Annotated in this window: 57 protein-coding genes and 1 riboswitch (1 of these 58 running past the window's edge); of the genes, 51 read left to right on the forward strand and 6 right to left on the reverse strand. The window is 39.6% G+C overall.

The features are described from left to right. Positions 1-247 precede the first annotated feature (247 nt). On the forward strand, positions 248-391 hold the full coding sequence (locus tag K0R93_RS07275; protein WP_300299489.1) for a YvrJ family protein: 144 nt from the start codon (positions 248-250) through the stop codon (positions 389-391). A gap of 121 nt (positions 392-512) precedes the next feature. After that, the gene (locus K0R93_RS07280; RefSeq protein WP_300299491.1) at positions 513-1124 is read left to right on the forward strand and encodes a hypothetical protein; all 612 of its coding nucleotides are present in this window, start codon (positions 513-515) and stop codon (positions 1122-1124) included. A gap of 11 nt (positions 1125-1135) precedes the next feature. Here the strand turns inward: K0R93_RS07280 and K0R93_RS07285 are convergent, their stop codons facing one another. Then, positions 1136-1591 carry a YaaR family protein gene (locus K0R93_RS07285; RefSeq protein ID WP_300299493.1) on the reverse strand — a complete coding sequence of 152 codons (456 nt, stop codon included), beginning with the start codon at positions 1589-1591 and terminating at the stop codon, positions 1136-1138. 228 nt (positions 1592-1819) lie between these two features. On the opposite strand from K0R93_RS07285, the gene recD2 reads away from it, so the two are divergent. From recD2 to K0R93_RS07425, 28 genes are all read left to right on the forward strand, one after another. Next, on the forward strand, positions 1820-4045 hold the full coding sequence (gene recD2, locus K0R93_RS07290) for an SF1B family DNA helicase RecD2 (RefSeq protein WP_300299495.1): 2226 nt from the start codon (positions 1820-1822) through the stop codon (positions 4043-4045). A 79-nt stretch (positions 4046-4124) separates the two neighbouring features. Further along, on the forward strand, positions 4125-5615 hold the full coding sequence (locus tag K0R93_RS07295) for a sensor domain-containing diguanylate cyclase (RefSeq protein ID WP_300299497.1): 1491 nt from the start codon (positions 4125-4127) through the stop codon (positions 5613-5615). Positions 5616-5846: 231 nt separating this feature from the next. After that, positions 5847-6593 (forward strand): ComF family protein, encoded by a 747-nt coding sequence (locus K0R93_RS07300; RefSeq protein ID WP_300299499.1) that lies wholly within the window; start codon positions 5847-5849, stop codon positions 6591-6593. Positions 6594-6709: 116 nt separating this feature from the next. Continuing rightward, positions 6710-7120: a MerR family transcriptional regulator gene (locus K0R93_RS07305; RefSeq protein ID WP_300299501.1), complete on the forward strand. Its 411-nt coding sequence runs from the start codon at positions 6710-6712 to the stop codon at positions 7118-7120. Positions 7121-7199: 79 nt separating this feature from the next. Beyond that, the gene (locus K0R93_RS07310; protein ID WP_300299503.1) at positions 7200-7475 is read left to right on the forward strand and encodes a flagellar biosynthesis anti-sigma factor FlgM; all 276 of its coding nucleotides are present in this window, start codon (positions 7200-7202) and stop codon (positions 7473-7475) included. A gap of 57 nt (positions 7476-7532) precedes the next feature. Then, positions 7533-8030: a flagellar protein FlgN gene (locus K0R93_RS07315; protein WP_300299505.1), complete on the forward strand. Its 498-nt coding sequence runs from the start codon at positions 7533-7535 to the stop codon at positions 8028-8030. A gap of 11 nt (positions 8031-8041) precedes the next feature. Continuing rightward, positions 8042-9640, forward strand: coding sequence for a flagellar hook-associated protein FlgK (flgK, locus tag K0R93_RS07320; protein ID WP_300299506.1), 1599 nt, complete (start codon positions 8042-8044; stop codon positions 9638-9640). A gap of 46 nt (positions 9641-9686) precedes the next feature. After that, positions 9687-10646, forward strand: coding sequence for a flagellar hook-associated protein FlgL (flgL, locus tag K0R93_RS07325; protein ID WP_300299508.1), 960 nt, complete (start codon positions 9687-9689; stop codon positions 10644-10646). A 31-nt stretch (positions 10647-10677) separates the two neighbouring features. Continuing rightward, complete coding sequence (locus K0R93_RS07330) at positions 10678-11244, forward strand: DUF6470 family protein (protein WP_300299510.1); 567 nt, start codon at positions 10678-10680, stop codon at positions 11242-11244. Positions 11245-11341: 97 nt separating this feature from the next. Next, entirely contained in the window at positions 11342-11791 is a 450-nt protein-coding gene (gene fliW, locus K0R93_RS07335) for a flagellar assembly protein FliW (RefSeq protein ID WP_300299512.1), read from the forward strand. Positions 11792-11802: 11 nt separating this feature from the next. Further along, positions 11803-12027 carry a carbon storage regulator CsrA gene (gene csrA, locus K0R93_RS07340; RefSeq protein WP_300299514.1) on the forward strand — a complete coding sequence of 75 codons (225 nt, stop codon included), beginning with the start codon at positions 11803-11805 and terminating at the stop codon, positions 12025-12027. 173 nt (positions 12028-12200) lie between these two features. Then, on the forward strand, positions 12201-12980 hold the full coding sequence (locus K0R93_RS07345) for a flagellin N-terminal helical domain-containing protein (RefSeq protein ID WP_300299516.1): 780 nt from the start codon (positions 12201-12203) through the stop codon (positions 12978-12980). 69 nt (positions 12981-13049) lie between these two features. Beyond that, positions 13050-14330 carry a flagellin lysine-N-methylase gene (gene fliB / locus K0R93_RS07350; protein ID WP_300299518.1) on the forward strand — a complete coding sequence of 427 codons (1281 nt, stop codon included), beginning with the start codon at positions 13050-13052 and terminating at the stop codon, positions 14328-14330. 230 nt (positions 14331-14560) lie between these two features. Further along, on the forward strand, positions 14561-14905 hold the full coding sequence (locus K0R93_RS07355) for a flagellar protein FlaG (RefSeq protein ID WP_300299520.1): 345 nt from the start codon (positions 14561-14563) through the stop codon (positions 14903-14905). A 49-nt stretch (positions 14906-14954) separates the two neighbouring features. Beyond that, complete coding sequence (gene fliD, locus K0R93_RS07360) at positions 14955-16634, forward strand: flagellar filament capping protein FliD (protein WP_300299522.1); 1680 nt, start codon at positions 14955-14957, stop codon at positions 16632-16634. A gap of 19 nt (positions 16635-16653) precedes the next feature. Beyond that, entirely contained in the window at positions 16654-17031 is a 378-nt protein-coding gene (gene fliS / locus K0R93_RS07365; protein ID WP_300299524.1) for a flagellar export chaperone FliS, read from the forward strand. Between the two features lie 12 nt (positions 17032-17043). Beyond that, the gene (gene flgN / locus K0R93_RS07370) at positions 17044-17535 is read left to right on the forward strand and encodes a flagellar export chaperone FlgN (RefSeq protein WP_300299526.1); all 492 of its coding nucleotides are present in this window, start codon (positions 17044-17046) and stop codon (positions 17533-17535) included. Positions 17536-17810: 275 nt separating this feature from the next. Then, positions 17811-18143: a hypothetical protein gene (locus tag K0R93_RS07375; protein WP_300299528.1), complete on the forward strand. Its 333-nt coding sequence runs from the start codon at positions 17811-17813 to the stop codon at positions 18141-18143. 1429 nt (positions 18144-19572) lie between these two features. Next, positions 19573-20103, forward strand: coding sequence for a ribosome hibernation-promoting factor, HPF/YfiA family (gene hpf / locus K0R93_RS07380; protein ID WP_300299530.1), 531 nt, complete (start codon positions 19573-19575; stop codon positions 20101-20103). A 273-nt stretch (positions 20104-20376) separates the two neighbouring features. Continuing rightward, on the forward strand, positions 20377-21021 hold the full coding sequence (locus K0R93_RS07385; RefSeq protein WP_300299532.1) for a hypothetical protein: 645 nt from the start codon (positions 20377-20379) through the stop codon (positions 21019-21021). 229 nt (positions 21022-21250) lie between these two features. Next, positions 21251-22528 carry an HD-GYP domain-containing protein gene (locus tag K0R93_RS07390; RefSeq protein WP_300299534.1) on the forward strand — a complete coding sequence of 426 codons (1278 nt, stop codon included), beginning with the start codon at positions 21251-21253 and terminating at the stop codon, positions 22526-22528. After that, positions 22518-23120, forward strand: a complete 603-nt coding sequence (locus K0R93_RS07395; RefSeq protein ID WP_300299536.1) for a DUF5317 domain-containing protein — start codon at positions 22518-22520, stop codon at positions 23118-23120. Before K0R93_RS07390 ends, K0R93_RS07395 begins: the two co-directional genes overlap by 11 nt. Positions 23121-23235: 115 nt before the next feature. Further along, a complete protein-coding gene (locus tag K0R93_RS07400) occupies positions 23236-23829 on the forward strand; it encodes a DUF5317 domain-containing protein (RefSeq protein ID WP_300299538.1) in 594 nt (197 codons plus the stop codon). 329 nt (positions 23830-24158) lie between these two features. Then, positions 24159-26834, forward strand: coding sequence for a preprotein translocase subunit SecA (gene secA, locus K0R93_RS07405; protein WP_300299540.1), 2676 nt, complete (start codon positions 24159-24161; stop codon positions 26832-26834). Between the two features lie 225 nt (positions 26835-27059). Continuing rightward, positions 27060-28167 (forward strand): peptide chain release factor 2 gene (gene prfB / locus K0R93_RS07410; protein WP_300299542.1). Its coding sequence is split into 2 segments (ribosomal slippage): positions 27060-27134 and positions 27136-28167, totalling 1107 coding nucleotides; the frame shifts between segments, so codons are not numbered across the junction. Positions 28168-28374: 207 nt separating this feature from the next. After that, a complete protein-coding gene (locus K0R93_RS07415; protein WP_300299544.1) occupies positions 28375-30711 on the forward strand; it encodes a methyl-accepting chemotaxis protein in 2337 nt (778 codons plus the stop codon). A 119-nt stretch (positions 30712-30830) separates the two neighbouring features. Then, entirely contained in the window at positions 30831-32993 is a 2163-nt protein-coding gene (locus K0R93_RS07420; protein ID WP_300299546.1) for a Tex family protein, read from the forward strand. Positions 32994-33188: 195 nt separating this feature from the next. After that, positions 33189-33800, forward strand: coding sequence for an HAD-IA family hydrolase (locus tag K0R93_RS07425; RefSeq protein ID WP_300299547.1), 612 nt, complete (start codon positions 33189-33191; stop codon positions 33798-33800). 318 nt (positions 33801-34118) lie between these two features. Here the strand turns inward: K0R93_RS07425 and K0R93_RS07430 are convergent, their stop codons facing one another. After that, complete coding sequence (locus K0R93_RS07430) at positions 34119-34781, reverse strand: hypothetical protein (RefSeq protein ID WP_300299549.1); 663 nt, start codon at positions 34779-34781, stop codon at positions 34119-34121. Between the two features lie 378 nt (positions 34782-35159). Between K0R93_RS07430 and K0R93_RS07435 the strand changes: the two genes are divergently transcribed. The 16 genes from K0R93_RS07435 (at position 35160) to K0R93_RS07510 (ending at position 48632) form a co-directional block, all read left to right on the forward strand. Next, positions 35160-36320 carry an amidohydrolase gene (locus K0R93_RS07435; protein WP_300299551.1) on the forward strand — a complete coding sequence of 387 codons (1161 nt, stop codon included), beginning with the start codon at positions 35160-35162 and terminating at the stop codon, positions 36318-36320. Positions 36321-36462: 142 nt separating this feature from the next. Next, positions 36463-36933: a hypothetical protein gene (locus K0R93_RS07440; RefSeq protein WP_300299553.1), complete on the forward strand. Its 471-nt coding sequence runs from the start codon at positions 36463-36465 to the stop codon at positions 36931-36933. A 66-nt stretch (positions 36934-36999) separates the two neighbouring features. Next, positions 37000-37117: riboswitch (FMN riboswitch) on the forward strand. A gap of 99 nt (positions 37118-37216) precedes the next feature. Next, a complete protein-coding gene (locus K0R93_RS07445; protein WP_300299555.1) occupies positions 37217-37831 on the forward strand; it encodes an ECF transporter S component in 615 nt (204 codons plus the stop codon). Positions 37832-37997: 166 nt separating this feature from the next. After that, positions 37998-38177: an aspartyl-phosphate phosphatase Spo0E family protein gene (locus K0R93_RS07450; protein WP_300299557.1), complete on the forward strand. Its 180-nt coding sequence runs from the start codon at positions 37998-38000 to the stop codon at positions 38175-38177. Positions 38178-38656: 479 nt separating this feature from the next. Further along, positions 38657-39115, forward strand: coding sequence for a tRNA (adenosine(37)-N6)-threonylcarbamoyltransferase complex ATPase subunit type 1 TsaE (gene tsaE / locus K0R93_RS07455; protein ID WP_300299559.1), 459 nt, complete (start codon positions 38657-38659; stop codon positions 39113-39115). Then, a complete protein-coding gene (tsaB, locus tag K0R93_RS07460; RefSeq protein ID WP_300299561.1) occupies positions 39112-39843 on the forward strand; it encodes a tRNA (adenosine(37)-N6)-threonylcarbamoyltransferase complex dimerization subunit type 1 TsaB in 732 nt (243 codons plus the stop codon). The genes tsaE and tsaB overlap by 4 nt, the downstream gene beginning before the upstream one ends. Then, the gene (gene rimI, locus K0R93_RS07465; protein WP_300299563.1) at positions 39824-40282 is read left to right on the forward strand and encodes a ribosomal protein S18-alanine N-acetyltransferase; all 459 of its coding nucleotides are present in this window, start codon (positions 39824-39826) and stop codon (positions 40280-40282) included. Before tsaB ends, rimI begins: the two co-directional genes overlap by 20 nt. A gap of 244 nt (positions 40283-40526) precedes the next feature. Continuing rightward, positions 40527-41792: an efflux RND transporter periplasmic adaptor subunit gene (locus tag K0R93_RS07470; RefSeq protein ID WP_300299565.1), complete on the forward strand. Its 1266-nt coding sequence runs from the start codon at positions 40527-40529 to the stop codon at positions 41790-41792. After that, complete coding sequence (locus tag K0R93_RS07475; protein ID WP_300299567.1) at positions 41779-42483, forward strand: ABC transporter ATP-binding protein; 705 nt, start codon at positions 41779-41781, stop codon at positions 42481-42483. Before K0R93_RS07470 ends, K0R93_RS07475 begins: the two co-directional genes overlap by 14 nt. Positions 42484-42671: 188 nt before the next feature. Further along, positions 42672-43889: an ABC transporter permease gene (locus tag K0R93_RS07480; protein ID WP_300299569.1), complete on the forward strand. Its 1218-nt coding sequence runs from the start codon at positions 42672-42674 to the stop codon at positions 43887-43889. Between the two features lie 124 nt (positions 43890-44013). Then, on the forward strand, positions 44014-44745 hold the full coding sequence (locus tag K0R93_RS07485; protein ID WP_300299571.1) for a Yip1 family protein: 732 nt from the start codon (positions 44014-44016) through the stop codon (positions 44743-44745). A gap of 140 nt (positions 44746-44885) precedes the next feature. Next, a complete protein-coding gene (locus tag K0R93_RS07490; protein WP_300299792.1) occupies positions 44886-45467 on the forward strand; it encodes an RNA polymerase sigma factor in 582 nt (193 codons plus the stop codon). After that, on the forward strand, positions 45440-46051 hold the full coding sequence (locus K0R93_RS07495) for a hypothetical protein (protein WP_300299573.1): 612 nt from the start codon (positions 45440-45442) through the stop codon (positions 46049-46051). Before K0R93_RS07490 ends, K0R93_RS07495 begins: the two co-directional genes overlap by 28 nt. Continuing rightward, a complete protein-coding gene (locus tag K0R93_RS07500) occupies positions 46041-46961 on the forward strand; it encodes a hypothetical protein (RefSeq protein WP_300299575.1) in 921 nt (306 codons plus the stop codon). The genes K0R93_RS07495 and K0R93_RS07500 overlap by 11 nt, the downstream gene beginning before the upstream one ends. A 17-nt stretch (positions 46962-46978) precedes the next feature. Continuing rightward, positions 46979-48130, forward strand: a complete 1152-nt coding sequence (locus K0R93_RS07505; protein WP_300299577.1) for a bactofilin family protein — start codon at positions 46979-46981, stop codon at positions 48128-48130. Between the two features lie 313 nt (positions 48131-48443). Further along, complete coding sequence (locus K0R93_RS07510) at positions 48444-48632, forward strand: hypothetical protein (RefSeq protein ID WP_300299579.1); 189 nt, start codon at positions 48444-48446, stop codon at positions 48630-48632. Between the two features lie 33 nt (positions 48633-48665). On the opposite strand, the gene K0R93_RS07515 is transcribed toward K0R93_RS07510, so the two are convergent. Then, entirely contained in the window at positions 48666-48911 is a 246-nt protein-coding gene (locus tag K0R93_RS07515) for a hypothetical protein (RefSeq protein ID WP_300299581.1), read from the reverse strand. A gap of 392 nt (positions 48912-49303) precedes the next feature. Between K0R93_RS07515 and K0R93_RS07520 the strand changes: the two genes are divergently transcribed. Continuing rightward, the gene (locus K0R93_RS07520) at positions 49304-49756 is read left to right on the forward strand and encodes a hypothetical protein (protein WP_300299583.1); all 453 of its coding nucleotides are present in this window, start codon (positions 49304-49306) and stop codon (positions 49754-49756) included. Between the two features lie 81 nt (positions 49757-49837). Beyond that, complete coding sequence (gene tsaD / locus K0R93_RS07525) at positions 49838-50899, forward strand: tRNA (adenosine(37)-N6)-threonylcarbamoyltransferase complex transferase subunit TsaD (RefSeq protein ID WP_300299585.1); 1062 nt, start codon at positions 49838-49840, stop codon at positions 50897-50899. 477 nt (positions 50900-51376) lie between these two features. Here the strand turns inward: tsaD and acpP are convergent, their stop codons facing one another. After that, the gene (acpP, locus tag K0R93_RS07530; protein WP_300299587.1) at positions 51377-51607 is read right to left on the reverse strand and encodes an acyl carrier protein; all 231 of its coding nucleotides are present in this window, start codon (positions 51605-51607) and stop codon (positions 51377-51379) included. A 341-nt stretch (positions 51608-51948) separates the two neighbouring features. On the opposite strand from acpP, the gene K0R93_RS07535 reads away from it, so the two are divergent. Beyond that, the gene (locus K0R93_RS07535) at positions 51949-52284 is read left to right on the forward strand and encodes a DUF192 domain-containing protein (RefSeq protein ID WP_300299589.1); all 336 of its coding nucleotides are present in this window, start codon (positions 51949-51951) and stop codon (positions 52282-52284) included. 4 nt (positions 52285-52288) lie between these two features. Here K0R93_RS07535 and K0R93_RS07540 read toward each other — a convergent pair whose 3' ends face one another. Together K0R93_RS07540 and K0R93_RS07545 are read right to left on the reverse strand one after the other, a co-directional pair. Beyond that, positions 52289-53515, reverse strand: a complete 1227-nt coding sequence (locus K0R93_RS07540; RefSeq protein ID WP_300299591.1) for an NAD(P)-dependent oxidoreductase — start codon at positions 53513-53515, stop codon at positions 52289-52291. A gap of 134 nt (positions 53516-53649) precedes the next feature. Next, positions 53650-55566: an ABC-F family ATP-binding cassette domain-containing protein gene (locus K0R93_RS07545; protein WP_300299593.1), complete on the reverse strand. Its 1917-nt coding sequence runs from the start codon at positions 55564-55566 to the stop codon at positions 53650-53652. Positions 55567-55763: 197 nt separating this feature from the next. Between K0R93_RS07545 and K0R93_RS07550 the strand changes: the two genes are divergently transcribed. Then, the gene (locus K0R93_RS07550; protein ID WP_300299595.1) at positions 55764-56402 is read left to right on the forward strand and encodes a redox-sensing transcriptional repressor Rex; all 639 of its coding nucleotides are present in this window, start codon (positions 55764-55766) and stop codon (positions 56400-56402) included. 556 nt (positions 56403-56958) lie between these two features. Next, positions 56959-57671 carry the 5' portion of an acyl-CoA dehydrogenase gene (locus K0R93_RS07555; RefSeq protein ID WP_300299597.1) on the forward strand. It continues 427 nt past the right edge of the window, so only the first 713 of its 1140 coding nucleotides appear in the window; it begins with the start codon at positions 56959-56961; its stop codon lies off the right edge, out of view.

Here is a 57671-nt window from a genome sequence, read left to right on the forward strand (position 1 = left end):
CACTTTTTAAATTTTTTCCTAAAAGAACAGAGTACGTAATTTCTACGTACTCTGTTCTTTTAGGCATCTACTCACAATGTCTTAACTTAATGACATTGGGGATTTCCTCGAGTATTTTATTAGAGGCTAAATTTTAGAAGCAGGTTAAGGCTAAGGTTAAGGTTAAAAGAAATGGACTAACAGAGTGGCACCTAAGAGTACTCAACCTCAACCTTAGCCTCAATCCTTAATAAGGAGGTGAAATACCGTGGAAGAGGTCTATAGTCAGATTGCCAATCTGGGATTCCCTATTGCCGTTTCAGTGTATCTATTGGTTAGAATCGAGGGAAAATTAGAGTATCTCAGTGCGAGCATTCATGAGCTGGCCAAAGCGGTGACAGCCATGAAATAAGGAGAAAAGGGGATGTTTTCATTTAATTGGAAAACATCCCCTTTTTCATTGGACATATAAAAAAGAATAGGATATAATAAAACGTAACCAAACATATGTTCTGATAGTGGGGTGAAAACTTATGAAATTTGATCAGATCCTTGAAAAAGGAATCTATGCATTGGAGCCAACCTATATGCCATCAAAGGGAAATGTTACCAAAATCATTGGAGCTGATGGAAGCATCTATATCGATAGTCGGGTTGTGAAAACGGTTCTTAAATCTATTTGTAAGCATTACGCAGTTCACATAGAGCACTGCAGAGAAAAGTACGGAAAGATGATCAACCAAAGGCTCAGTGTACCCCTGCCTATCCATAAGGATCTGCTCTTGATACCTGTAAAGGTTAGAAAACCAATGTTTGCTAATGATGGGGCATGTGGTTATATCAATCTACATGGCATAGAGGTTATTCAAGGTAAGGACGAAAATACGGTGTTTGTATTGAAAAATGGCGCAGAGATTGAATGCATGCACCGACTCAGAACTGTATATCAGCATGTAAATAATGCACGGCTTATTGCTAGGCAGTATTCCTTATTCGGAGATGATCAAGAGGGTTATGATAGGGTTCATGAGTTTTACGAACTGTATCATACACCAGCAACAAAGGGAGATATAGAATTGTTGAAGAAGGAGGTTCTTGAGCTAATCGCGGTGCTGAAGAAGAGTTTAGTAAAAAAAGGCCCTTAAGGCCTTTAGGATTACATGAATGTATCGATGAGTAAACCGCGGATGTCATCAACTTTTTTAAGAATACGAATATTGTCTTTTTCATTACTGAGGAAATCTTTGGTTAGGCTTTCTAGCTCTCGATTGACTTCTTTGACGATGGAGAAAACCCTATGTCTCCCACGACGATCCAGAAAGCTCTCTTTGGAAAATTGATAGGTGTTACGAACAGCCACATCTAGAAAGTTTTGAACGAGCTTTTTGTACTGTATCAAATCTCCCAAATAGAGCTTTTCATTAAATTTATCGGCTTGTTGGTCGATATCTGCCAGCAAATTGGTCAATTTTTCTGGAACAGTATTGCCTTTTAGCTGCTTTAGACGTACTTCAAAGCTGGAACCAAAATCCTTTTCAGCTCTAGCAGGTTCCCTGGACATGGTTTTTCCAAAGACATTTTGCTTATTGATATCTGTAACCTTTAGACTCATGGATTTCTCTCCCAACAATAAAGGATTGTATAATACTAGAAGATTATTATAATGACTATATTATATTTCGGCAAATGTTTGAAAAAAAGTTATAGTCTTTTCTAAAAAAAGCAAATACATCACTCATTCATAAAACCTAGTTTACCATGAGTTATCTCAAATGTATATGGTTTTTGAATGCACACATTGTGCTATAATAGTACTATTAAAGTCCATCAGGAGGAAGCTATGTCTGTAGAAATCCAAGGAATATTAGCAGAGATTATTTTTCGCAATGATGCCAATGGCTATATCGTAGGTGTCCTGGACACAGATGAAAAACCCGTGACCATTGTGGGTTATATGCCCATGATGAATCAAGGGGAGAGTCTTGCTGTTCAAGGTAAGTGGATTCAGCATCCTGTCTATGGTGAGCAGTTAGAGATTGCATCTTACAGACAGGTTACTCCTACGACCCTTGAAGGCATTGAAAATTATCTGGCTTCAGGGGTAATCAAAGGTATAGGTGCAAAGACTGCAAAAAAAATTGTGGATCAGTTTGGGAAGGATGCTTTAGACGTGATTCAGTACAATCCCCATATGCTTATGAAGATCGAGGGGATTGGACAGGCCAAGGCCAATATGATTGCAGAAGCCTTTCAAGAGCAGCGGGAGCTTCGAGAAGTGATGCTGTTTCTTCAGCAGTTTGGGGTAACACCAAATTATGCGGTGAAGATCTATAAGCGCTATGGTGACGAAGCAATAGGACGTATCAAGGAGAATCCATATCGACTGGCCGATGATATTATTGGCATAGGATTCAAGATGGCTGACACCATTGCCAAACGGATGGGTATAGACCCTCAATCCCCTTACAGGGTGATGTGTGGGATTAAATATATGTTGGGACAATACAGCCTTGAAGGGCATACCTATATGCAGCGGGAAGAACTGATTGGATCTACAGCAAAGATGCTGGAAGTCCATCGAAATCTGGTGGAGGAGGGTATCACCAACCTTGCCCTGAATTATGATATTCAGTTGGAGAACCTTGAGGGGGAGATTGTAGTATTTGGGATGCCCTACTACTACGCTGAGCTATATGTATGTAAGAAATTGGTGGAGCTTGGACAAGGTGAGATCGATAACTTAACGGATGGGTTAACGGCTGAAATAGACAGTCTTGAAAAAAACAGCGGAATTGAGTTGGCAGAGAATCAAAGGACAGCCATAGAAGCTGCTTGCAAAAATGGTGTGCTGGTCATCACGGGTGGTCCAGGTACAGGAAAGACCACAACCATCAATAGCATCATCAAAATATTTGAAAACCAAAATTTGACCATGGCCTTAGCTGCGCCTACGGGAAGAGCGGCAAAAAGGATGAGTGAAGCCACGGGAAGAGAGGCAAAGACCATTCACAGGCTGCTGGAATATTCCTTTGGGGAAGATGACGCCGCCATGGGCTTTACCAAAAATGAAGAGGAGCCTTTGCCGGTGGATGTGGTAATCATCGACGAGATGTCCATGGTAGATATTTTATTGATGAAGGCTTTGATGAAGGCCATTACCCCTGGAACCAGGGTGATCTTGGTGGGGGACGTGGATCAGCTGCCTTCAGTGGGACCTGGAAATGTATTGAGAGATATCATCGATAGTCAAATCATCCCCGTGGTGAAGCTGGATCAAATTTTTAGACAAGCCCAGGAGAGTATGATCATCGTCAATGCCCATAGAATCAATAAGGGGCAGTTCCCCCATATCAATAGTAAGGATAAGGACTTCTATTTTATTGGTAAAAAGAGTCAGGAACAGATTGCGCAAACCATTAAAGGTTTATGTAAGGAGCGTTTGCCTAAATACAATAATTTTGATCCTATCAAAGACATACAGGTTCTCACCCCCATGAAAAAAGGACAGGTGGGCATGTATCAGATGAACAATGAGCTGCAGGAGATCCTAAATCCACCCCATATCAGTAAAGAGGAAAAGGAAATGAAGGACAAGCGATTTCGGGTTGGGGATAAGGTGATGCAGATGAAAAATAATTATAATTTGAAATGGAAAAAGGTCGAGGATGAAACAGAGGGTGAAGGGGTCTTTAATGGAGACTTTGGATATATTCAACAGATAGATCATGAAGAGCGAGAAATGGTAGTGCTTTTCGACGAAGAAAAGCTGGTGAAATATGATTTCTCCCAACTGGAGGAACTAGAACTGGCCTATTGCATTACCATCCACAAGAGTCAGGGAAGTGAATTTCCAGTGGTGGTGATGCCTGTATGCTGGGGGCCGCCTATGCTCTTGACAAGGAATCTCCTGTATACCGCTGTAACCCGGGCCAAGGAGTTGGTAGTTCTGGTAGGGATAGAGGGTAACCTAAAGGAAATGGTGAATAACAATAGAATTATCAGGCGAAATTCAGGTTTGGGAACTAGATTAAAACGATTCTTAACAGAAAATCTTATCGAGTTCTAGAAAAATTTGTTCGTATTGTAGGAAAATTTTACAAATTGTGATAAAATATTCACATATCTTAGGATGGGGGGTGTTGTGGATGAAAAAGGAGTTTGGTTATGGAGCGTATTTTAAATTTTTTATGCTTATAACCTTTGCCATTGTACTTGGATTAAACCTGGTGAATATTCGAGACTGGAGTCTAGGTATTGTGGGAACTTTGCTGCCCATATGGATTCTTTTGAACTATATGCTGGGTGTTAAAGAAATGCCCAGAGGCAGCCGAATGAACCGAGCCTGGATAAAAATCATAGGAAACTTTATACTCTTTAGTATTTTGTTATACTATATAGGAGGATATACAAATTTATCCTATACATTGTTTCACTTTTTCATTATTCTTTCATCCACAGTGCTGCTATCGCCCTATGCAGGGCTGCTGATGCTGGGACTAAGTTTTGTGATTGCCCTGAAGGTTGTTTTCTCTCAAGCATATGTTTTAGATAATTTCATTATCCACAGCTATGCTTATGGCGGGGCTATGGTGATTGGCTATTTTATACGCATGGAAAAAACGCAAAAAAGTAAGCTGGATCATAAGGTAAGGGAATTGGATGCTTTATATAAGATTAGCAAAATGATAGATTATTTTCCAGGGACGGAAGAGATATTGGATAAGATATCAGTTATCGTAGGGGAGACCATTGATGCCGCCATGTGTTTAATCATGCTTTATGATGAGGAGCAAGAGCGCCTGACAGCAAAGGCAGGATATGGTTTATCAAAGGAGGTCATCAATAACTTTACCTTGAGGAAAAGTGAGGGGATCGAAGGTGAAGTGATTGAGAACAGAGGACAGATTACTTGTAAGGATATTGGGAATCTAGCAATTTATCAACGGTTATTTGATGGAAAGCTTGAGACCGTTACAGTCATCCCTTTATATTTGAGAAATAAGGTCATTGGCACCTTGAGTATATATGATACAAAGGACAAACATTATTCCTCCGAGGACATCGATCTATTGGATATGATGGGCTCTAGGATTGGAATGATCTTAGAAAATGATAAGCTCTATCAGCAGATTCACACGAAAGCGATTATGGACGGACTTACAGGACTGTATAACCATAAGCAATTCTATGATCGTTTAAAGCAGGAAATTCTCGATGCAAAGAGAACGGGATATCAACTGTATCTGTTGATGATTGATATTGATCGATTTAAGGCATTCAACGACCAATATGGCCATGTGGTAGGAGATCAAGTGCTGGTACAGATTGCAGAAACCATAAAGGGAAGCATTCGGGAGACGGATTATGCAGCGCGATATGGAGGGGAAGAGTTTGCCGTGATCCTGCCAAATGCAGATCATGAAACAGCCTCTAAGGTAGCAGATCGTATTCGAGGTAATGTGAAGAAAACAACGAATATGATTGATCAGCTCCGTGGGGAAGATGTAGATATTACGGTAAGTATAGGTATCTCTTGTTATCCGGATTGCTCCAATGATATTGTCAACCTAGTGGACATCGCCGATGTCCGTATGTATAAAGGAAAGGCCATGGGCGGTGATAAGATCATTGCGTAGGAAGCGCTACTCGCTGCTCGCCACTCGCTTCTGGGAAATGATTTTAAAAAGCTTGGCAAAGAAACTGTGTAATAGGCATGCCTATTACAAGCGTAGAAGGGACTTCAGTCCCTCAAAATTAAGAATTAAAGGAGCTTAGGCAGATCGCTTATCAATAACTGGTTTTTCATTCTTGGTATGTTGGGCGAGTAGCTAGCAGCGAATAGCGAGTAGCGATTAAGGAGGATTTCAATGGGGTATAAAACCATGGTCAATGATTTGCTCGAGACACTTCTTGATTTTGTTTATCCCCGAAACATCCATTGTATTCTCTGTGGTGAGGCGATTGAAAAGACAGACCCATATTCTCTATGTACTGACTGCCGTGAAGAGGTTAAGTTTATCACCGCTAGATTTTGTGAGAAATGTGGTAAACCTTTAGAATCCATGTATCTACCTCAGAAATGCCCTGACTGCATACAGAATGACCACTATTTCACAAAGGGTTTTTCCTGTGTGGAATACGATGACAAGATAAAAAAGCTGGTTTATGATTTAAAATACTATAATAAAAGATATTTGGCTTATCATATGGCGGAGATGATGACAGCGCGCTTTGTGAAACTTGGCTGGGATAAACCTGATGTGATCATACCCATCCCTTTACATCCAAGGAAGGAAAGGGAGCGTGGATTTAATCAATCTGCCCTCATCGCGAAATATGTGGGAAAATTTATTGGCGTTCCAGTGGAATGCAGGATTATTCTCCGGACAAGGGAAACAGAAACCCAGAACAAGTTGAATAAGGAAGAGCGAAAAGAGAATCTCAAAAATGCATTTCAGATGATGGAAAACGAGAAATTTACTAATAAAAAAGTTTTAATTTTAGACGATATATATACTACAGGCAGTACCATTGATGCCTGTGCAAAGGAATTGGGGAAAGCAAAACCAAAGGAAATCAATTTTATGACCTTTGCTACGGGAAGGAATTTGTAGAAAAATGTAGAATTATTTAAGTATATCGAAAGGCAGAAGGGACTTTGATCCCTTTATGAAATAGATTTTTTAGCATATGATATTGACGGCTGACCGCCATAAAGGGAGGATAAGATATGGGAGATATCAGAAATTGTAAGCAGTGTGGAAAGATGTTTCAATATACTGGGATAACCAAGATATGTGCCAAATGTGCCAGAGAAGATGATGAACTGTTTAAGATTGTAAAGGAATATGTATATGACCATCCTGGTTGTACGATCACAGAGGTTTGTGAGGAAACTGGGGTAGAGGATGACCGTGTACTACGCTATCTACGACAAGGAAAGCTTGAAATCACTGGAGAAGGTGGTTCCTTAGTGCTAGACTGCGAACGCTGCGGTGTTGCCATCAAGACAGGCCGGTTCTGTGATCCTTGTGCCCATGAGATTGAAACCGAGCTAAAAAGTGGATTTACGAAGTCTGTTGAGAAACAAAAGCCTGCTGGAAATAGGATGTTTACTGCTGAGTTGAACAAGAGAAGATAATTTTTTTAAAAAGCGTAAAGTGATACCCTGCTTTTGCCGATACTAGGAATAGAAGAATCGGTAAAAGTGGGGTGTTTTTATGAAAATCACAAATAATACAAATGTACAAAAGGTATTGGGTGCTTATAAGAAAAAGCTAGAAGGTGTTGAAAAGACTTCCAAGCTGAAGCAAGAAAATGATAAGGTAGAGATATCTGAAACGGCTAGGGAATTTCAAGTAGCATTAAATGCTTATAAGAAGCTGCCGGAGATAAGACAGAACAAGGTGGACGAAGTTACGAGACAGATCCAGTCCGGAAACTATAATCCCTCTGCGGAAGAAGTTGTACATAGTATATTTGATCGAAAGATCTAGTCCTATAAGTTGAAGGCATCCTGCCTTCAACTTCGTCTATGAATAAGGAGGAGCGTCATGTCAAAGTCCATTGAACAATTGATTGCAGTGTTGAAACAAGAGTGTGACTTATATAAAGATTATCTTAATTTAGCAAGCAAGAAAAAAACAGCTGTTATCAAGGGCGATATCAAAGAAATAGATCATATTACGAAGCTAGAACAAAACATGATTGTGAACATGGGAAAAGTAGATCAAATCCGAATCGCCATCATTGGCAATATTTTATTGGAAAAAAAGGTATCCAATGTTGAAAACATAACGGAACTAGCAAACCTCATAGATGAACCAAATCGATCGACGATTTTAAAGCTGAAGGATCAGCTGGCCGCTTTACTGGAAGAAACAAAAAATGCCAACGAACTAAATAGTGAATTACTGCAGCAAGCATTGGAATACGTTGAATACAACATGAACTTGATTACCAGTGCCCAGCCTAAGGGCAGCACCTATGGGAACAAAGCGAATGAAAAAGATTTAAAGATAAAACCAAACATTTTCGATGCAAAGATATAAGGGGGATTGCAATGCGATCAACATTTTTTGGATTTAATATAGCACGTTCTGGACTCTTTGCCAGTCAAAGAGCCCTTGATATAACAGGACATAATATTTCCAATGCCAATACACCAGGGTATACGAGACAACGATTAAATGTGACTTCATCAAATCCTATGACTCTACCAGGTGGACAAGGTATGATTGGTACGGGTGTTGATACCCATAGCATTCAACAAATGAGAGATCAATTTTTGGATTTTAAATACAGACAGGAGAATACTACTTCTGGACAATGGGATACTAGAGCAGGTTCTCTTCAACAAATTGAGGCGATATTGAATGAACCATCTGATAGTGGAATACGACAAGTTATGGACGAGTTTTATACCGCTCTACAAGAATTGAGCAAGGGAAACAATGCAGATAACCTCACGGTAAGGGCTCAGGTAAGACAAAGGGGAATTGCGTTATCGAATACTTTAAACCACATGTATACGCAATTAAAAGATATGCAGAAAAATATGGATTTTGAAGTGAAAACAACTGTTGATCAAATTAATGGCTATGCGGAGCAGATTGCAAATCTAAATAAACAAATATTTCAATTCGAGTTAGACGGCAGCCATGCCAATGATCTAAGAGATCAAAGAAACCTATTGGTTGATCAGTTGTCAGAATTAGTTGATATCGAAGTGCAGGAAAGTACAGATGGAAAATTTAAGATAGCAATTAATGGGATAGGACTAGTATCGCATTTTAACCATGAAAAGTTGGTTACTGTGAAGAGAACAACGGAAAAAAATTATGTCGATAATAAAGATTTATTAGATGTGAAGTGGGAAAATGGATCATCCTTTAGCTGTAGGTCTGGTAAGCTTAAAGGAATATTGGATATGCGGGACAACATGAATGGAAATGAAAAGGGTATTCCGTATTATATGGATCAATTGAACAAATTTACCACTGTTTTTGCTGCCAGGTTTAATCAGCAGCATAGGTTAGGTTATGGACTTTCCGGTGCAGATGATGGTATTGACTTTTTTAATTACCCAAATGGTGCATTAAATGATGTGACAGCAGCAGTAAACGCGTTAGGTACGTCTGATGAAGAAAAAATAGCAAAATTTGAAGCAGCCAATTCGGGAATGACCGTCTTTAAAGTAGGTACATCTTGGTATGAGACAAGCATCATTAATGCAGATCAGATTAACATTTCTACTGCGATAGAAAGTAATTTAAATAATATCGCAGCAGCCTTAAGTAACAGCGGGGGAGCACCTCCACTAAGTGGGTTACCAGGTGATGGAAGTAATGCATTGGCTTTACTAGATATGCGCCATGATGTAGGAATGTTTACATGGGGTAGTCCTGATGATTACTTTAAGTCTCTAATCTCTAATCTTGGCGTTGATGCCCAGGAAGCCATTCGTATGACTGATAATCAACAGGTGCTACTGAATCAGATTAATAATAGCAGACAGTCTATCTCGGGAGTATCCCTAGATGAAGAAATGGCAAATATGGTGAAGTTTCAACACTCCTATAATGCATCAGCTAGGATGATCACGACAATAGATGAAATGCTGGATAAGATCATCAATGGCATGGGCGTTGTTGGAAGATAGTAGCCAGATGAAGTAATAGTAGAAAACCAGGATTGGGGTGTTAAGTGTGAGAATCACGAACAGTATGATGAACAGCAAAATGCTTCAGAATTTAAATAACAACCTTCGTAGACTAGATAAGCATCAGATGAAATTAGCTACTGGTAAAAATTTTAATGTTCCATCTGATAATCCGGTAGGAGTGTCTAAAAGTCTTGGCCTAAATACAGCTATCTCGGAGTTGCAACAGTACAAGCGGAATAGTGAGGATGCTATTTCATGGCTTGAAATCACTGAATCTGCAATAGAAGATGTGCAGGAAATCATTCATAGAGCTAAAGAATTATCTGTACAATTAGGAAGTGGTACCTATTCTGATGCTGATAGAGTGAGTGGAAAACAAGAGATTGATCAGTTGAAAGAGCAATTGATTAAAATAGCAAACACCACTTTTGCAGGTAAGCATATTTTTACAGGGTTTAAAACAAATCAGTCTCTATTGGATGTAAATGGACTGTACACAATTGACACGAGTAATAATGAAAAGATGATGTTCGAAGTTGGTATTGGAGATACCATTGATATAAATATATTAGGGCATAAATTATTTGGAAGAACAGCTGAAGTAGCTCCCCCGTATACTAGCTTAGACGGAGTTTCGGTGGATACTGGCGAAGCAGTAATCGGTAACCAAGCAGAGTTGTTATCTGTTTTTGAAGATTTAAGTAATGCACTAGGTGTTAATGATCCTGCTAGAATACAAACTTCTGGGAAAAGATTGGATAAGCACTTAGAGAATATACTTAGTATTAGAGGTGAAGTAGGATCAAAAGTGAATCGCGCCGAATTAACCTTAAATCGCATACAAAAAGATATAGTTAATGTTACAGGACTATTATCAAAAAATGAAGATGCAGACATGGCAGAAGTGATCATGCAGTTTAAGAATGATGAGAATATTTATAGGGCATCTCTATCTACAGGCGCAAAGGCGATTCAGCCTACACTTATTGATTTTATTAAATAATTATCGTATCTGTTGATTTGGGGGTGCAACTATGGATTTACGCATAACAACGACATCAGCCCTGTTGGATATTCGTAGAATACCCGGTAAATTAGAAATTCAACAACCTAAAGCGGATATGGAGCTAAATATTGAACATCCTCGATTGGAAATGCAAACAGAACATGGACAGGTGGTCATTGACCAAAGGCAGTGCTTTGCCGAAGCGGGCCTTAAGGATATATTTCAGCTTACAACTGAAAACAGGGATTTTGCGCAGCAAAAACTAATGCAGAGCTTAGAGCGAATTGTGAGACAGGGTAATGAAATGTCTTCCATACATAGCGGATATGATCCTATTCCAAGTCAGGCGGAGGAGAATGCCTATGCATGGGATGATGTGGAAGTGAATATTGGCTTGATTCCTATGAGCAGACCTAAGATTGATTTCACTGGAGGAACGGTAGATATCACGATCAGAGAGGGAAGGATTAACCTGGAGGTAAAAGTAAATAAACCTATTATTGACTTTATACCAGGCAAGATAGAGCACTACCTTAAGCAAAAGAACAGTATAAATGTTGAATACGTTGGAAATAAACTGAACGTTACTGGCTAAACTAAGGGGAGAAACAATTCTTCCCTTTTTGAATAGCTTGAGTCTTTTAAAGAATGATTATCGAATGATATTAGATAGAATAGGGGGAATCAAAAGTATGCTGATTCAAACGAAAGATTTTGGAGAAATTGACATTCGAGTGGATGACATCATAACCTTTAAAAATGGATTACTAGGGTTTGAGACAATTGATAAATATGTTGTGATTAAAAACCCCGATCCTGAACTACCATTCCATTGGCTCCAGTCTGTGGATGAGCCTTGGCTAGCATTTGTGATTACTAATCCTTTTTTATTTAAATCAACTTATGAGTTTGATATTCCCAAACATACGATTCAGAGGTTAGAGATTGAAAATATTGACGATGTAATGATTTATTCCATTGCAGTAGTCCCTGAGGATATTCGAGAGATGACCATTAACTTAAGTGGTCCGATTATTATTAATACAAACAAGAAAAAGGGAGCGCAAATTATTATTGAATCCGGTAATTATCCAGTAAAGCATTTTATTTTTCAACAAAGCATAGATGGAAACATAGAGTAGGAGGCGAGACGATGCTGGTATTGACGAGGAAACATAATGAAAGTATTATCATAGATGGACAAATCGAAATCACTGTAGTTGCTAGTGAAGAAGGTAAAGTAAAACTTGGCATATCTGCTCCTAAGGAAATTAATATTTATAGGAAAGAAGTCTATGATGAAATACAAGCTGAGAATAAAGCTGCAGTATCCAGAAGCCTAGACATGATAGCACTTAAAAATCTTCTGAAAAAATAAAAAAAAGTTTCAAAAAAACGCTAAAGTTCTATAAAATCCATCCGATAATATAGTTGTAAAGAAAAATCATCAATCAATTTTGGGGCGGCCGACTCAAGAAAAGTTGATGAAGTGTTTTAATCGTTATCAAAGGCAAGGATGCCTAATCCATAAAAATCAAGGAGGAATACAAAATGAGAATAGCAAATAACTTAATGGCAATGAACACACATCGTCAAATGGGCGTTAGCACGGCTGGCGCTAGCAAGACAATGGAAAAACTCTCTTCAGGTTTCAGAATCAACAGAGCGGCTGACGATGCTGCTGGTCTTTCTATCTCTGAAAAGATGAGAGGTCAAATCAGAGGTCTAGCGCAAGCTTCTAGAAATGCACAAGATGGTATCTCTTTAATCCAAACAGCTGAAGGTGCTATGAACGAAGTATCTAACATGCTAGTAAGACTTAAGGAGTTAGCAGTACAAAAGGCTTCTGGTACATACAATGCGGAAGACAAGGCGAACATTGACTTAGAAATGGACGAATTAATTGCAGAAATTGGCAGCATTGAAACAAATACAGAATTCAATGGTACTGCTGTTCTTAACACTGCTAATACATTTGATATCGTAATTTCTGATGATGACACTGTGACATTGACAATTACAGGTGCAGATGTTTCTACAGCTTCTGCATTGACAAATGCTTCAGCAACTGCAGATATTGAAGCGGCTATTGATGCAGTAAACCTTGAAAGAGCGACACTAGGAGCACAGCAAAACAGACTTGAGAGTACAGTTAGAAACTTAGATACAACAACTGAAAACCTACAAGCAGCTGAATCTCGAGTAAGAGATACAGATATGGCAAAAGAAATGATGGCATTTACTAAGAACAACATTTTATTACAAGCTTCTCAAGCAATGCTTGCACAAGCAAACCAAGCTCCACAAGGAGTACTTCAGTTATTAAGATAGTAAAATCCAAAAGAGCCAGAGGTAATACTCTGGCTCTTTTATATAAGAAATAAAATATTATATAGAATGATGACAACGAACCAAACGGAAGGTGTGAAGATTGTGGCAGCATCAAACAAAAATATCGTCCTTATTCCCCAATATATGAAAAAATTTAAATGTATCGGATCTAGTTGTGAAGATACCTGCTGTGCCCAATGGGGTATTACGATCGATAAAAGAACTTATAAAAAGTATAATAATTGTAGAAACCATGAATTGAAAAGAAAGTTTGAAGAGAGTATTATCAGAAATCGCAAAAATCCTTCCGATGAACAGTATGCAAAGGTTAAACTACGAGAGGATGGTTCATGCCCATTTCTTGATGCTCACAAGTTATGTGAGATTCATGGGAAATTGGGAGAAGATTTCTTATCAACAACTTGTAGAATTTATCCTCGGAATTATAACAAGGTAAATGGGATAGTCGAAAAATCGGCAAACCTATCCTGCCCAGAAATTGCACGATTAGTTTTGTTAAGCGAAAATGTTATGGAATTTGAACAAGCAGAAGAAGATAATGATTTAATAGGAATTTATGGCAAAAATATAGAAGCAAATAATATAACGAGACAAGGCAAATTAAAACAGTGTTTACTGGAGCTTAGAGTCTTTACCATTCAAGTGTTGCAGACCAGAGAATACAAGCTATGGGAGAGATTAGCTATATTAGGGATTTTTTATCAGAGCATACAAGAACTAATTCAGGAAGATAAGCTAGATGATATACCTGAGTTAGTCTTAGAATATATAGAGGCTATAGAAAAGGGCGCTTTTGATGCTGTATTAGGGGAAATCATACCCAATGAAACGGTGCAGCTCGAATTATTGAAGCAAGTGATTAATAGAAGGATAGAATCTGGACTATCAAGTATCAGATTTGTGGAATGCTATAATGAATTTGTCAGGGGATTGAATTCTAAAACGAACTTGGACTATACCGACGTAATTGCGAACTATACGAAAGCCTACGAACTGTATTATAAGCCATTTATGGAAACCCATGAATATATGTTAGAAAATTATTTGGTTAACTATGTATTTAAAGGATTATTTCCTGTTAGCAGCATAGAAAATGTATTTGAGAATTATGTATTAATGGTTACCCATTATTCATTGATTAAGATGCATCTGATAGGAATGATAGCCTATCATAAAGCAGATTTTACGAGGGAGCATGTAGTAAAATTAATTCAATCTTTTTCGAAAGTAATAGAGCATAATCACCAGTTTATTGGTGATATGGTTGATTATCTCAAAGAAAATGATTTTATGGATTTGAGTTATATTTTACTTATGATCAAAAATTAGATTCATCTTAAGTTAAATTAAACTGAAATAAAATAATATGAAAAAAACCGCTTCGGCGGTCTTTTTCTATATACCAAGTTATCTATTTATATGCACTTATCTTCAATGATTTTGAAGGCAAAAGGCTATAAATTATGAAAATTTAAGACCAAATTCTACAAGCAAATATAAAGAGTTTGTAAAAGCAAGCCGATATCCTTATTAGAAATCTAATTGAGGTGGTGAATAATTTGAAGGTTGAAGGATTAGGAATGCAAACCATGGCAGTAGGAACAGGCAATACTGTTCAAACTGAATCAAGACCAATAAATGTAAAAGCAGAAGGAAAAGCTGATGTCCAGAAATTTCCAGGAGAGAAGCAATTAATTGATGCAATAGAGAAATCAAATGATGAATTCATTATGGAAAATACGAGTCTAAAGTTTTCTATTCATGAAAAGACGAAGCAAATTCAGGTTAAGATCATCAATAATACGACAAATGAAGTAGTTAGAGAGATTCCAGCAGAAAAAATCTTGGACATGGTGGCGGCTATGTTGGAACGAACAGGGATTTTTATGGATAAGAGGGGTTAGTACATATTTTATATAGAGCTCACCTTTACAAATGAGAGGAGTGATTTTCATGAGCAGCATGCGAATATCTGGTATGGCTACGGGTATTGATACTGAGAACATTATCAAGGACCTAATGAAAGCCGAGCGGACAAGGGTAGATAAATTTTCGCAAAACAAGCAGCTAATTGAGTGGAGAAAGGATATATATCATAATGTAAATAAGGACTTTTCAAACTTCATTTTAGATGTAACTAAAGAATTAGGATTAAAAACAAATACCTATGGTTCAATGGTGAAAAAACCTGCATCTCAAACTTGGGTAAAGAAGGGAACTTCCTCAAATACGGGCGTAGCAGAGGTTTCTGCAAGGGCGGATGCTGCCAACGGCAATTATGCTGTTAATGTACATAAATTGGCAAGCGCATGGAACTCAGCCAGTAATTCTAGTATTTCAACAGGAGATAAAGCCAATATTGCTACACAATTTAGTATAAATGATGGAGATACCATAGATTTCACAATAACTACTAACAAGGGTTCAGTGACAATCAATAAAACTAATCTGAGTACAGTAACCCTTAGTGATATTGCTAGTGAGATCAATAAGGCCAACATAGGCGTGACTGCGTCCTACGATGCTAATACCGACAGATTTTTTCTACAAACAAATGACACTGGGACCAATAATACGATAAAAATTACAGATAATAGTGTATTAAGCGATGGTATGGATTTTCTTACAGGGAATAATAGTAAACTCAAGCTTCAATATAAAGACACTATGGGAGTATTTCAAGATATTGGAGACGGAGCGGTTTATACTGGTGGGAATGCACTACTAGATGTAGGCGCCGCAGTAGGAATTGAACAACAAAGTAACCAATTTAGCATTAACGGGGTAAACTATAATTTAAAGTCAATAGGTTCTACAACAGTGAGTGTTTCAACGGATGTAGATGGTATCTTGGATAAAATAAGACTTTTTGTTGAGAAGTATAACGACTTAGTTGACAAAATTGGAAGCAAACTGTCGGAAGAACGTTATCGGAAATATCCTCCTCTTACAGCAGAGCAAAAAGAAGCCATGAGCGAAAAAGAGATTGAGCTTTGGGAGGAGAAGGCGAAAAGTGGTTTAATTCAAAATGATAGTTCTGTTAAGAAAGCAATGCAGAACGTACGTAGTGGTTTATATGAAAAAGTAGTTGACTTGGACGGAAATCCAATTACTCCAAATGATGAGCTATTTGATATTGGGATAACAACAGGGAACTATAAAAGTAAAGGAAAGCTGGAAATTAATGAAGATCGCTTAAGGACAGCTATAACGAACGATCCAGATTCTGTGCTTAGTTTACTGTTTCAAGAATCTTCCATTACCAAAGCGGATTCTTTACTTACAGATGCAGAAAAGCAACAAAAGAGGGCAGAATCAGGATTAGTCAATCGCATGTTTGATGATATAGTTGTAGGAATGAAAGAAGTTATCAATAAGTCAGGAACAGGTAATAACACTGATTTATATCGAAGCGTTAAAAGTAATATTTTAATTGATTTTGTTACAAACATGGGTAGTACAAGTATGCTTGATAAGGATATGTCGACTCTTGACAAGCAAATTGATAGGGAAGAGGCCCGATTGATTCGATTAGAGAATCATTATTGGAGCAAATTTACAGCTATGGAGAAGGCAATACAAGAAATGAATGCTCAAAGTTCTTGGATGATGCAGCAAATGGGCAGTATGTAAAAAGTAGGAGGAGATAAGTATGGCATTAAAGAATCCATACAATCAGTACAAACAGAATAATATTATGCAGGCTTCCCCCCAAGAGTTGACATTGATGCTATACAATGGCGCCATTAAATTTACTAATCTTGGAATTATAGGCATTGATGAGAAAAATATCGAAAAGGCAAATAACTCTATCTTGAGGGCAAGAGATATAATAACTGAGTTAAACATTACGCTAGATATGAATTATGATATCTCTAAGCAATTAAGTGCTCTATATAATTACATTTTAACACTTTTATTGGAAGCCAACATTCGAAAGGAAAGAGCATGCCTACAAGAGGCTCTAGATTTAATTACACAACTCAGGGACACTTGGAAAGAAGCTATGGTACTATCAAAACAAGAATAATGGAGAAAAATTATGGATATTAATACATTAGTTGAAGTGTTGATTAATCTTTCTTTGCAAAAGCAAAAATCACTCAAGGAACTTCTAGGAGTTACTACGCTTCAAAGTAATTTAATTAATAATGAACAATTGGATTCCCTAATGACAGCCATTGAAAGAAAACAGCAAATTATTCACAATGTAAATGTAATAGATATAGAATTTCTTGAGAAGTATAACAATTTAAAAGAAAAATTAGGTATTCAGACTATTGCTGAAGCTAATATAAAAGAGTATCCAGTACTTAATATCTTAAGAACACATATTAATGCTATTATGGAACTTTTAAAAGAGATTAATGAAATAGATGAAATAAATAAGGAAAAACTTAACAAGGATTTTAGCAAGGTGAAAGAAGAATTAAAAAAAATTAAGGCAGAAAAACACAGTGCAAAAATTACTTCTGCTTATAAAAATAAGTATAAAGGTGTTCAAGGCGTTTTTGTGGATAATAGGGATAAGTAGTTTACTACGGAAAATAGGATTTGCTTTTTAATATATGTATGATAAACCAATACAGTATTAATAGTCTTGAAGGCCCATAAAGGGCCTTTATTTTTTTACATTCATCGTATTCTATATATATTGGAACATGAACTCTTGCCATTTTATACTTATAAAGATGAGCGAGTGAAATTCGTCGATTAAGCAAAGAATTTGGTGAACGATTTACCATGTGAAAGGCAGGTATACTAATGTCTTTCGTAGAATTGAAATGGATATAAAGGGGGATGGGGTCGATGCATATTAGAGGGGTAGAGATGTATAATATGGATGTATATATGAGTCCACGAAGATTAGAGAAAATGGATGGGATTCAAAGAATTGACCCTATTCATAAAAATCAGCAGGATTTCTTAATGAAAAATGAAATTAAGAAAGATCAAAATGAGTTTATATTTAAACCAGTACGGGTGAAACCAGCAAATGCTGTGGGCTCTGGAGCAGTAGGTGTTCAAGTTAGGCTAATGCATAAGAATGATCAGATGATATTCAATGCTTCAATCAATGCAAAACTAGCCTATAAGCCCATAGAGGAAGCTAGTGGTAAGAATTTTGATTATATGATTTAGTAGTGTTGCGGAACATGCATGCCTGTTCCTAACAGATATATTTCCTTGTAGGGAATGGTCAGTGACCATTCCGGGTTATTAGCATACATATTTATATATGTAATAAGGAAAAAGAAGGATGCTTGAAAAAACCTTCAAAACATAGTATAATATACCGTGCATATAATTAGGTCTGTGGTTGCAAGTCCATGCCAGTCGCAGGCGAAAGGACCCACGTAAGGTAGCCTAAAATAGAGCTGCTGAGCATGGTGCGGCTTAGAGGTAAGACCTGCCAGAAGAATGATATGATGTTATTGTACATAAATCATTACTTTTGAGAGGGGGAGTAGTGGCGGCGAACCCAGAGCGAAACTTCCAGCAGGCGAGTGTGGGGTCAAAGACCAGGTCAGCTAAATATATGTGTCATTGGCAGTGATGCGAAGAGAATCCTTAATCATTTGATTGGGGATTTTTGTTTTATGTAGGATGGTGCATAGCAAAGCTACTTGAGATTAGGATTGCGGTTGTAGGGGCAATTCACGAATTGCCCGATATTAATAGAGATGTTCATTGTTATGTCATGCTGAGTGCAACGAAGCATCTGTAAAACTAAAAGCCAGATCCTTCGCGATGCTCAGGATGACAGTTAGGCTGGTGGTTGGGGTCTACGGGCGATTCGTGAATCGCCCCTACAAATTTGATTAATCTCGATCTCGACCTTAATTTAAGATATTTACGTTATATAGTTCTTTTTTCGCAGATTGTGCATATACATAATAAGTTCGCAAAAAATACTGTCAGATAAAATTGCAGGTGTTGTCATATGGTATTTTGTCGAAATATAAATAATTTATGACGAAAATTGAATACAATTAATGACAAAATGATGCAAAAAGTGACTTATCCACCATTGGTTCACAGGGTTATGCACAGTTGTGATATTGAAAAAATCAGTTATCAACAGTTTTATCCACATTATCCACAGAAAAACATTCAACATACACACAATATGTGGACAGGTTGTATATTTTCATAAATTTGGTAAAAAATTAAGTTAAGAAACTACTTTATTTTTAATAATAAATGGAGATATAGAAAAATTGTAAAAATTCTGTGGATAAACTCGTGGATACTGTTGAAAAGTCCTGTTGAATTTTCAATATATTATGAATAAGTGTATTTATTAGGATGAGTTGATCTGACAAAATAATATAAAGGAATAATTTCCTTGAAGAAATTGAAGATGGTTGTTTGATATGAGTGTGGCTGGGTAAAATAATGATATATCAAACTTGTCCATTTAAGTTCAAAAATTTCTAGCAATTAAAAGGAAAGTATTGAAATCTGGCGAATATGATTATATAACATCATTTTCAGCCAGCATAAAGACAAGTTTTGAGTTGGAGCATATCCGACTCGATGATATATATGTTGAAGGGAGCTGAAGTATATGAGAGTCAGAGTCAGTGGAAGGAATTTAGCGGTAACAGATGCGTTAAAGGACACAATCAATAACAAGCTGGAGAAGTTTGGAAAGTACTTTAAGGAGGATACAGAGGCTCAGGCAACCCTTAGTGTGGAAAAGAACAGACAGATCTTTGAGATTACAATTCCAATCAATGGATCAATCCTGAGAGCGGAGGAGTCTACAGAAGACATGTATGCATCCGTCGATAAGGCCATAGACAAGTTAAATCGACAGATAGAAAAATATAAAACCAAGCTGGAAAAAAAATATAAAGGTCATGATACCATTCGATTTGAATATATTCCTGATGTGACACCAGGTGAGAAAAGTGAGGCTAAGATTGTAAGGACGAAGCGTTTCTCCGTCAAACCTATGGATCCCGAAGAAGCAGTACTTCAAATGGAACTCCTAGGACATAATTTCTTTGTATTTACCAATGGGGATACGGAGGAATTAAACGTGGTATATAAGCGTAAGGATGGGGATTATGGTTTAATTGAACCAACATTCTAATAGAAGAAAGCAATAGGACAGCGCAAGCTGTCCTATTTTTATTTGGGGCGATGACTGATATCGGGCGATTCGTGAATCGCCCCTACGAGAATAGAACATGCATGGCTGCACCCTACACATTTCATGCTCTATATTGACAAATTTAATAAAATGTAAAATTATGTATTGTTATCAAATAAAAAAGAAGGATATAGATGACAAAAGTCGAATAGATGTAGTTGGGATAGTTATATGTATTGATTGAATATATTATGGGGACTAGAGGGGTTTAACATGGAGAATCTAAACATAAATCAAATGATATCGGAAATGGAAGAAATCATTAATCACATACCTGAAGTGATTTCATCAAAGGTAATTGTAAGTGATAGTAACGATTTAGAAGAAATACATGTATTGGCGTCAAATCAGAGAAATGCCAAGCAGATCGCTAGAGATATTCAATCAGCCTTAACGGCTAAGTTTGATATAAAGATCGACCACAAAATTATCAGTGTGGCACAGATTAATTTTAAGCAAGAAGTAGAAAATGAATTCCGTTTAAAGATTCATTCCATAGGATATTCGGTATCTGGGAATATGGCTCAGATCAAGGTGGTGCTGCAAAAAGGGGATGAGTTGATCGAGGGCTTAGCCCAGGGGATGAATTCAAAGAACAATGTCTACCGAATGGTAGCCAATGCAACCTTAGAATGCATTCACTCTCTAATGGGAATGAATAGTACCTTTATCGTAGAGGATATCGAGCAAATGCAGCTGGCAAAGCGAAATGTGATTGTTACAGCCATTAGCCTCATCACTCATCATGAAGAAGAACTGATGGTTGGATCTGCCGTGGTGCGAAAGGATGAATATGAAACCATCGTCCGGGCAACCCTGGATGCCATCAACAGGAGAATCGTAAGATTCGGTAACTAAGTTAGTATTTTAGGTCGGCTAGTTTTAAAAACATAGCGAAGCGGATATAGCCTGTGGACATTAGCGAAGCACCAGAGCCTACTACAAAGGGGGCTATATCACATGCAAAAAAGATTAATGGTACTTTTTATGAGCTTATTATCATTAGTTTTAGCTGGCGGCGCAAGCTACAGCTGGAAATAGTTTTTAATTTTAATGCCGACCTAAAATCATATAAAGGAGAATAAACATGAGAGGTATGCCTGTTAAACTAAAACTATATACTGCCTGTATCATTGGAATAGGGATAATCTACATGTATAACTCTGTTGGCATGATTGATATGAATGCCGTATCATCAATCGTATTTTTTATTATTTTAGGTGCAATAGCAGAAGCTCTAAATATTAGACTAAAGGGAACCACTGCAATATCTGTTAATTTTGCTATAGGTATGGCTACTCTACTAATATTTAAACCAGGAATAGCAGCGTTAGTCGGCTTCGTTTCAATGGTATTATGCGTTGAATTTGCCAATGGGAAAATTGTGCATATATTTAATAGCTCTTTATATAAAAGAGTCTTTAACGGAAGTGCATACGCAATTTCACTTGGTTGTGCAGGAATAGGCTATAGTCTTTTTAATTCAAACTATAAAGTTTTGACTTTTTACGATTTGAATGGAATTGGAATCATTGTCAGTATTTGTGTTTATATCTTTGTAAATAGCCTAATTTTCTCGCTATTAACTTCGATATTAGAAAATAAGAATCCCTTGGAATTTTTTAAGAATAATGCATGGGTATCAGTAAATATTTTAGGATTATCTCCATTAGGTATAATTATAGCAGTGGCATATAAATCATACGGATGGTTTGCAGTGCTACTATTTTTTGGACCATTGTTAATTGCACGATATTCCTTTAAACTATATATGGATATGCGTCATGTTTACTTTGAAACGATCAAAGCTTTGTCTAGTGCCATGGAGGCCAAAGACAAGTATACAAATGGACATTCCTACAGGGTTGCAGACTATGCTGTGGGGATTGCAGAACAAATGGGCTATAAGCATGATGCGCTAGACCGAATCAAAACCGCAGCGGTTTTGCATGATATAGGAAAGATAGGTATATCTGACAGTATATTAAACAAACCAGGACATCTTGAAGATAACGAATATGTAGCAATTCAAAAACATCCAGAGATTGGTGCCAAGATTCTGTCTGAGGTAGAGTTCTTAGGAGATGTGTCTAAAATCATCAAATATCACCATGAACGATTTGATGGGAAAGGATATCCAGAGGGTCTAAAGGATGCTGAAATTCCAATGGAAGCCAGCATCTTGGCGGTAGCCGATGCCTATGATGCCATGACTTCAGATCGTCCGTACCGTAAGGCTATGGATAGCCATACAGCCATGAATATCTTAGTCAAGGAATCCGGGATACAGTTTAATCCCATTGTGGTGAAGGCATTTCGTGACTATTTAAGAAAGCATGGGGAGGAAATCGCCCATGTGGGTTGAATCTGTGGGTAGTGCCATTGTTGTTGGAAAGCTCCGAGGGGGAAAGGTAAAGAACCTTGTGGATACCTACATTGAGAAATGGTGGTTAATTACCTTGGCAGCGTTGATTGAGGTGACGGCTTCATGGATTCGTGGAAAAGAAATCCCATCTTTGTGGCAATATACGGATCAGTATATCTGGCTGATTCATTTGGTAACTTATGGCTTATTGATTTATGTAATACTATATAATCGAAAATTAACAGGTTTTAGATTGATTCTATTTGGAATCATTTTAAATTTTATTGTTATTATGTCAAACGGTGGTCGAATGCCTGTGGATATCAGTGGTGTTGATCCCATCATCAATCAAGAAAAGATAGCAATACTGCAGTCGGGAAGGGATTTAGTCCACTCGGTATTGGATGAAAGCACTGTATTTGGCTTTTTAGGGGATATAATTCACCTGAAAAAACCATACCCATTACCCAAAGCCCTGAGTATAGGGGATATATTTATGATGATAGGCGTATTTTTATTTATCCAAAAACAAATGTTATTGAGTATAAAATCATTGAAGCATGAAAATACTTCGCTAACGGCTAACGGCTAACGGCTAACGGCTAACGGCTAACGGCTAACGGCTAACGTACTACCCTTGAGGTAAGGTGCATCAGAAACAGGCACCCAATTCTAGAGCGCGCTACGCAAAGAAGGAGTGATATGGCTTGCTAATCGAAGGAACAATATTAGGCTTGATTTTAGGAAAAATAAGAGGTGGAAAGTTTAGCAATTTGGGAGATATGCAGATCAATGGTTGGACGATTTTGATTCTAGCCCTGCTGCTGCAATTGACGCCCATTATTTCCGAGGATTTTCCGTTCTTTGCAAAGTATCAACCTCATATCTATGCCACATCCATTATTCTTACGATGATTTGTATATGCATGAATCTAAGAAAAAAGGGAATGTGGGCTTTCTTCGTTGGAATCTTGCTGAATCTGATTGTGATCGCCTTTAATGGTTTTCAGATGCCCATTTCTTTTTCAGCCTTAAAGCTTGCGGGACTAGATTCCATGGTTAATGCCATTCAAAGCGGCGATATGATGCATTTCCGTTCTTTAGAAGGAGCAGCCCAGGGGATCAAGATGCTGGCAAAATTCATTCCTATACCGAAGCCATATCCACTGCCAAAGGTAATCAGTATTGGAGATATCTTTATAACCCTGGGATTGATCCTATTTATCACAGGTGAAATGAAAAAAAGTAAGTTTTATGTGCGACATCGTATGATAAAACATGGATATAAAGGAAGAATATAAGGGAGAGTATATTACTCTTCCTTTTTTATATCATCAAAAATTTTGAATAGTCTATATGAAGAGTTTATCGCTATTCTTGCGGAACAGGCATGCCTGTTCCCTACAGGGACGGCTGTTCATTAACGGCTAACCTGCTAACTGCTAACCGAGCCAGTAAAAGGCCTGAATAATTGATTAAATTACTGATGGAAAGCTACATATTAATAGAGGTTATCTGTATTTTCACATAATTGTAACATAAAATATCTATGATAAGCTTTTATCAAGAAAATTGTTGTGTTACAATGAAAATTGGAGTATTCTATACTGCCATAGAAAGGATGAGACGAATGAGTTTCTTAGATAAAATTTTTGGGAGCTTCAATGATCGTGAAGTAAAGCGCTTGTTCAAAATCGTAGATGAAATAGATGCTTTGGAAGAGAAGATAAAGCCTTTAAGTGATGCACAATTGAAGCATAAAACCGTAGAATTTAAAGAGGCGTTAAAGAACGGGAAAACCCTGGATGACATATTGCCAGAGGCCTTTGCCGTTGTCCGTGAAGCGGCATGGAGAACCTTGGGGATGAGACATTTCCGTGTTCAGCTTTTAGGGGGAATCGTTTTACATCAAGGGCGTATTTCTGAAATGAAGACAGGGGAAGGAAAAACCCTTGTGGCCACTGCACCAGTGTACTTAAATGCTTTGGAAGGAAGAGGCGTACATGTTGTTACTGTAAACGACTATCTGGCGAAGCGTGATAAAGAATGGATGAGCAAAATTTATGAGTTCTTGGGACTTTCTGTAGGATGTATCGTACACGGCTTGACCAACGAGCAAAGAAGAGCAGCGTACAACAGTGATATCACCTATGGAACCAATAATGAGTTTGGGTTCGATTATTTAAGGGATAACATGGTGCTTTATAAGGAAGAAATGGTACAGCGAGAGCAAAACTATGCCATTGTGGATGAGGTGGATAGTATATTAGTAGATGAAGCCAGAACACCCCTTATTATTTCAGGTGCTGGAGAAAAATCTACAAAGATGTACGCCATTGTAGATCAATTTGTGAAAGGACTTAAGAAAGAAGTAGATTTTAGCGTAGATGAAAAGGCCCATACCGTTGTTTTAACAGATGATGGCGTCCATAAGTCAGAGAGCTTCTTTGCATTAGAGAATCTAGCAGATCCTGAGAATATGGAGATATCTCACCATATCAATCAGGCCCTAAAGGCACGCAATCTGATGAAGTTAGACAAAGATTATGTGGTAAAGGATGGGGAAATCGTCATTGTCGATGAATTCACAGGGCGTTTGATGTTTGGAAGACGTTACAGCGATGGATTACATCAGGCCATTGAAGCCAAGGAAGGGCTCGAAGTTCAGCGAGAATCCAAGACGTTGGCTACCATTACCCTGCAAAACTACTTCAGAATGTATCGCAAGTTATCGGGTATGACAGGTACTGCGAAAACTGAGGAAGAGGAATTTAAGCATATCTACAACATGGATGTTGTGGTGATTCCAACCAATAGAGAGATTCAAAGAAAAGACCAGGCCGACTCTGTGTATAAGACCATGGAAGGCAAATTTAAGGCTGTTGTACATCAAATCATTGAGCGACATAAGAATGGTCAGCCTGTACTGGTTGGTACGATTTCCATAGAAACCTCTGAAATGTTGAGTAAGGTATTAAAGCGGCATGGTGTAACCCATGAGGTGCTAAATGCAAAGCATCATGAAAGGGAAGCTGAAATTGTTGCACAGGCAGGACATTTTGGGGCAGTAACTATTGCCACAAATATGGCAGGTCGTGGTACTGACATCGTGCTTGGTGGAAATCCAGAGTTTATGGCAAAGAAAGAACTAAGAAGAATGGGTTATGATGAATATGTGTTATCCATGGTTACCAGCCATGTGGCCACGGATGATGAGGTAGTTGTAGAAGCTAGAAATAAATACAATGAGATTTATGAGAAAATGAAGAAAGCAACCGACGAGGAGCATCAAAGGGTAATAGATGCGGGTGGATTATATATCATTGGTACAGAACGTCATGAATCACGGAGAATTGACAATCAGCTCCGCGGGCGTGCGGGGCGTCAGGGTGACCCAGGGGTGTCTCAGTTCTTTATATCTTTAGAAGATGATTTGATGCGTTTATTTGGCAGCGACCGTATCAAAGGTGTTGTTGAAAAACTGGGTATGGATGATGATGAACCGATTGAAGCCAGCCTTTTATCAAGATCCATCGAAGGGGCTCAGAAAAAAGTGGAGGGCAGAAACTTCTCCATCCGTAAGCACGTTCTCCAATACGACGATGTGATGAACAAGCAAAGAGAGATTATTTATAGAGAAAGAAGAAGAGTCCTTGAGGGAGAGAATCTGCGTGACCATGTGATGGATATGCTGAGTTCTTTGGTAGACAGTGTGGTAGAGGTATATACAGCCGATGCGAAATATCCTGAAGAATGGGATTTAAAAGCCATGGAAGATAATCTTCACCATATCTTCATGCCAAAGGGAAGCTTGCAGTTTGAGAACGTAGAGGAGCTAACCCACGAGACATTAAAAGAAAGAATCATGGAAATAGCTGAAGAGATCTATAGTAAGAAGGAAGAGGAAATAGGCCAAGATCGTATGAGAGAACTGGAGCGGGTAATGCTGCTTCAAGTGGTTGATACGAAATGGATGGATCATATCGATGCCATGGATCAGTTAAGACAGGGAATTGGCTTGAGAGCTTATGGACAAGAGGACCCTGTAAGGGCATATCAAAAGGAAGGCTTTGATATGTTTGAGGAAATGATCAAGAATATCCAAGAGGATACCTTGAGATATATCTTTAATGTAACTGTACAAACCGATGCCCAGCGTAAGCAGGTGGTACAGGTAACAGGAACCAGCGGCGGCGGTGATGGAGAAGTTGAAAACAAGCCGTTAGTAAAAGAAGATACCACAGGCAGAAACGATCCATGCCCATGTGGCAGCGGAAAGAAATATAAGAAATGCTGTGGACAGTAGGAAGAGAAGGTGCGCGGTGATCGGTACGCGGTGACCGGTGGCTAGGGTATGCCTTTGGGAGTAAATCGAACTCTTCGAAACCGAGAACCGGATACACAAATTGAGATTATTTGAACGTAGTATGCCACATTCTGTAATAGGGCTCGTTAATATGAATAAATCGAATTCCGTGAAACCGTGTACCGCGAACCGTGCACCGAAAAAGAATAAAAGGATGTGAAGAAAGTGATCCAGTTGGAGCAAATGAAGTATGAATTGAATCTGCTGGAGGAGCCTTTAAAAGATTTGAGGGTTTCTCTTTGACATTGCTACATTAGAAAATCGTATAGAAGAATTAGAGTCCAAGGCTTCTGAGCAGAGTTTTTGGGATGATCCCCAGGAGGCGCAAAAAATATTACAGCAGCTGAAGGCATATAAAGATAAACAGGGAAAATTTGCTGAGATATACCAGAGCTGGGAAGACCTATTGGTACTGTTGGAGATGGCCATGGAGGAAGAGGACCCATCCTTTGAGGGTGAACTCCAAAAGGGCGTTGAGAAACTCCAGTTGGACATCGACAAGATGAAGGTAGAGACCCTTTTGTCTGGGGAGTATGATCACAGCAATGCGATTCTATCAATCCATGCAGGGGCTGGTGGACTGGATTCCCAGGATTGGGCAGAGATGCTCCTTCGTATGTATACCCGTTGGGCAGAAAAAAGAGGCTTCAGGGTGCGAACCCTGGACATTTTACCTGATACAGAGGCTGGCATCAAGAGTGTGACGTTGCTGATCGAAGGAGAAAATGCCTATGGGTATTTGAAGAGTGAAAAGGGCGTCCATCGGATTGTAAGGATTTCCCCCTTTGATCCATCGGGAAAAAGGCATACTTCCTTTGCTTCTGTGGATGTGATGCCTGATATTGATGAAAGCATCAATATAGAAATCAATCCGAGTGACTTAAAGGTAGACACCTATCGGGCCAGTGGAGCGGGTGGACAGCACGTAAACAAGACGGAGTCCGCCATCCGTATTACCCATCTACCCACAGGAATTGTGGTGCAATGCCAAAATGAGCGATCTCAGCACAGCAATCGGGATACAGCCATGAAGATGTTGAAGGGTAAGCTCATCGAATTAAAGGAACGGGAGCAAAAGGAAAAGATTGAAGATTTAAAAGGTGATTACAACCAGATCGCATGGGGCAGCCAGATTCGCTCCTATGTATTCCATCCCTATAACCTTGTAAAGGATCATAGAACCAATGCAGAAATAGGGAATGTTCATGGGGTTATGGATGGAGATATCGATTTGTTTATAGATGAATATTTGAAAAATAAGAACTCGGTGTAACCGAGTTTTTGTTTGCGAAAATATGTGACATAATCGGGTGGGGAGACCCCGCCCGATTATGTCTATAAAAAGTAGACACAAGATTACAAATATATCAACAAATTGACAACACATAAAGGAAAAATAAATTTTTACGAGAATATATATATGATATTTATTTTTACATTTTAATGTGGCTAGGAGATTGCAAAAGGGGGAGTGGGTAAGATGAAGTTGAAATTCAAGGAGAAGAAGAAAGAAAAACATGTTTCTGTAGATACAGGACTGGGTGCTAAGTCAAGAATGGTGGTGCAGCTTGCTGCAGTCATTGTTTTGATCATTACATTGACCGTTACCTCCATTGGAATCATGAACTATCGCAGTGACATCCAGGATTTAGTAGAGAACAAAAAGGAATCCAACAAGCTCATGGCCAAAGTTGTTGCACAGCAGGTGGATCTCTATGTAACCAGCTCCCTGGATGCTATGGAGACAGTAGTTGCAACTGTAGATTTTGGAAGTATGGATAAATATGAAAAAAGTATTGCCCTCAGTAAAGTTACCAGCAATAATATACAATTTAAGTCCGCATATATCACAGATATGGATGGAAATATCACCGTAACAACAAATAACCGGAGGGACGACGGCAAGAACTATAAGGATACCCTTTGGTTCAAAGAGGCTGCGGCAGGAAAAACGTACATATCGGATACATTCATCGATGAAGATTCCAATATGCCAATTATCATTTTATCTATCCCCATAGAAAGTATGGTGTCTGGTCGATCAGGTGTAATTGCGGTAGATTTAAGATTGGACAGATTGTTTTATCTGACAAAAGACATGAAAATGGGTGAAACAGGATATAGCTATGTTGTTGATAAAAAGGGGAATATCATTGCCCATCCTCAATTCAAAGAGAAGGTCTTAACCAAACAAAATGCATTGGATCTAGGGGTTAAAGGGGTAGCCAGTGTTATAGAAGGAAAGAATGATGTAGAAATCTACCAGGATTCCGAGGGAAGAAAGGTGGTTGGAGGCTACGCACCTGTAGCATCTACCAAATGGGGTGTATTGGTAGAACAACAATACAGCGAGATTACATCCCAAGGAAGAGCAGCATTAATAAGAACAATTATTATTTCATTGGTCATAATCATACTAAGTATTTTAGGAAGCAGTGTTTTTGCTAGGGCCTTTACCAAGCCTATTACAGACATGCTGAAGGTAGTCAATAAAATCAAGGAAGGAAAGCTCACGGAGCGCATAGATGTGAATGCCAAGAATGAGGTTGGATTGTTACAGCAGGCCTTTAATGACATGGTTGATTCATTGTCTCAGCTTATTCAGGATGTAAGTCGTGCTTCTTTACAAATCAATCGCTCTACCAAGGAATTGGAAAACAATGCGCAGCTTACTGCAGAGGCTGCAGAGGAAATTACTGCTGCCATTGATGAGGTTGCGGCAGGTACAGAAAAGCAGATGCACAGCGTGGAGACCAGTACAGAGGTAGTAAATCAAATGATTGAAGGGGTTCGCAGCGTTTCAGATAATGCAACGGAGATATTGAAATCATCTACCTATGCATCGGAGCTGGCGAGAAATGGTGCCCAAGATATCGAGGAAATTGTGAAGACCATGAAATCCATAGATGAAACCGTAGGAGAATCGGCAACGATCATCAAAGAGTTGAGCGGGCATACCTATAAAATCGGTGATATTGTTCAATTGATTAAGCAGATTTCTGATCAAACCAACTTGTTGGCCTTGAATGCTGCTATCGAAGCAGCCCGGGCAGGTGAGCATGGCAGGGGTTTCTCTGTTGTTGCCGATGAGGTTAGAAAGCTGGCAGAACAATCTGCCAAGGCGACCACCAATATTGTGGAACTGATCAAGAAGATTGAACAAGAGACAGATCGTGCTGTTAAAACCATGGAGTACAGTTTGGAAGGCGTAAGGAATGGCACAAAGGTAGTTCGTGGAACGACCCAATCCTTCCATGACATTATTCAAGAAACCCAGAAGGTAGCCCACGAGGTAGAAAGCTTTACGGGGGCTATTGAAGAGCTTACAGCGGGTATGGATCTGGTGGAGCAGTCGATTCTAGAAGTGAATCATGTATCACAGGCTACAGCGGCCAGTACCCAGGTTGTCCTTGCCAGCACAGAAGAGCAGGATCAAGCCATTCGGCAGATTACAGACGCCATTAAGGGACTCGGTGAAATGGCGTATCATCTAGAGACTTTTATTCAACGATTTGAGGTTGAAGCGCAGCATGGTAAAGATGTTGTATATGAGGATTCTCTGCCACAGGAGATACATCAGGCGTTCGTAGAAGAGCAGGATATGGAAGAAGATGTAGAAGAATCCATGGTGATTCTTGAAGAGGAAAATGTAGTGGAGCAGGAAGCTAAAGAAGCTTTGGATGAAAAAATATTTGAAGAAGAAGTTTTTGAAGAAGAGGAGCAGCCTTTATTCATTGAAGGGCGAGATGAAGCAGCTGTTGCTTTGGATAGCGAAGAAGTAACTAGGGATGAAGAGGATGAGGAGAAAGAAGCATAGAAAATAGCCGGAGACCTCCGGCTATTTTAATGATATTATATCCCTTGATTCAAAAGGTGTACAACTATATAATAGGGGTTAGATTAAGAACGAGGTTAATGTGGAAGGAGTAATTTCTAATGGATTTGATTTTAAGACAGCTGATATCCGAATTTCGATTGAAGGAGCATCAGGTAAAAAATACCGTAGAATTAATCGATGCAGGGAATACAATACCTTTTATCGCGAGATATCGTAAAGAACAAACGGGAGAGCTAAGCGATACGGTATTAAGAGACTTGTTTGATCGTCTGACATACTTGAGAAACCTTCAATCAAGAAAAGAAGAAGTAATCCGCCTCATAGGAGAGCAGGATAAGCTAACCGATGAACTGCAGGGGAAAATAGAGAAGGCTGTAACTTTAACAGAAGTGGAAGACCTTTATCGCCCGTACAGACCAAAGCGCCGAACGAGGGCCACAATTGCCAAAGAGAAAGGTCTTGATCCTTTGGCCCAGATCATGTGGGCGCAAAACCTATATGATGGATCTATGGAAGAAATGGCAAAGGGTTACCTTAGCGAGGAAAAGGAAGTACATACAGTAGAAGAGGCGATCCAAGGAGCCATCGATATCGTTGCAGAGATGATTGCCGATGATGCGGAATATCGCAAGAAAATCAGAAATATGACCTTTGATAAAGGTGTAATGATCTCCAACGCCGCAGACCCAGAGGCCAAATCTGTATATGAAATGTATTATGACTACAAAGAACCGATGAAAAAAATTCCAGACCATAGAATATTGGCCATCAATAGAGGCGAAAAAGAGAAATTTTTAAAAGTTAAAATCCATGCTCCAGAGGAAGATATCCTCTATTTCTTGAAAAAAGAAACAGTGAAAGCAAAGCGAAGTATTAGTGCGGACCATGTTGTATTGGCAGCAGAGGATGGATATAAGCGGTTGATTGCTCCTTCCATAGAGCGGGAAATCCGGAATGACTTAACAGAGCGGGCGGAAGAAAAGGCCATTAAAGTATTTGGTGCCAATCTAAAGAATCTTCTTCTTCAGCCGCCAGTGAAGAATATGGTGGTGATGGGCTTTGACCCTGCCTATCGTACAGGCTGCAAGATCGCTGTCGTAGATGAAACGGGAAAGCTTTTAGATACAACAACGGTTTACCCTACAGCACCCCAGCATGATGAGGAGAAGGCAAAAAAAGAATTGATGGCTTTGATTGAGAAGTATGGAATCAATGCCATTGCCATTGGAAATGGGACAGCCTCCAGAGAGTCCGAGATGTTCGTAGCGGAAATGCTAAAATCTGTAGAGGCGCCCATCTATTACTTGATTGTCAATGAAGCTGGGGCTTCTGTATATTCTGCTTCGAAATTAGCTGCTGAGGAGTATCCTGATATCAATGTATCCATAAGGGGAGCCATTTCCATTGCAAGAAGGGTGCAAGACCCGTTGGCAGAATTGGTAAAAATTGATCCAAAGAGCATCGGTGTAGGACAGTATCAGCATGATGTAAATCAGTCACGACTCAGTGAAACCTTAAAAGGTGTTGTGGAGGATGCGGTAAACAGTGTGGGTGTAGATTTAAATACGGCATCACCTTCTTTGCTCCAGTACATCGCAGGTATCAGTAAGGCTGTGGCTACGAATATTGTGAAATATCGTGAGGACAATGGAAAGTTTGTGAATAGAAAACAATTGTTAAAGGTCTCCAGGCTAGGGCCAGCGGCCTTTGAACAATGTGCAGGCTTTTTAAGGATTCCTGAAGGCAAGCATGTTTTAGACAACACAGCGGTACACCCTGAATCCTATGAAGCCGCGGAAAAGCTTTTGGAGAAATTGGGATATACATTGCTGGATGTGAAAAATAGAAAGCTGAGTGAGCTACAGGATAAATTGAGTGAGGCGGATTTAGGATCTCTTGCAGAAACCTTGGGGATGGGTATTCCAACATTGAGGGATATTTTAAAGGAAATCCAAAAACCAGGAAGAGACCCTAGAGATGAGATGCCTAAGCCAATTTTAAGGAATGACGTTTTGAAGCTGGAGGACCTAAAAGCTGACATGGTCTTGACGGGTACGGTAAGAAACGTTATTGACTTTGGTGCTTTCGTAGACATAGGCGTGAAAAATGACGGCTTGGTACACATTTCTGAACTAAGCGATAAATATGTGAAGAACCCCATGGAGGTTGTATCTGTAGGAGACGTGGTAAAGGTCAGGGTATTAAAGGTTGACTTAGAGCGAGGAAAGGTATCCTTGAGCATGAAGGGGATAGGGGAATAAGATCAAGATTAAGGGCTATTCGCTGCTCGCTTCTCGCTACTCGGAAAAGACTAAGAAAAGCTTGACAAGAGGTTGCAGTCAAAATATACTCGCAGTAGCCAGTAGCCAGTAGCCAGTAGCCAGTAGCCAGTAGCCAGTAGCCAGTAGCCAGTAGCCAGTAGCCAGTAGCCAGTAGCCAGTAGCCAGTAGCCGACTTTGTTAGATACCAACAATCTGATCATTGAATCCTTTCAGCATACATATCGACAGCATTTAGATAAAGAGGTTAATAGAGAATACATTGTGGAAACCTTTGGTGAGATTTTACGGACGACCTTGGAGCGGGAGTGTAAGGATTGCGTGGAGGAAGCCATTGAAACCTATAGAAGTTTTCAAATTGAGAATTTTGATAGGTTGATTACCATACATACAGGCGTAAAGGAAGTGGTTAAAAGCTTGTATGAGCAGGGGTATAAGCTGGCTGTGGTGACCTCCAGACTCAATGAATCAGCAACAAGAGGATTGAAGCACTTTGATTTGGATGGATATTTCGAATGTATGATTGGTGCCGATGATACGGATCTGCATAAACCAGATCCTACCCCTGCACGAATGGCCCTAGAAGCCATGGGTGGAACACATGAAGAAGCTATTATGATCGGGGATAGTCCCTTTGATGTTCAGTGTGCCCAAAATGCAGGTATCGTTTCAGTGGCTGTAAGCTGGAGTGCTCTGCCACCTGAGATATACATGGTTCATAAGCCGGATTATGTCATTGACACCATGGAGGAATTGGTAGAGATTATTGAAGGTTTGAATAGAAAGTAGAGGGTGCGACATGGATGTCGCAGATCGAGATTAAGGTCGAGAAAAACCGTAGGGGCGATTCACGAATCGCCCGATAATGGGAACATCAGATATGCAACAAAGTAATTATGTCATGCTGAGCATAGCGAAGCATCTCAAAGAGTAAAATACAGATCCTTCACTGTCGTTCAGGATGACAGACGGTATATAATACCATCATAGGATTTCAATAGAATCAAGAAATATGAAAGGCGGGACCTAAGTCCCGCCTACAAATATCTTATAATATGTTTTTACAATGCGCTTTTGATCTTAAAAACCACTAACGCCTAACCGCTTCTACGCTGGCTGGCCCTTTTTCTTTACGAAGGAAAGGATACCGCCTAGGGCGATGGAAAGGAACGCTGACATTAATACCCTGTACTCTGGTGGGAGCATGAAGGTAATGGTATGGGCAGGAATCCAGAAAATCGGAATGGTTTTCGCATATACAAAGGAAACAAGGATTTTCCAATCGATATGCTCCACCACTTGATGGATAGATACCTTGCTTAGGTTTCCGACTTTACCATCACATAGTTCAATATAGGTATCAGTGATACGGTGAAGTCCCATGAAAGTTGGTGCAAAAATGAGGTTCATAAATGTACTGATGAAAAATGCTGTTGCAAGCTTGCTGCCGCCAAAGTCAGAAATCAGTCCTGCACCAATGGCGCCGCGGACACCGGCATCAAAGATAGGAAATGCCACTGCAAAAGCCATACCGAAGAAACCCCAGATGACCATACGCCAGAAAAGTCCAACGGGCTGGGTCCATTTTCCTACCACAATACGGATGGCAAGCAGCTCTCCCATGGTGGCAAGAATGGCTACTTTAATAAATCCCATAAGGTAAGGGTGTGCCTTTGTTGTGGCAATAAAAACGCCGTGAGTTGCAGGACTAAGTAAGATTGCAGATACAGCAAGCAAAGATAATAGCCATAAAAAATCTCCCTTTTTCATTGAAAAACTCCTTTCAGATCAGTTGTTCCTAAATAACTTATTATTTTGTAACGTTTAAAAAATTTTAACAAGCCTAGATACATTATAATATATTTTTGTGAATGGAAAAATAGTTTTTTTATGGCTGCTCGCTATTCGCTACTCGCTTCTCGGAAAAGATTTTTCCTTTAGGTTTTGCCAGTGGCGAGTGGCCAGTAGCGAGTAGCGTTTCTTCACTAAGCTTGTATTATTTTTCCACTGAATATTCTTTGAAGGATTTAACGAATAAATGTAGAAAAAGTATCAATGTAGTTTTACCAGTATTAGTAATTTCTGTACATATACTGTTGTTGATGGAATATAGACAAACTATGCTGCAATAGATTAGGAGGAAAGTATATGATTTTGATTAAAGATGGAACGATTCTAACCATGGAGGGAAGGATCTACGATAAAGCAAGCATTTTGATTGAAGATGGGAGAATCAAAGAGATTGGGGAAAATATGGTCGTACCCCTGGATGCAGAGGTGATTGACGCATCCGGAAAGATTATCACTCCTGGGATTATCGATGCCCACTGCCACCTTGGTATGTGGGAAGATGCCATAGGTTTTGAAGGGGCAGACGGAAATGAGGCAACCGATCCTGTAACACCTCATTTACGCGCTATTGATGCAATTAACCCTATGGATAGAACCTTCCGAGAGGCCTATGAAGGAGGAATCACTTCCGTGGCCACAGGGCCTGGAAGTGCCAATGTCATTGGCGGACAATTTGTTGCTATGAAGACCTATGGAGACCGGGTCGACAACATGATTATCAAGGATCCCGTTGCTATGAAATGTGCTTTTGGAGAAAACCCCAAAAGAGTATACAATGATAAGAAGCAGTCACCCAGTACGAGAATGGCCACAGCAGCAATCTTGAGGGATACATTGTTTAAGGCCAAAGAGTATGGCGCGAAACAGAAGGCTTCTTTAGAGGACCCCTCTAAAAAACCAGCATTCGATATGAAAATGGAGGCGCTTCAGCCTGTACTGAGAGGGGAGATTCCCTTTAAGGCCCATGCCCATCGTGCCGATGACATTTTCACAGCGATTCGCATTGCAAAGGAATTTGACGTGAAGGTTACCCTGGAGCATTGTACAGAAGGGCATCTTATTGTAGATCATATCAAAGAAGAAGGCTTGTATGCAGTAGTGGGCCCAAGTCTGGGGGATCGCTCTAAATATGAGTTGAAAAATTTAACCTTTGAAACAGCAGGGGTGTTAAGCAAGGCAGGGGTGAAAATTGCCATTATGACAGATCATCCTGTGGTTCCCCTCCAATATCTGCCTATGTGTGCAGCATTGGCTGTAAAAGCAGGCATGGATGAGGAAGAAGCGTTAAAGGCAATTACCATCAACGCAGCAGAGATTCTAGGAATTGACAATAGAGTAGGCAGCATTCGAGAAGGAAAGGATGCAGACCTTGTGATTTGGGATGGTCATCCATTTGCATTACAATCTAAGGTGGATTGTACAGTAATCGATGGGAAAGTGGTGTTTAGAAGAGGTTAGCAGTTAGCGGTTAACGGTTAGCGGTTTTAAAGCAAAAGGAATAGTTTGGGCATATGAGATAAGTTAAAAATTCAGGTTGGTGAAGAAGGTTTTGACGGCTAACAGCTAACGGCTAACTAAATTAAAAAGGAGACATGGGAATATGGATATTTTACCGGTAAAGGTTTTATTATTGGGGGCAATACCGGAGGCGATTCTGATTATTTGGGCAGGATTATCCCTTTTGGGGGTAAGGCCGTCATGGAGGAAACTTATTTTTGTAGGGATACTCCAGGGCTTAACGGCATACTTTATTCGGCGGTATACAGGTTTTGGCGTACATACATTGATACAATTTGTTACGATTGTCACCTATATGTGTGTGCTGATTCGGGTAAATCTTCCTACGGCTTTGATTGCTACTTTGATTTCTTATTCAGTAGTCATCATCACAGAGGGATGCGCATATATATTTTTCGACGTAAATATTGCCCATATATTGTCTGATGAATGGTTAAGACTATTGTTCTTTATTCCTCATAACAGCATTCTAGCTATCATTGGCTATGTATGCACCAAGAAAAAGATTTCATTACAGCAAGAATTTACTGCTTTGAGTAAGATTGTAAAATAAATGTTGAAAGAAACACCATACTGCTATATAATGATTATGAAGAAATAATACAAACAACTGAATCTTGAAGATCTTCAGGGCAGGGTGAAATTCCCGACCGGCGGTAAAGTCCGCGAGCGACGAAAGTTGCAGAACTGGTGTGATTCCAGTACCGACAGTAAAGTCTGGATGGAAGAAGATGATAAATTGCTATGCATTTTAGCGATTTAACACCTGAGGATATGTTCTTCAGGTGTTTATTATTTCTCCATCCAATTCAATATGTAAATTAGGAGGAGTAATTATGACAAACAAAATGACGTTAGCGGGTCAAATGACGCGAAAGTCATCTACAAAGACGCTTACAAAGGTATCAATACTCTCAGTATTGGCTTACCTTATTATGTTGGTGGAGATTCCACTATTCTTCTTTCCATCGTTCTTAACCATTGATTTAAGTGATATCCCAGCATTGATTGGCGGATTTACCCTAGGTCCAGGGGCTGCCGTCGCCATTCAATTGGTAAAGAACATTCTACATGTTATCACAAAGAATACTACGGGCGGTGTTGGAGAATTAGCGAACTTCCTTGTTGGTTCAGTTTTTGTCGTTCCTGCTTCCATCATCTACCTTAAGAACAAAACAAAAAATGGGGCAGTTTTAGGTATGTTTGTGGGAATCGTGTCCATGGTACTTATGGGTGTGGTATCTAACTACTACATTACCCTTCCTTTCTACACAAAGTTTATGCCAATGGATCAAATCATTGCTATGAGTGCTGCGGCCAATGGTGCCATCGTAGATATGAAAACATTGATTTTATATGCTTTTGTACCATTCAACATATTAAAAGGTACAGTGGTATCTATCATTACGGGACTTTTCTATAAGAAACTTGCACCGATTTTAAAGCAATAAAAGTAACAGGACGAACGCCATGTTCGTCTTGTTTTGCATTATGGAGAGCATAAGGATTTGTCCTAAATATAATAATAATTATCTAAAAGTTATAAATAATTTATGGGAAAAACTGTTTATAAAATGGGCCTCCAAGGTATATATTACATATATGGGGGTGAATATTATGATCAGTGACAACAGGGAAAGGCTAGGCGATGAGATCAACAAAGTTAGAAGTCGATTAGAGGATTTAATCATTGATAGAGGCATGATTTCAGATAAAGAGATCGTCCTGTTGAGTCAAGAACTGGATCAACTTATCATTCAATATTACACGACAAACGAATCAGAAAACGAAGGATAATAATGCTGCAAAATAGCAGCTTTTTTTTGCTTAAAGCTGATTTCAAAGAAAAAGAATAGAAGATGCACATAATGATAGGAAAAGGATATAATGGTAATGAAGTGTAGCGTTGATTTGAAGAAGGTGATGCATTGCATTTCATAGCTTCAGCAATTCTATTCCTGCTTGGCGTCTATGCTGCTGCCACCGTAGTGATCATGACGGCGGGCAGAGCGAGAAGATAGAAACACTCCCTATGTGGAGTGTTTTTTCCATTGCATCAAAATATATAATTATGATATGATTTTGGACAGAATAGTAATTAAAGGCTGAAGAGAGATGCTATTCGCTACTCGCTTCTCGGAAAAGACCTGTTGTTTTCGGTTTGGCGAGTGGCTAGTAGCGAGAAGCTTAGAAACTACTCTCTGCTAGGATTTGATAAAATAAAGGTCAGGGTTACATTTTTAACCAAAAACGTGCCGAATCGAGGTGTAGTTGTGATGAAGATTGTTAGTTCTGGAGAGGATTATACTTTTCAATTGGGATATAGATTAGGAAGCTTGTTATGTAAGGGAGATGTTGTGTGCTTAACAGGGGATTTAGGCGCTGGAAAGACTACTTTGTCAAAGGCCATAGCGAAAGGATTGGGTGTAGAGGAGGATGTTACCAGTCCTACCTTCACATTGATCCATGAATATGTGGGAAGATTACCCCTGTACCACTTCGATGTATATAGAATACGGAAGGTCGAAGAGATGGAGGAGCTTGGTTATGAAGAATATTTCTATGGAGATGGGGTTTGCTTGATTGAGTGGGCGTCCCTCATAGAAGATTTGATACCAACAGAGCACCTGTGGATACATATAAATAAAGGAGATGGGGATCAGAATAGGGGAATTGAAATAAAGGGCACAACACCCCATTTTCAACAGATTGTTGAGGAGTTGAAGAACGTATGAAGATACTGGCATTAGATACGTCATCTATTGTGGCTTCAGTAGCAGTAATGGATGAGGAAAAACTCATAGGAGAGCACATTATCAATCATGAAAAAACCCATTCTCAAAAGCTGATGCCTATGATTGAAGACTTACTGAATAGCTGCGAGCTAACCATGGCAGATATCGGTTTGGTTGCTGTGGCAGAGGGACCTGGTTCTTTTACAGGACTGAGGATTGGCGTTGCCACGGCAAAGGGGTTGGCCCATGCTGCGAATATTCCTGTGGTGGGGGTGTCCACCCTAGATGCGCTGGCATTTAACCTGCCTTTTTGTGAAGGGCTCATATGTCCCATATTGGATGCCAGGAGAAACCAAGTGTATACTGCAGTTTATAAATGGGAGGCCGGTGACTTGCATGGCATCGAAGCACCCATGGCCATAACCCTAGATGAGCTGATAGAAAAATTGTTGGCAAGACCTGAAAGAGTTGTTTTTGTAGGAGATGGTATAGAGAAGCATGCTGATGCTCTGACGAAAAGCTTAGGAAACCGGGCTGTATTTTCTCCCAATACGGTAAAAATGCCTAGGGCTTCTTCTGTAGCTCAATTGGGCTTGCAAAAAGCTGCTGAGGGAAAAGTAGAAAGCTTTTATGCATTAACGCCTAATTATCTTAGGAAATCTGAAGCAGAGCGCCAATACGAAGAGAAAATGAAAAGGTGTGATTTAGATGGGTGTGGTAAGGGCTAGAAGCATGACGGTGGAAGATATCCCCCAGGTTTTAGAGATAGAAAATTTATGCTTTACTGTGCCTTGGTCACCGGAGGCCTTTGAGATGGAAATATCGAAGAATAAGTTTGCCCAGTATGTTGTAGCTGAAGTGGATGGACGAATTGCTGGCTATGGCGGTATGTGGTTTATTGTAGACGAAGCCCATGTGACCAACATTGCGGTTCATCCCCAATATCGGGCAAAAGGCTATGGGGAGCTAATCGTTGCAGCCATGGTAAGGAGGGCTGACGACCAGGGAATTTATCAAATGACCCTGGAGGTGAGGGCATCCAATCATGTAGCTCAAAATCTCTATCGGAAGTTCGGTTTTGAACCCTGTGGTGTTCGTCCCAAGTATTATGCAGATAACAATGAGGATGCAGTCATCATGTGGCGGACGAAGGAGAATTGTTTATAGTAGGAAGTTAGGGAATTCGTTTTTGAATGTTGTATGATAATCGGGCGGGGAGACCCCGCCCCTACGGGGATGTATTTTGTAGGGGCAGGGTCATCCTGCCCGATTATTGTATTCTGGCCTAAATTCTAAAATGGAAAAATTTTTCCAAGAATAGGCAGACTTTTTAAGAAAAATGACGTATGATATTTTTGAGGCCAATGTCATCGCGCCATGGGATAAATATATGAAGAAAGGGGTCGTAGAAATGGCAAAGTCGAGGAAAAAAATGTTTATTATGATTGGGGTAGCTCTGGTTATTGTACTGTTTGTGGGCGCTGCAGCCGTCAAGGCAAGCCAGAAAAAGCAGGATGCAGGAGACCTGGTAAAAACAGCATCTATAGAAAAACAGGATATAGAAGCCCATATTCTTACCAGTGGAGAAGTCATTTCCATAGAAAAAAGGGATATCCTGTCAGATATATCGGCGAAGATAGAGCAGATTCTGGTGAAGGAGGGCGACCAGGTTGAAGCTGGTCAAGAACTTGTTAAGCTTTCATCCGGCGATCTAGATTATCAGATGCAGGAGGCCGAGATCAGGCTGGCCATGGAGAAGGATAATCTGCAGCAGCTGACCAACGAGAGTTATACGGAGATGGAGATTACTCTCAGTAACGCAGAAATCAAATATCGAGATGCTCAAACAGCCTATGAGAACAACAAAAAGCTCTATGAATCTGGTGCTGTAAGCAAAAGTGAATTAGACAATGCGAAAAGTACGTTAGATCAGAATCATAACAATTATTTACTGGCCAAGAGGAATTTAGAGAATGCCAAAACAGGGTCAAAGCTGACAGCCCAGGAAAAACAAGTAAAGCTATCGGAGCTGGCCGTGGAAAAATTGAAAACAGAGTTAGAAAAGTACATTGTAAAAACGCCTATACCAGGAAAGGTAACAACGCTCAATGGTGTGGAGGGAAGTTTAATATCACCGAGCACACCTTTGATGACCATTGTGAATACCAATAACTTGGAGATTATTACAAACATTAGTGAATATGACATACATAGGGTTTCACTTGGGCAACAGGTTAAAATCACCGGAGATGCCTTTGAAGGAAAAGAATATAAGGGAACTGTAAAATACATAGACGCCACAGCCGTCTCCAACAATACAGGGCAAGGTAAGGAGACCGTTGTGAAAGTAAAAATCGAGGTTATAGATAAGGATACAGCGTTAAAGCCAGGTTTTTCAGCTACGGCAGATATCCTTACGGAAAGGAAGAAGGGTGCATTGGTAATCCCTTATGAAGCGATCTTTACAAGAAAGAACGGTGAAAAGGTAATCTTCACCATAGAAGAGGGTAAGGCGAAAGAGCATCTTATCAAAACAGGCATTGAGAGCGAATTGATGGTAGAAGTCATGGGAGAAGGCCTTAAGGAGAAGGATTCGGTGATTATGAATCCAACAGAGAAGCTAAAAGATGGGGACCCAGTGAAGGAAAACAAGGTGATGAACAATGATAAGAATTGATAGTCTCACAAAGATCTATGATACGGGAAGCATTCAGGTAGAAGCATTGAAGAAAATAAATCTTGAGATTGGCAAGGGTGAGTTTGTGGCAATTATGGGTCCTTCAGGCTCTGGAAAATCGACCCTCATGAATGTTCTTGGATGCTTAGATCGGCCATCGGGGGGGCTATATCGCTTGGATGGAGAGAAAATTGAAGAACTGAATGATGTGCAATTGGCTGCGATTCGAAACAAAAAAATCGGCTTTGTATTTCAGTCCTTTAACCTTCTGCCTAGGATGTCTGCCCTGAAAAATGTAGAACTGCCTATGATGTATGCGGGCATATCACCCAAGATAAGAACAGAGCGGGCAGAGGCAGCCTTAGAGCGGGTTGGACTAGGAGACCGGATGCATCATCGATCCAATGAGCTTTCAGGTGGGCAGCGGCAGCGTGTCGCCATCGCCAGATCTTTGGTAAATGATCCAGCCATAATCCTGGCTGATGAACCTACGGGCAACCTGGATACTAAGTCTGGAAACGAGATTATGGGGATTTTTCAGCAGCTCAATGAGGAAGGATCTACCGTGATATTGGTTACCCATGAAGCAGAAATTGCAGCCTATGCCAAAAGAATTGTAGCATTTAGAGATGGAGAGATTGTAGAGGACCGCTTGGTAGAAGAAAGAATAGTGATTGTATCAGAATCTTAAGTGTATGATTATCTGAACTTTATTTTAAAATATATGTTTTGATCTGTCCCTGTTAGCAGATAGCGGCAAGGGAAAAGCACGGCTAACAGCTAACGGCTAACCATTATCATGAATAGGAAATATGAAAGAGTATATACGAAGGATAGGCATACATTTAAATATAGCCTGTTCACAATTGAGGTGATGAAATGAATTTTATAGAGAGTGTAAAGGTAGCCATCAATGCCATTTGGGTGAATAAAATGAGGTCCTTGCTAACCATGCTGGGTATTATCATTGGTATTTCATCTGTTATTGCAGTAGTGGCTATTGGGCAAGGAAGCCAGAGTGCTATAGGGAAAGAATTTGAACAGTTTGGTGTGAATCGTGCATTCATGTCTACAAACTGGCAGGAAACCCCTACAGACCGTGACTATTTTACCCATGGAGATGTGGATGCCATCAAAGAGGCCTTTTCAGATCGGCTTGCAGCCATCAGTCCGAGTTTGCAGGACAGTGGAAAAATCGTATCCAAAAAAGAACTTCAAAATATTTCTTTGAATGGTGTCAATGAAATCTATAATAAAATTGAGACCATAGAAATGATGGATGGAAGATTTTTGATGGAAGGGGATATGAAAGCCAAACGGGAGGTGGTTGTCATCGATGAAAAGACCGCCCTAGAGGTTTTCGGAAGAACCAATGTACTGGGAGAACGAATTTTGGTACAGATGAGGTATCGAAATCTGTCCCTTGTCATCGTTGGTTTATATAAGACCCCCAAGGTCCCTTTTAGCAATGTGGCAAACTTTGAGCAGCCTTCTAATATCTATATTCCATTGACTACCATGGAAAAAATCCTGGGCATTGGAGATCGGGTATATGGTATAGAGTTGAACTTAGAGAAGGATACAAATGTACAGGATACATTAAAGGAAATTGTAAAGCTTGTTGAGCGAAGACATGGAAACGTAGGAAAAAACAAGTATAGAACCTATACTGCCGAAGGTGAGCTTGAGATGGTAAATAAGATTACAGGAATCATGACCGGCGTGATAGGTGCTATCGCAGCCATATCCCTATTTGTTGGAGGGATTGGTGTCATGAACATCATGCTGGTATCTGTGACAGAGCGGACACGGGAGATTGGTATCCGCAAGGCTATCGGGGCAAGGCACAAGGACATTCTGATGCAGTTTCTTGTGGAAGCAGTGATTATCTCCGTCATCGGAGGAATTATTGGTACAGTGCTAGGTATAGGATTCTCCTTGTTGATCTCTATGTTTATCAAGATTCCACCGGGTGTATCAATCAGTACCATTATGATTGCGTGGTTGTTTTCTGCCGGCGTTGGGATTTTCTTCGGTATCTATCCAGCCAATAAGGCCGCCAAGCTAGACCCGATTGAGGCACTGAGATATGAGTAGGGTAAAAGATTGAGATCAAGACCGAGATCGAGTAAACACTGGTAGGGGCGATTCACGAATCGCCCGATAGGTGAGGTTGTAGGGGCGAACAGTGTTCGCCCGCAGTGAAAAGGGGGATAATAAAATGTCTGAATTTGAAAACAACACGGATGTGTTGATGCAGGAAGAAAAACAGATTATTGAGCTTTCATGGTGGGAGCGGGTGAAATATCTAGTCATAGAACCTGATAAGACTATGGAATATTTATCAGAAAAACCGAAGGTTTTATTTCCAATACTTGTGATTATTTTTGGCTTTGCTTTATTGATCTTACCAAAGCTGGATATGCTGCGGACATTCACCCAAGATGCTATGATGACCCAGTATGCTGCCCAGGGAATTGATATGGATCAACTTCCTGCCAATATCATAGAGATTGGCTATTGGACGGGTATCGTGACAGCCGTATTGATTCCCTTTATTACCATGTTCATGAAATCAACGATTGTACATATCATATCCCGGATTAGCGGGGGAAAAGGGAAGTTCAAGGCTGTTCTTTCTGTGGTGGGGTATGGGTACCTTATCAATTTGTTCGGAGAGGGAATACGAACCATCATTTCTGTGATTACAAACAGTTATATTGTGTATACTTCATCAGCCGCATTCCTTCCAGATGCTGCCCAAGGTACTGCTTTGCATACGTTGTTTTCCACTTTAGACGTGTTTAGCATTTGGTATTTAGTATTAGCCACCATAGGGCTTGCCTATGTTCATCAAATGAGTCGTAAGAAGGCTGGATTTATTGTATTTGGATCATGGCTTGTAATGGTAATGTTTAGTGTAGGAATGACTTTCATGAAAATAAAGGGTTAGAGAAAAATCTAGGCGTTTTGCCTAGATTTTTTCCATGAATGAGCGTAGGATATAAATAAATATTTATTTTAGTAACTATTTTTTCATACAAAATAAAAACCCTTACGTAATGATAAATGAAAGGGTAAAGCGAGGTGGTAATGTTGCAGGATTTAGACCACAAAATCATAGAAGATGTGCTACAGGGTGATGGAGACAAGTTTGGAGAGATCATCGGACGATACAAAAATGGGGTGTACTCCATCTGTATGCGGATGGTTGGTGATGCGGAGGAAGCCAGGGATTTATCCCAGGAAACCTTCATCAAAGCCTACAATAATTTGCTGAAATATAACCCTGAGTACAAGTTTTCAACATGGATTTTTAAGATTGCAACGAACCTCTCCATCGACTATCTTAGAAGAAAAAAGCATCAAGCTTTGCCTTTGGATGAGAAACTAAGTATGCCCTATGATACAGCTAGTGCGGAGGATATGTATCTTCATCGATGCAACAAGGATGAAATCGAACGTGTGATACAGGAACTTCCCCCTGATTATAAAGCTTTGGTGATTCTGTACCACAAGGAGGGTCTCTCTTATCAGAATATCTGTGATGTAATGAAGTTGCCCATGTCAAAGGTAAAGAACAGACTGCATCGTGCTAGGAGCATGTTAAAGGAACGGCTAAAGGAAATTAAGGAGGAGGAATCTATATGGACTGCAAAAGAGCTTCAGAGCTAACGATGAAATATTTTGATCAAACCATCAATGATTTTGAAAAAAAAGAACTAGATTGTCATATAACAGCGTGCAGCACATGTAGGTTGGACTTCCAATGGATGAGGGAAGCTTTAGAGGGTGTTGAAGAACTAGAAGATTTTGAAGCACCGGAAAACTTTGAGATAGAGGTCCTTGAACAACTTGACTTGAAGCGGTATGAACCTAAGCCTGTTCCAAGCAAGATTCAGTTTTGGCTGGCTTTGACTGTGCCCTGTGTGTTTGCCATACTGAGTATTGGGTTTTACATTCGTTTTGGAACCATTGACTGGAAAGATGGATATACGGGTGCTGTCTCCTTTATGAGAGTGATTGACTTAGGAAATCGCATGTATGGTTTACTAGGTTTAACAGGGAAGGCCCTAGGAGAAACCTTCTTCGTATTTATAAAAGCACTAAAGTATATGTCGGCATTTTTAAACAGCCGAATGGGGATTTATATGACGATTGTAGCATTTCTATGCAGTATTTTGGTGTTCACCCAGTATGTATTGATAAAGCTGACAGATGTATTTGGCTATAGAGGAGGCAGATCCTATGAAAAATAAATGGATTCTCATGATGACAGTAACAATGATCTTGATAATTTCCATTACAGGTACTGTATTTGCTAGTAATGTGAGACAGGTATCGGATATGATAGGGGTTTTTGAAGATATCCATGTGCCAAAGGATACGGTGGTATATGGCAGTACCGTTGCAATTTTTGGAGATATACGCGTGGAAGGAAAGGTAAACGGCGATGCGGTTGCAATCTTTGGGAACATAAAGATCGATGGCAGCGTAAGCGGTGATACTGTGGCTGTGTTCGGTGGCATTAACGTTACAGAGCAAGGAAGCATAAGCGGAGATGCGGTGCAAGTGCTGGGTGGTAAGATGATTACAGCGCCGGGTGCCCGAATAGGTGGTGAAAAGGTTAGTGTTGCAAGCTTTAGCATCGGAGGACTTTCAGGTGTAAGTGCTTTACTGGCTTTGATATTTTTCTTGACTTTAGGAAAGGTTATTATTGGATACATTTTTTCAATCTTGGCTGTTTTATTGTTACCAGATCGTTTTGATCATATGTCCATTGCGGTGAATCATGATATGGGCAAAAATTTCATTATTGGGATTTTGGTTATTGTAGGCTTCTATGTATTGGCTGCTATATTGGTAATGGTTGTCATTGGCATTCCATTCCTATTACTGCTGATGCCGTTAATGGGATTCTTATCTTTTACAGGTAATACGGCAGTGAAGCTTGCCATTGGAAAAAAGGTGGAGACAGCGTTAGATAAAGATTGGTCTCAGATGATGGAGTTGTTTATTGGAACGTTGATTTATGGACTTATCGAGCTAACGATTGTTGGAAAGCCTTTGGTATTTGTGGGTAAAGCCATTGGTATCGGAGCGGTTATTGATAGTAAATTTGGAAAGCCTATCATCTCCTTAGAACCACCTAGGATGAATGACAATTAGAAAGGGAGGTTGCATATATGAAGGGACGGATATACCTACTGATTTTAGTGATTTTGATTGGCGCGATGCCGACGATGATCTTTGCTGATAACGGTCAGGCAGCCAACATCGTGATACAGCAAGGAGAAAGTGTAGCAAAAGACTTTTTCGGTGCTGGTGATAGTATAAGAAATGATGGTACGATTCAAGGGGATATGTTTGCTGCCAGTGGGGTACTTGAAAATACCGGGATTGTAAAGGGTGATATCCTTGCAGCAGGTGGCAGAAGTATCATCGGCGGAAGGGTAGAAGGTGACATAAGGATTGCATCAGGTAATGTGGTGATTGAAGGTGAGGTAGGCAAGAATGTAACAGCCCTTGCAGGAGATATCACTATTGGTGAAAATGCTGCAGTAGATGGAAGCATCAATGGGTTTGCAGGGAACATCATCATTGATGGAATTGTTGGCGGAGACCTAAGAAGTGGTGCAGGAACCGTTCAAATCAATGGGATCATAAAGGGGGATGTTCGATTAGAGACGGACCAGATTAATTTTGGCCCTAATGGAAGAGTCGAAGGAAATCTTACCTATAGCAGTGAGCATGAGCTGCGGATTCCTGAGGGTGTTGTTGCAGGAGAGGTTGAGTATAAAAAATCTCAGTTTCGGATAGATAATGATGCAAGACAGAAGGCTGAGGAAGGCATTAAGGTATTCAATATTGTTTGGAAAGCAGTGGGCATAGCAGCTTATTTGATTATTGCAGCAATTCTAACCTTGCTCTTTAGCGGGTTTATGAGACGAACCGCTGATACCATTCAAAAGAAGCCATGGCATGCTGTAGGAATCGGCCTTGTGGGATTGATTGTAACACCTGTGGCAGCTATTTTGTTCATGATTACAGTGGTTGGGATTCCTTTAGGGGTTATATCCTTCATTCTATATGGTTTAGCCATCTATTTGGCTAAACTGCCAGCAGCCCTTTGGTTGGGCAGACTGATCCTAAAGGGAGATGAAAAACCATTACTGCCAGTCATGCTTGGGGTATTTATCTTAAAGCTGGTATCGTATATTCCATATCTAGGAGTATTCACATCTTTTGTTGTGGTTTCCTTTGGAATTGGTGCATATCTGATGAACATAAAGGATGTTATCCAAGAGAGCAGACGTCCTAGAATAATAGAAGAATAGATGATAGTGGAAGCGGGTGATGTGGGTCACCCGCTTTTATAGTACGTTCTTCATGTTAATGTTAAAGCTGTAGGGGTCGCATAGTATGCGCCCCAAAGAAAGCGATCAGTATCTAGGCGGGTTGCATACTATGCAACCCCTACGATATTTTAATCTCGATCTTAATTTTGATCTGTATTTGGCATACATTTTTTATGTATTACGTAAAAGTTCCACTGCATTAAAACATGGTTTGCATATATAAAGCTAGTTTACAGATAATAAATTATGGGAAAGTAATTTCAAAATTAAAGAAATGAAGAGGTGACATAATATGGCGAGTAAAGAACAGCTCCATGCAGTAGCTTCTCTGTGCAGTGAATACAGTCCTGTAGAAGGCAGCGGGCTTACCTCCTCAGCCCAGTATCCCATCAGTTGTGAAAATTGTGGACACTTCACAAAGGAACATAAGTGTGATATCGACTTGGTGGACGAAATCCTCGTTGATATGGATCAAACATAAGTGCACATAAGAAAAATAAGCAACCTCCGTTGCTTATTTTTTTGAACGTGTTTCATCATCAATCTCTGTAGCATTTTCGTTGATGATCGAATTTACATAGGCTGTCTCATCAACAGGGGATAACATACCATCGGGCATGACATTTACTTCGCCAAGACGATGAAATAAGGATTCATTCTCCATAGAAGTATCTTGATTTCGGATATCCGGGTTTTCGTTTTGATTCTGATCTGCCTTGTTTGCTTCAGGTTGAGGCTGGGGACGAAAATCTTTTTCCATGGGCATCAGCTCCTATTATTGAATTTCCTATCCATATTAGTATCTCTGAAAAAAGAATAAGTATGAGAATAAAATTTAGTAGATGAAGAATGCGGTGTAAATGTCGCATAGACTAAGGTTAAGGCAAAAACCGTAGGGAACGCGCCCCCGTGCCGTTCCGCCATAGGCACCGTTAGATATTACCATCCTACAAACGGAAGGCCACGGGGGGCCTTCCCTACATAAATCAAAGGTAAGTAGGGATTTGTGGTCTTCGGGCGGGGGAACCCGCGCCCCTACTGTCTTTACTCAATCTTATTATGCATTTTCCTGCAAAGGCTTAATAAAAATAGAGAACGGGACATTAGCAAATTATTTTTTATCGCATATATAGTAGCATAGGGATTTTTTAGATGGATCGAGAGGGAGATGGCAATATGGGAGAAGAGGTTTCAAGACAAGCAATCAGCTTGTTCAACATGGATTATCTGTCTTCGGTAACTACCATGGTTTTGGCAGTAAATTTGATTACGCAAGTGATTAAAGAGATTTTTTTGAATGACAAAACAAAAGAAATGATTCCTAAGCTAATTTCATTTATAGCTTCTTTTATTGTAATTGGTGTACATCATTATGCACTATGGAATGAAAACCCCAACGTCTTTAGCCAATCATGGGTAGAACTGATATTCTTAATTTTTTTAAATACCATATTGATTGCTGCGTTATCCATGGGAAATTACAAAATACTAAATCTTACAAAAGAAAAGGAGATAAAGAAAATGCAGACCCAGGCACTGACCATGGAAAAAGAGACACAAATAACAGAACCAGCTCCCAAGAAAGAAAGAGGAGAATTATATTAGAAGATACAAATGGTTTTGCTATTTCCAAATGATTTGGATATAATAAAAAAGACATACAAAAGATAAGTGCAGGTGAGTCGAATGAGGGATGATAAAAGAGGAAAAAACGGAGAGTATCTGCTAACTTTAGCCATAGAAACAAGCTGTGATGAGACCTCTGCGGCCGTACTAAAGAATGGGCGAGAGGTTCTTTCAAATGTGATTTCTACACAAATAGAACAGCATAAGAAGTTCGGTGGTGTTGTACCAGAGGTTGCTTCTAGGAAACATGTGGAGAACGTGGATATGGTTATTCAGGATGCTTTGGACGAGGCAGGTGTGAATCTTAGTCAGATTGATCATATTGGGGTTACCTATGGCCCAGGCTTGGTAGGGGCTTTGCTGGTAGGGGTATCGACGGTGAAGGCCATGGCCTATGCTTTAAACATACCCCTAGTTGGTGTTAACCATATTGAAGGGCATATTTATGCTAATTTTATCGAAGATCCAGACCTTGAGCCTCCTTTTTTGTGCTTGATTGTTTCAGGGGGACATTCTCACTTGGCTTACGTAAGAGACTATGGTGAGTATGAAATTATGGGTAAAACCAGGGATGACGCAGTAGGTGAAGCCTTTGATAAAGTGGCCAGAGCCATGGGCCTGGGATATCCTGGGGGACCTATCATTGATCAGCTGGCAAAACAAGGGGATGCCAATGCAATCCACTTTCCACGGGTATACTTAGAAAATGATAGTTATGATTTCAGCTTTAGCGGCTTAAAATCGGCCGTTTTAAACTATTTAAATTCTCAAAGCCAAAAAGGGGAAGAAATCAAGATAGAGGATGTGGCTGCAAGTTTTCAACAGGCTGTCATGGAGGTGCTTATCCACAAGACATTAGAGGGAGCAAGACAAAAAAATGTGAATAAAATTGTATTGGCTGGTGGTGTAGCAGCCAACAGTGCACTTAGGGAAGGGATTAAGAAAAAAGCCGAGGCATTAGGCTTACAGGTAAGATATCCTTCCTTGCAGCTGTGTACAGACAATGCAGCCATGATCGGTTGTGCTGCATACTATAATTATTTGAAGGGCAACACGGCAGATTTATACTTGAATGCCGTACCCAATCTGAAATTGGGAGAGATATACGAAAGGTATAAATAATGCATTGTAGGTATAGAAATAACTGAACGGCACAGGGGCCGCTCCCTACGGCTAACTGGTGAAAGTATATAATTTTATTTTGTACATAACAAAACCCATGGTGTAAAAATCCGTGGGTTTTGTTATAGCTTTATAATCTTTTGATTTTAGGACCGTGTACCGTGCACCGTGTACCGAATGAGAAAGCAAGAATTACGATAACTCGAAATATGAATGACGGCAAAATAATTTTAACAACATGCCATTATCCTCAAAAAAATGTGGACAGACATGTGGATGAAATTGTGGATAATGTGAATAAATAAAAAAACATAGGGAAAACCAACTTTCCTATGTGGATAAATATGTGGATTCTGTGGAAAAAATGTGGATAAAAGTGCACAGAAATCCACTTATTATATATATGCCCAAAAGATGAAGAGTATAACGGAAATTTAAATAAAAAAGCGAATAAAAAAAGTAGTTTGGATACCCAAACTACATTTTTTCTTCAACATATTTTACAATATCACCAATGTTTTTGAATCCTTCAGCATCTTCGTCTGGAATTTCTACATCGAATTCGTCTTCGATAGCCATGATGATTTCAACTGCATCCAAGGAGTCAGCTTCTAAATCCTTCATCAAAGATGTTGCCGCTGAGATTTCAACATCATCATCCAATCCTAATTGTTCAATAATAATGTTTTTTATTTTTTCAAATACCATTTTGTATAAACCTCCCTTTAAAATTTGTATATTTCACCACCCCGGTGGGGTTTAACGTGTTTATTTTACCATATATGTATGAGAAATACTACAGAAAGATGCGTAAAACTGAGCGGATAAATAAACTTGTTATTCTTTACATTAAGTTTAACATATAACTTGGCAACTATACATGGGTTTTTCATCTTTTTCTCTAGAAGATGATTGGATGACATGTGGAGAAATGTTGATAAATCACTGGAACAGCAGGGAAGCAGGAACCTCTTCTACAATAGGATGAAAGAAAGTGGTTACAAACATACGATGAAAATAATACCATAAGTATAAAGAGAGGTGATCCTGTGTTAAAGAACGTATCTACAGGACAATTACTGATTCGTAACCTGGAACATGCCAATACACCAGAGAAAGCGACCCGAGGCTTATTAGGGAGAAGCAGGATCGATAACGACTATGGTATGATTATTTATCATTGTCAATCGATCCATACCTGTTATATGAAATTTGCCATAGATGTTGTTTTCCTAGATATAAATAAACGGATTATTTATATTGTTAAAGATATGGGCCCTTGGCAGTATACAGGCTATATCAAAGAGAGTGTATATGCTATCGAATCAAAGCCTGGGAGCTTTACAAATCACATCAAAATAAGAGACCAGCTGACATGGCAGTAGACCTTTATTTTAACTTCTCCTGGACATAGTGATGGATTTCCTCTGCCACGTCCCTGGCCATTCGAACAGCTTCCACCACATTTTTTGCTCCAGTTACCACATCACCAGAAGCATAAACTCCTTCTCGGGTAGTCATACCGTGGGTATCTGTAATCAATAGCCCCCGGTCATTGATATCAATGCCCTCGGTAGTAGAAACAATATTCTTCTGAGGTCCTTGGCTGGCGGCGATTAACACACTATCTGCAGGAATAATAAACTCAGAATCCGGTACGATTTGAAGATTGTCATCAACGATAGCTGTCTTGACGCACTTTATACCGTTGTCGAGAATCTCTATGGGGGAAGTGAAAAACTGAAATTTTACACCATCAATTTTTGCCATATCTATCTCTACATCCCGGGCAGGCATACTTTCCCGGTCGCGTCGGTAAAGGATCATCACGTCCTTGGCCCCATTGCGGATTACTGTCCTTGCTACATCCATGGCAGAGTTGCCACCCCCGACCACACAAACCTTGTTGCCTAAATTGTAGGCTTCTGGACTGCGGAGATAGTCAATGGCATAATGAACATGGCCCAGACTTTCGCCTTTGATACGCAAAACATTGGGCCGCCAAACACCAGTACCAATAAAGACTGCATCATAGCCATCTTCGAAGAGGGTATCGATGGTAATGACAGGACCAATGAGGGTGTTGGGTCTAATTTTTACACCCATGGATAGAAGTTTTTGTCCAATCTTGTCTAATATGTTTTTTGACAATCGGAACTCGGGGATGCCGTATCGAAGGAAACCGCCTACCCGATCTTGGGCTTCAAAAAGGGTTATTTTATGGCCTTTGCCTGCCAAATAGAAGGCTGCAGTCAAGCCTGCAGGACCAGAGCCGATAACGGCTATGCGGCTATCTAATGGAACTTTTGGCTCCTCGGAACCTCGTGTTAAGAAATACTCAGAGACATAGTTTTCGATATTACTAATCTTAACAGGATCTCCTTTTTTTCCAAGGATACAATGGCCCTCACATTGATGCTCATGGGGACATACAAGGGAGCATATGATGGAAAGAGGATTGTTTTCAAAAATCCTCTGACCTGCCTCATCAATGGAGCCACTCAAAAAACTGGAGATAAATCCAGGGATATCGGTGGCAATGGGGCAACCTTTTTGACATTGTGGGTTTTTACATTGTAAACAGCGTTGCGCTTCTTTGATAAGGTCTTTAGACATAGTGAGCCTCCTAAAAGTAATATATTAAGAGTAATTCTATTATATTTTAAAGAGTTTTACAATAAATATTCTGAGGACTGTATAATATTGCAAAAGGGACAGGTAAGCCTGTCCCTTTTGGTAGTGTATAATTATTATTCGATATATTCCTCCCATTTGCTGTATAGGACTTCTAGGGCTGTCTTCAGCTGGGTGGTTTCTTCATGGATTTCTCGGCTTCGTTGAGGATTTGAATAGATCTCTTCCTGACACATAAGGGCTTCTAAATCTGCAATACGTACTTCTGTGGCAGTGATTTCAGCCTCGATGGACGTTTGTTCCTGCTTACGTTTTTTTGTCTCTTCTCTTTTCTCTCGATCTTTCTTTTTCTCATCCTTCATTTGCGTTTTGGTTTTCCCACCTTGATTTTCTTCATCCATTGGGGTCTCAAGTTCTCGCTTTTTTTCCTGATAGTAGCGATAGTTACCCAAATATTGAAGGATACCATCTGGGGAAAGTTCTAAGATTTTATTGGTGACCTTATTCAAAAAGTAACGGTCATGGGATATAACCAACAAGGTACCATCATAGCCTAGTAGTGCATCTTCAAGAACTTCTTTAGACGCGATATCTAGATGGTTGGTGGGCTCGTCCATGAGAAGAAAATTTGCCTTTGATAAAACCAGCTTTAATAGGGCCACACGGCTTTTTTCACCGCCGCTTAGGGTAGAAATTATTTTAAATACATCTTCGCTGCTAAAAAGGAAGGAACCTAAAAGGGTACGAACTTCCGTCTGGGTAAATCGAATATTCTCCTGCCATATCTCGTCAATAATGCTGTTAGAGAAATTCAGATCAGATTGCTCCTGGTCATAGTAACCTAGGTTTACATGATGACCGATCTTAATGGTACCTGTATCATGGGGAAGTCTACCAAGCAGTATTTTTAATAATGTAGATTTTCCGATACCATTTGGTCCAATTAAACCAATCTTATCTCCTCGATAAACCTGAAAATCCACATCCCCAAAGAGCCGATGATCTCCGAAGGACTTACTGAGATTTTCTACCTTTAATACATCATCACCACTCTTAACCTGGGTTTCAAAACGGATTTTTGTTCGTTTATTGTACCATAGAGGGCGATCGATCACTTCCACATGTTCCAAACGCTTTTCGCGGCTTCTTGCCCTTTTTGCAAGCTTTTCTGTGCCATGCTGTTTAAAGCGGCGAATAATTTCCTCTTGGCGAAGAATCTCTTTTTGCTGGGATTCGTATTCTTTTAGCTGCTGTTCAAAAAGAATCTTTTTCTTATCTACATAGCTGCTGTAATTGCCTTGATAAATGGTCAAGGTGGTATTTTCAATTTCAAATACCTTATCTACAATCTCATCTAAGAAGTAGCGGTCATGGGATATGATGAGAATCGTACCCTTATATGTCTTTAGAAATCCTTCCAGCCATTCAGTGGCTTCAATATCCAAATGGTTTGTAGGCTCATCCAACATGAGGATATCTGGCTGTTTTAATAAGAGCTTTGCAAGGTTTAATCGGGTTTTTTGGCCACCGCTCAACTGATAAATTGGTTGGTCAAATTCCTCGTCGCGGAAGCCAAGGCCCTTTAGTACTCCCCGAAGCTCGCTGCGATAGCCATAGCCGTTACGATGCTGAAATTCATCAGACAGTTTGGCATAGGCTTCCATCAATCGGTTTAGTTCTTCGCTGTTATTATTCTCACCAGCAGCTGCAATATCTTGCTCTAGAGATCTAAGCTTTTCTTCCATGGCAATAAGTTCCTGGAAAACCTGCAGCACTTCTTGAAAGATGGTATTTTCCAAATTGAGCGTACTGGTTTGCGCTAAATAACCGATGGAAAGATTCTTAGACAGATAAATATCACCAGTATCGTGGGCATATTGACCCGTGAGTATTCTAAAGAGTGTTGTTTTACCAGCACCATTGGCTCCTACGATTCCTACCTTATCTCCCTGGTTGACAGAAAAGGAAATTTGGTCTAAAATCACATCTATACCAAAGGATTTTGCTAGATTGTTACAAGATAAAATAATCATAAAAATCCTCCAAAATTTTAAAGCATATGTTTCTATTGTATCAAAAAAGACATGTAAAGAAAATCCTTGCTCTCATAATGTGTACCATAAAGCGGCAGAATATATGGAAAGCGCATTTATGTAACCACAAATTGACAAAATTATGTCAGAATGTTATAATGTTAAACAAAAATCATATGAAATAGGAGAAGATTTGGATGGAGAGAGATAACGGGAAAATTTCCATGGCTGTAATCAGAAGATTACCGAAGTATCATAGATATCTAAAGGATTTACTGGATAGAAATATTACAAGGATATCATCCAAAGAATTAAGTAAGGTTATCGGCTTTACTGCATCCCAAATCCGACAGGACTTAAATAACTTTGGAGGCTTTGGACAGCAGGGGTATGGCTATAATGTAGATGCCTTATACGATGAAATTGGAAAGATTTTAGGGTTAGATAAAACCTATAATACCATTGTCATTGGCGCAGGAAATCTTGGGCAAGCTATTGCGAATTATACGAATTTTGAAAAATCAGGATTTGTGCCTAAAGCGATGTTTGACATGAATCCTAAGCTAGTTGGTTTAAAAATTAGAGATATAGAAATTCATGATATTGATACCGTAGAGCAGTATATACAGGAGAATAATATCGATATTGGGATTATCTGTACACCTGGACCCCAGGCACAGGGTGTGGCAGATCGATTGATCCGGGGAAAAATAAAAGGGATTTGGAATTTTGCACCTATTGATCTAATGGTACCCGATGAAATCGTCGTAGAAAACGTCCATTTAAGTGAGAGCTTGTTCACCCTATCATTCTTACTAAAGCATAGTCAATTATAAACATGAGAGTCCATCTTTTAAAGGTGGGCTTTTTTAGGCTGAGGCTGAGGTTGAGATGCTAGGGCGAGTATATAATGTAAAAGGGGAACTAAAAAAAAGTGAACTGTTGTGCGGAAAAATGGACAGTGTGTGAAAAAGCGGACGAATGTTAGTTATGTATTTAACAAAATATGAAGGATCGTTATAGTGATTGGTGAAGAGTGTACATAAATATGTACACTCTTTTTACATGGAATGAAAAAAAGTGAAATAAGATGGAAAATATTGAAAAAATCCATACCACCGTCATTCTGAGCGTAGTGAAGAATCTGTCTTTTGAAGTCATAGTTTCTTCGCTGCGCTCAGAATGACAGTTAGTATATGATTGAGCAGTTCCAGTTACTCACGGAGTTTTCTTGAGCTGTTACTGAGTTAGGAGCAAAGGTAAAGGATACAGTCCTTTCTATATAAATGATTAATTTTTAACGAAATTAACATATTGGCATAAAATATGCATATTATTTTCACTGAAGTTGTTAAAAAAATATCCATGTTAAATATAGAGGAGGGAATCGATGTGCAATTTCAATTAACCAGAGAGCAGGAAATGGTTAGAAAAATGTTAAAGGATTTTACAGATAATGAGGTAAAGCCTTTGGCAGCAGAGATCGATGAAACAGAGCGTTTTCCAATGGAAACGGTTGAGAAGATGAATCGTTATGGAATGATGGGGATGATTGTTCCTAAGGAGTATGGTGGTGCAGGTGCGGATGAAATCTCCTATGCCATCACAGTAGAGGAGCTTTCCAGAGCATGTGGTACTACAGGTGTAATCTGTTCTGCCCATAACTCTTTGGCTTGCTGGCCAATTTTAAAGTATGGTACAGAGGAACAAAAAAAGAAATATCTCATGCCGTTGGCGAAGGGTGAGAAAATAGGTGCCTTTGGATTAACAGAGCCGAATGCAGGAACCGATGCAGCAGGACAGCAAACCATTGCAGTATTAGATGGAGAGGAATGGGTACTGAATGGCACCAAGATTTTTATCACCAATGGCGGGGCTGCAGATACCTATGTTATTTTTGCCATGACGGACCGCTCTAAAGGTGTGAAAGGTATATCGGCATTTATTTTAGAAAAGGGAACACCAGGATTTAGCATTGGAAAAAAAGAAAAGAAGATGGGAATTCGAGGATCAGCAACGACTGAATTGATCTTTGAAAACTGTAGAATTCCAAAGGAAAATTTATTGGGTTCCATAGGTAAAGGATTTGGGATTGCCATGGCTAC

It is taken from the genome of Anaerosolibacter sp., from assembly GCF_029240175.1.
In the GTDB taxonomy this organism is placed as follows: Bacteria; Bacillota; Clostridia; order Peptostreptococcales; family Thermotaleaceae; genus Anaerosolibacter.

Coding starts and splice junctions, on each gene's coding strand:
- K0R93_RS07420 (WP_300299546.1), top strand. CDS start 30,831: ATGGATTTGATTTTAAGACAGCTGATATCCGAATTTCGATTGAAGGAG.
- recD2 (WP_300299495.1), top strand. CDS start 1,820: ATGTCTGTAGAAATCCAAGGAATATTAGCAGAGATTATTTTTCGCAAT.
- fliS (WP_300299524.1), top strand. CDS start 16,654: ATGGCATTAAAGAATCCATACAATCAGTACAAACAGAATAATATTATG.
- K0R93_RS07435 (WP_300299551.1), top strand. CDS start 35,160: ATGATTTTGATTAAAGATGGAACGATTCTAACCATGGAGGGAAGGATC.
- K0R93_RS07505 (WP_300299577.1), top strand. CDS start 46,979: ATGAAGGGACGGATATACCTACTGATTTTAGTGATTTTGATTGGCGCG.
- K0R93_RS07315 (WP_300299505.1), top strand. CDS start 7,533: ATGTCAAAGTCCATTGAACAATTGATTGCAGTGTTGAAACAAGAGTGT.
- K0R93_RS07450 (WP_300299557.1), top strand. CDS start 37,998: ATGATCAGTGACAACAGGGAAAGGCTAGGCGATGAGATCAACAAAGTT.
- csrA (WP_300299514.1), top strand. CDS start 11,803: ATGCTGGTATTGACGAGGAAACATAATGAAAGTATTATCATAGATGGA.
- tsaE (WP_300299559.1), top strand. CDS start 38,657: ATGAAGATTGTTAGTTCTGGAGAGGATTATACTTTTCAATTGGGATAT.
- K0R93_RS07395 (WP_300299536.1), top strand. CDS start 22,518: ATGTGGGTTGAATCTGTGGGTAGTGCCATTGTTGTTGGAAAGCTCCGA.
- K0R93_RS07295 (WP_300299497.1), top strand. CDS start 4,125: ATGAAAAAGGAGTTTGGTTATGGAGCGTATTTTAAATTTTTTATGCTT.
- secA (WP_300299540.1), top strand. CDS start 24,159: ATGAGTTTCTTAGATAAAATTTTTGGGAGCTTCAATGATCGTGAAGTA.
- K0R93_RS07430 (WP_300299549.1), bottom strand. CDS start 34,781: ATGAAAAAGGGAGATTTTTTATGGCTATTATCTTTGCTTGCTGTATCT.
- K0R93_RS07480 (WP_300299569.1), top strand. CDS start 42,672: ATGAATTTTATAGAGAGTGTAAAGGTAGCCATCAATGCCATTTGGGTG.
- K0R93_RS07280 (WP_300299491.1), top strand. CDS start 513: ATGAAATTTGATCAGATCCTTGAAAAAGGAATCTATGCATTGGAGCCA.
- K0R93_RS07375 (WP_300299528.1), top strand. CDS start 17,811: ATGCATATTAGAGGGGTAGAGATGTATAATATGGATGTATATATGAGT.
- K0R93_RS07545 (WP_300299593.1), bottom strand. CDS start 55,566: ATGATTATTTTATCTTGTAACAATCTAGCAAAATCCTTTGGTATAGAT.
- tsaD (WP_300299585.1), top strand. CDS start 49,838: ATGAGGGATGATAAAAGAGGAAAAAACGGAGAGTATCTGCTAACTTTA.
- K0R93_RS07500 (WP_300299575.1), top strand. CDS start 46,041: ATGAAAAATAAATGGATTCTCATGATGACAGTAACAATGATCTTGATA.
- rimI (WP_300299563.1), top strand. CDS start 39,824: ATGGGTGTGGTAAGGGCTAGAAGCATGACGGTGGAAGATATCCCCCAG.
- tsaB (WP_300299561.1), top strand. CDS start 39,112: ATGAAGATACTGGCATTAGATACGTCATCTATTGTGGCTTCAGTAGCA.
- K0R93_RS07475 (WP_300299567.1), top strand. CDS start 41,779: ATGATAAGAATTGATAGTCTCACAAAGATCTATGATACGGGAAGCATT.
- K0R93_RS07470 (WP_300299565.1), top strand. CDS start 40,527: ATGGCAAAGTCGAGGAAAAAAATGTTTATTATGATTGGGGTAGCTCTG.
- fliB (WP_300299518.1), top strand. CDS start 13,050: ATGACAACGAACCAAACGGAAGGTGTGAAGATTGTGGCAGCATCAAAC.
- K0R93_RS07285 (WP_300299493.1), bottom strand. CDS start 1,591: ATGAGTCTAAAGGTTACAGATATCAATAAGCAAAATGTCTTTGGAAAA.
- K0R93_RS07415 (WP_300299544.1), top strand. CDS start 28,375: ATGAAGTTGAAATTCAAGGAGAAGAAGAAAGAAAAACATGTTTCTGTA.
- K0R93_RS07445 (WP_300299555.1), top strand. CDS start 37,217: ATGACAAACAAAATGACGTTAGCGGGTCAAATGACGCGAAAGTCATCT.
- K0R93_RS07330 (WP_300299510.1), top strand. CDS start 10,678: ATGGATTTACGCATAACAACGACATCAGCCCTGTTGGATATTCGTAGA.
- K0R93_RS07515 (WP_300299581.1), bottom strand. CDS start 48,911: ATGGAAAAAGATTTTCGTCCCCAGCCTCAACCTGAAGCAAACAAGGCA.
- fliD (WP_300299522.1), top strand. CDS start 14,955: ATGAGCAGCATGCGAATATCTGGTATGGCTACGGGTATTGATACTGAG.
- flgK (WP_300299506.1), top strand. CDS start 8,042: ATGCGATCAACATTTTTTGGATTTAATATAGCACGTTCTGGACTCTTT.
- K0R93_RS07440 (WP_300299553.1), top strand. CDS start 36,463: ATGGATATTTTACCGGTAAAGGTTTTATTATTGGGGGCAATACCGGAG.
- K0R93_RS07385 (WP_300299532.1), top strand. CDS start 20,377: ATGGAGAATCTAAACATAAATCAAATGATATCGGAAATGGAAGAAATC.
- K0R93_RS07345 (WP_300299516.1), top strand. CDS start 12,201: ATGAGAATAGCAAATAACTTAATGGCAATGAACACACATCGTCAAATG.
- flgN (WP_300299526.1), top strand. CDS start 17,044: ATGGATATTAATACATTAGTTGAAGTGTTGATTAATCTTTCTTTGCAA.
- hpf (WP_300299530.1), top strand. CDS start 19,573: ATGAGAGTCAGAGTCAGTGGAAGGAATTTAGCGGTAACAGATGCGTTA.
- K0R93_RS07540 (WP_300299591.1), bottom strand. CDS start 53,515: ATGTCTAAAGACCTTATCAAAGAAGCGCAACGCTGTTTACAATGTAAA.
- K0R93_RS07485 (WP_300299571.1), top strand. CDS start 44,014: ATGTCTGAATTTGAAAACAACACGGATGTGTTGATGCAGGAAGAAAAA.
- K0R93_RS07510 (WP_300299579.1), top strand. CDS start 48,444: ATGGCGAGTAAAGAACAGCTCCATGCAGTAGCTTCTCTGTGCAGTGAA.
- K0R93_RS07550 (WP_300299595.1), top strand. CDS start 55,764: ATGGAGAGAGATAACGGGAAAATTTCCATGGCTGTAATCAGAAGATTA.
- K0R93_RS07310 (WP_300299503.1), top strand. CDS start 7,200: ATGAAAATCACAAATAATACAAATGTACAAAAGGTATTGGGTGCTTAT.
- K0R93_RS07300 (WP_300299499.1), top strand. CDS start 5,847: ATGGGGTATAAAACCATGGTCAATGATTTGCTCGAGACACTTCTTGAT.
- fliW (WP_300299512.1), top strand. CDS start 11,342: ATGCTGATTCAAACGAAAGATTTTGGAGAAATTGACATTCGAGTGGAT.
- K0R93_RS07390 (WP_300299534.1), top strand. CDS start 21,251: ATGAGAGGTATGCCTGTTAAACTAAAACTATATACTGCCTGTATCATT.
- K0R93_RS07305 (WP_300299501.1), top strand. CDS start 6,710: ATGGGAGATATCAGAAATTGTAAGCAGTGTGGAAAGATGTTTCAATAT.
- K0R93_RS07495 (WP_300299573.1), top strand. CDS start 45,440: ATGGACTGCAAAAGAGCTTCAGAGCTAACGATGAAATATTTTGATCAA.
- acpP (WP_300299587.1), bottom strand. CDS start 51,607: ATGGTATTTGAAAAAATAAAAAACATTATTATTGAACAATTAGGATTG.
- K0R93_RS07520 (WP_300299583.1), top strand. CDS start 49,304: ATGGATCGAGAGGGAGATGGCAATATGGGAGAAGAGGTTTCAAGACAA.
- K0R93_RS07490 (WP_300299792.1), top strand. CDS start 44,886: ATGTTGCAGGATTTAGACCACAAAATCATAGAAGATGTGCTACAGGGT.